The 57,671-nt window shown below is 61.1% G+C and carries 51 protein-coding genes (2 of these 51 running past the window's edge); 34 read left to right on the top strand and 17 right to left on the bottom strand.

Annotated features, from left to right (window positions below; all coding sequences use genetic code 11):
* The 3 genes in view from J2T60_RS09320 to J2T60_RS09310 are tightly spaced (at most 40 nt apart) and all read left to right on the top strand, a layout consistent with a single transcriptional unit that may run on beyond the window.
* On the top strand, positions 1-82 hold the 3' portion of the coding sequence (locus J2T60_RS09320; protein ID WP_253448874.1) for a glycosyltransferase. The gene continues 2,207 nt to the left of window position 1, outside the view; the window shows 82 of its 2,289 coding nt (coding positions 2,208-2,289); its start codon lies beyond the left edge, outside the window; its stop codon occupies positions 80-82.
* Positions 76-780 (top strand): hypothetical protein, encoded by a 705-nt coding sequence (locus tag J2T60_RS09315; protein ID WP_253448871.1) that lies wholly within the window; start codon positions 76-78, stop codon positions 778-780. Before J2T60_RS09320 ends, J2T60_RS09315 begins: the two co-directional genes overlap by 7 nt.
* Before the next feature lie 40 nt (positions 781-820).
* On the top strand, positions 821-2,590 hold the full coding sequence (locus J2T60_RS09310; protein WP_253448869.1) for a heparinase II/III family protein: 1,770 nt from the start codon (positions 821-823) through the stop codon (positions 2,588-2,590).
* Positions 2,591-2,623: 33 nt separating this feature from the next.
* Here the strand turns inward: J2T60_RS09310 and J2T60_RS09305 are convergent, their stop codons facing one another.
* Both J2T60_RS09305 and J2T60_RS09300 read right to left on the bottom strand, forming a co-directional pair.
* Positions 2,624-4,099 carry a hypothetical protein gene (locus tag J2T60_RS09305; RefSeq protein ID WP_253448866.1) on the bottom strand — a complete coding sequence of 492 codons (1,476 nt, stop codon included), beginning with the start codon at positions 4,097-4,099 and terminating at the stop codon, positions 2,624-2,626.
* Entirely contained in the window at positions 4,092-4,445 is a 354-nt protein-coding gene (locus J2T60_RS09300; protein ID WP_253448863.1) for a hypothetical protein, read from the bottom strand. The genes J2T60_RS09305 and J2T60_RS09300 overlap by 8 nt, the downstream gene beginning before the upstream one ends.
* A 201-nt stretch (positions 4,446-4,646) precedes the next feature.
* Here J2T60_RS09300 and J2T60_RS09295 point away from each other — a divergent pair, with 201 nt between their 5' ends.
* From J2T60_RS09295 to J2T60_RS09235, 13 genes are all read left to right on the top strand, one after another.
* Positions 4,647-5,093, top strand: coding sequence for an FAD synthase family protein (locus tag J2T60_RS09295; RefSeq protein WP_253448860.1), 447 nt, complete (start codon positions 4,647-4,649; stop codon positions 5,091-5,093).
* A complete protein-coding gene (locus tag J2T60_RS09290; RefSeq protein ID WP_253448857.1) occupies positions 5,090-5,542 on the top strand; it encodes an HIT family protein in 453 nt (150 codons plus the stop codon). Before J2T60_RS09295 ends, J2T60_RS09290 begins: the two co-directional genes overlap by 4 nt.
* Positions 5,539-6,975, top strand: coding sequence for a LicD family protein (locus J2T60_RS09285; protein WP_253448854.1), 1,437 nt, complete (start codon positions 5,539-5,541; stop codon positions 6,973-6,975). The genes J2T60_RS09290 and J2T60_RS09285 overlap by 4 nt, the downstream gene beginning before the upstream one ends.
* Positions 6,976-7,012: 37 nt before the next feature.
* A complete protein-coding gene (locus J2T60_RS09280; RefSeq protein WP_253448836.1) occupies positions 7,013-7,681 on the top strand; it encodes a glycerophosphodiester phosphodiesterase in 669 nt (222 codons plus the stop codon).
* A complete protein-coding gene (locus tag J2T60_RS09275) occupies positions 7,675-9,006 on the top strand; it encodes a sugar-transfer associated ATP-grasp domain-containing protein (RefSeq protein WP_253448833.1) in 1,332 nt (443 codons plus the stop codon). The genes J2T60_RS09280 and J2T60_RS09275 overlap by 7 nt, the downstream gene beginning before the upstream one ends.
* Before the next feature lie 9 nt (positions 9,007-9,015).
* Positions 9,016-10,842, top strand: a complete 1,827-nt coding sequence (locus J2T60_RS09270; RefSeq protein WP_253448830.1) for a hypothetical protein — start codon at positions 9,016-9,018, stop codon at positions 10,840-10,842.
* Positions 10,843-10,923: 81 nt separating this feature from the next.
* Positions 10,924-11,973 carry a glycosyltransferase gene (locus J2T60_RS09265; protein ID WP_253448827.1) on the top strand — a complete coding sequence of 350 codons (1,050 nt, stop codon included), beginning with the start codon at positions 10,924-10,926 and terminating at the stop codon, positions 11,971-11,973.
* Positions 11,966-12,613, top strand: coding sequence for a hypothetical protein (locus tag J2T60_RS09260; RefSeq protein WP_253448825.1), 648 nt, complete (start codon positions 11,966-11,968; stop codon positions 12,611-12,613). Before J2T60_RS09265 ends, J2T60_RS09260 begins: the two co-directional genes overlap by 8 nt.
* Positions 12,614-12,671: 58 nt before the next feature.
* On the top strand, positions 12,672-13,958 hold the full coding sequence (locus J2T60_RS09255) for a glycosyltransferase family 4 protein (RefSeq protein WP_253448822.1): 1,287 nt from the start codon (positions 12,672-12,674) through the stop codon (positions 13,956-13,958).
* The gene (locus J2T60_RS09250; RefSeq protein ID WP_253448819.1) at positions 13,948-15,138 is read left to right on the top strand and encodes a glycosyltransferase family 4 protein; all 1,191 of its coding nucleotides are present in this window, start codon (positions 13,948-13,950) and stop codon (positions 15,136-15,138) included. The genes J2T60_RS09255 and J2T60_RS09250 overlap by 11 nt, the downstream gene beginning before the upstream one ends.
* Positions 15,139-15,376: 238 nt before the next feature.
* Positions 15,377-16,711: a Fic family protein gene (locus J2T60_RS09245; RefSeq protein ID WP_253448816.1), complete on the top strand. Its 1,335-nt coding sequence runs from the start codon at positions 15,377-15,379 to the stop codon at positions 16,709-16,711.
* Positions 16,712-16,847: 136 nt separating this feature from the next.
* Positions 16,848-17,867: an NAD-dependent epimerase gene (locus tag J2T60_RS09240; protein ID WP_366518303.1), complete on the top strand. Its 1,020-nt coding sequence runs from the start codon at positions 16,848-16,850 to the stop codon at positions 17,865-17,867.
* Positions 17,868-17,870: 3 nt separating this feature from the next.
* The gene (locus J2T60_RS09235) at positions 17,871-18,215 is read left to right on the top strand and encodes a Rieske (2Fe-2S) protein (protein WP_253448811.1); all 345 of its coding nucleotides are present in this window, start codon (positions 17,871-17,873) and stop codon (positions 18,213-18,215) included.
* Positions 18,216-18,242: 27 nt separating this feature from the next.
* Here J2T60_RS09235 and J2T60_RS09230 read toward each other — a convergent pair whose 3' ends face one another.
* Positions 18,243-18,557 carry a DUF6763 family protein gene (locus J2T60_RS09230; RefSeq protein ID WP_253448808.1) on the bottom strand — a complete coding sequence of 105 codons (315 nt, stop codon included), beginning with the start codon at positions 18,555-18,557 and terminating at the stop codon, positions 18,243-18,245.
* Positions 18,558-18,807: 250 nt separating this feature from the next.
* Between J2T60_RS09230 and J2T60_RS09225 the strand changes: the two genes are divergently transcribed.
* Both J2T60_RS09225 and J2T60_RS09220 read left to right on the top strand, forming a co-directional pair.
* Entirely contained in the window at positions 18,808-19,224 is a 417-nt protein-coding gene (locus J2T60_RS09225; RefSeq protein ID WP_253448805.1) for a YybH family protein, read from the top strand.
* A 131-nt stretch (positions 19,225-19,355) separates the two neighbouring features.
* On the top strand, positions 19,356-19,937 hold the full coding sequence (locus tag J2T60_RS09220; protein ID WP_253448802.1) for a carboxymuconolactone decarboxylase family protein: 582 nt from the start codon (positions 19,356-19,358) through the stop codon (positions 19,935-19,937).
* 210 nt (positions 19,938-20,147) lie between these two features.
* Here J2T60_RS09220 and J2T60_RS09215 read toward each other — a convergent pair whose 3' ends face one another.
* The gene (locus J2T60_RS09215; RefSeq protein WP_253448798.1) at positions 20,148-21,527 is read right to left on the bottom strand and encodes an AmpG family muropeptide MFS transporter; all 1,380 of its coding nucleotides are present in this window, start codon (positions 21,525-21,527) and stop codon (positions 20,148-20,150) included.
* Positions 21,528-21,537: 10 nt separating this feature from the next.
* Positions 21,538-22,326, bottom strand: coding sequence for an exodeoxyribonuclease III (locus J2T60_RS09210; protein ID WP_253448795.1), 789 nt, complete (start codon positions 22,324-22,326; stop codon positions 21,538-21,540).
* 259 nt (positions 22,327-22,585) lie between these two features.
* On the opposite strand from J2T60_RS09210, the gene pyrE reads away from it, so the two are divergent.
* Both pyrE and J2T60_RS09200 read left to right on the top strand, forming a co-directional pair.
* Positions 22,586-23,230 carry an orotate phosphoribosyltransferase gene (gene pyrE / locus J2T60_RS09205; protein WP_253448793.1) on the top strand — a complete coding sequence of 215 codons (645 nt, stop codon included), beginning with the start codon at positions 22,586-22,588 and terminating at the stop codon, positions 23,228-23,230.
* Positions 23,231-23,317: 87 nt separating this feature from the next.
* Positions 23,318-23,935 carry a DUF4124 domain-containing protein gene (locus J2T60_RS09200; protein WP_253448790.1) on the top strand — a complete coding sequence of 206 codons (618 nt, stop codon included), beginning with the start codon at positions 23,318-23,320 and terminating at the stop codon, positions 23,933-23,935.
* A 297-nt stretch (positions 23,936-24,232) separates the two neighbouring features.
* Here the strand turns inward: J2T60_RS09200 and dut are convergent, their stop codons facing one another.
* The 7 genes from dut to J2T60_RS09165 form a co-directional block, all read right to left on the bottom strand.
* Positions 24,233-24,688, bottom strand: a complete 456-nt coding sequence (dut, locus tag J2T60_RS09195; protein ID WP_253448787.1) for a dUTP diphosphatase — start codon at positions 24,686-24,688, stop codon at positions 24,233-24,235.
* A 282-nt stretch (positions 24,689-24,970) separates the two neighbouring features.
* Complete coding sequence (gene coaBC, locus J2T60_RS09190; protein WP_253448784.1) at positions 24,971-26,182, bottom strand: bifunctional phosphopantothenoylcysteine decarboxylase/phosphopantothenate--cysteine ligase CoaBC; 1,212 nt, start codon at positions 26,180-26,182, stop codon at positions 24,971-24,973.
* A 161-nt stretch (positions 26,183-26,343) separates the two neighbouring features.
* Positions 26,344-28,290 (bottom strand): M48 family metallopeptidase, encoded by a 1,947-nt coding sequence (locus J2T60_RS09185; RefSeq protein WP_253448781.1) that lies wholly within the window; start codon positions 28,288-28,290, stop codon positions 26,344-26,346.
* 174 nt (positions 28,291-28,464) lie between these two features.
* Positions 28,465-29,049: a LemA family protein gene (locus J2T60_RS09180; protein WP_253448778.1), complete on the bottom strand. Its 585-nt coding sequence runs from the start codon at positions 29,047-29,049 to the stop codon at positions 28,465-28,467.
* 232 nt (positions 29,050-29,281) lie between these two features.
* Entirely contained in the window at positions 29,282-30,475 is a 1,194-nt protein-coding gene (locus tag J2T60_RS09175) for an efflux RND transporter periplasmic adaptor subunit (protein ID WP_253448775.1), read from the bottom strand.
* 5 nt (positions 30,476-30,480) lie between these two features.
* Positions 30,481-32,844: an ABC transporter permease gene (locus tag J2T60_RS09170; RefSeq protein WP_253448772.1), complete on the bottom strand. Its 2,364-nt coding sequence runs from the start codon at positions 32,842-32,844 to the stop codon at positions 30,481-30,483.
* Positions 32,841-33,569 carry an ABC transporter ATP-binding protein gene (locus tag J2T60_RS09165; protein WP_253448769.1) on the bottom strand — a complete coding sequence of 243 codons (729 nt, stop codon included), beginning with the start codon at positions 33,567-33,569 and terminating at the stop codon, positions 32,841-32,843. The genes J2T60_RS09170 and J2T60_RS09165 overlap by 4 nt, the downstream gene beginning before the upstream one ends.
* A 315-nt stretch (positions 33,570-33,884) precedes the next feature.
* Between J2T60_RS09165 and radC the strand changes: the two genes are divergently transcribed.
* The 3 genes from radC to J2T60_RS09150 all read left to right on the top strand — a co-directional run bounded on the left by radC (position 33,885) and on the right by J2T60_RS09150 (position 36,725).
* On the top strand, positions 33,885-34,559 hold the full coding sequence (gene radC, locus J2T60_RS09160) for a RadC family protein (RefSeq protein WP_253448766.1): 675 nt from the start codon (positions 33,885-33,887) through the stop codon (positions 34,557-34,559).
* Positions 34,560-34,726: 167 nt separating this feature from the next.
* Complete coding sequence (locus J2T60_RS09155) at positions 34,727-35,224, top strand: REP-associated tyrosine transposase (protein WP_253448763.1); 498 nt, start codon at positions 34,727-34,729, stop codon at positions 35,222-35,224.
* A 94-nt stretch (positions 35,225-35,318) separates the two neighbouring features.
* Positions 35,319-36,725 (top strand): YfcC family protein, encoded by a 1,407-nt coding sequence (locus tag J2T60_RS09150; protein ID WP_253448760.1) that lies wholly within the window; start codon positions 35,319-35,321, stop codon positions 36,723-36,725.
* A 138-nt stretch (positions 36,726-36,863) separates the two neighbouring features.
* On the opposite strand, the gene J2T60_RS09145 is transcribed toward J2T60_RS09150, so the two are convergent.
* Positions 36,864-38,183, bottom strand: coding sequence for an MFS transporter (locus J2T60_RS09145; protein ID WP_253448757.1), 1,320 nt, complete (start codon positions 38,181-38,183; stop codon positions 36,864-36,866).
* A gap of 260 nt (positions 38,184-38,443) precedes the next feature.
* Between J2T60_RS09145 and J2T60_RS09140 the strand changes: the two genes are divergently transcribed.
* The 4 genes from J2T60_RS09140 to J2T60_RS09125 all read left to right on the top strand — a co-directional run bounded on the left by J2T60_RS09140 (position 38,444) and on the right by J2T60_RS09125 (position 44,392).
* The gene (locus tag J2T60_RS09140) at positions 38,444-38,659 is read left to right on the top strand and encodes a hypothetical protein (protein WP_253448740.1); all 216 of its coding nucleotides are present in this window, start codon (positions 38,444-38,446) and stop codon (positions 38,657-38,659) included.
* Positions 38,660-38,745: 86 nt separating this feature from the next.
* Positions 38,746-41,706 (top strand): ATP-binding protein, encoded by a 2,961-nt coding sequence (locus tag J2T60_RS09135; RefSeq protein ID WP_253448738.1) that lies wholly within the window; start codon positions 38,746-38,748, stop codon positions 41,704-41,706.
* Positions 41,693-42,511, top strand: a complete 819-nt coding sequence (locus tag J2T60_RS09130; RefSeq protein ID WP_253448736.1) for an SAM-dependent methyltransferase — start codon at positions 41,693-41,695, stop codon at positions 42,509-42,511. The genes J2T60_RS09135 and J2T60_RS09130 overlap by 14 nt, the downstream gene beginning before the upstream one ends.
* An 84-nt stretch (positions 42,512-42,595) precedes the next feature.
* A complete protein-coding gene (locus tag J2T60_RS09125; RefSeq protein WP_253448734.1) occupies positions 42,596-44,392 on the top strand; it encodes a GGDEF domain-containing protein in 1,797 nt (598 codons plus the stop codon).
* On the opposite strand, the gene J2T60_RS09120 is transcribed toward J2T60_RS09125, so the two are convergent.
* Positions 44,386-44,598, bottom strand: a complete 213-nt coding sequence (locus J2T60_RS09120) for a SlyX family protein (protein WP_253448733.1) — start codon at positions 44,596-44,598, stop codon at positions 44,386-44,388. The two genes, J2T60_RS09125 and J2T60_RS09120, sit on opposite strands and share 7 nt — an antisense overlap.
* Before the next feature lie 88 nt (positions 44,599-44,686).
* On the opposite strand from J2T60_RS09120, the gene murB reads away from it, so the two are divergent.
* Both murB and J2T60_RS09110 read left to right on the top strand, forming a co-directional pair.
* Positions 44,687-45,745: a UDP-N-acetylmuramate dehydrogenase gene (murB, locus tag J2T60_RS09115; protein WP_253448731.1), complete on the top strand. Its 1,059-nt coding sequence runs from the start codon at positions 44,687-44,689 to the stop codon at positions 45,743-45,745.
* A gap of 88 nt (positions 45,746-45,833) precedes the next feature.
* On the top strand, positions 45,834-46,283 hold the full coding sequence (locus tag J2T60_RS09110; RefSeq protein ID WP_253448728.1) for a DUF3617 domain-containing protein: 450 nt from the start codon (positions 45,834-45,836) through the stop codon (positions 46,281-46,283).
* Between the two features lie 698 nt (positions 46,284-46,981).
* On the opposite strand, the gene J2T60_RS09105 is transcribed toward J2T60_RS09110, so the two are convergent.
* Complete coding sequence (locus J2T60_RS09105; protein WP_253448726.1) at positions 46,982-48,544, bottom strand: protein adenylyltransferase SelO; 1,563 nt, start codon at positions 48,542-48,544, stop codon at positions 46,982-46,984.
* A gap of 109 nt (positions 48,545-48,653) precedes the next feature.
* Here J2T60_RS09105 and J2T60_RS09100 point away from each other — a divergent pair, with 109 nt between their 5' ends.
* On the top strand, positions 48,654-50,684 hold the full coding sequence (locus tag J2T60_RS09100) for an alpha/beta fold hydrolase (RefSeq protein WP_253448724.1): 2,031 nt from the start codon (positions 48,654-48,656) through the stop codon (positions 50,682-50,684).
* Positions 50,685-50,846: 162 nt separating this feature from the next.
* Here J2T60_RS09100 and J2T60_RS09095 read toward each other — a convergent pair whose 3' ends face one another.
* On the bottom strand, positions 50,847-52,064 hold the full coding sequence (locus tag J2T60_RS09095) for a lytic murein transglycosylase (protein WP_253448722.1): 1,218 nt from the start codon (positions 52,062-52,064) through the stop codon (positions 50,847-50,849).
* A gap of 76 nt (positions 52,065-52,140) precedes the next feature.
* Between J2T60_RS09095 and J2T60_RS09090 the strand changes: the two genes are divergently transcribed.
* From J2T60_RS09090 to J2T60_RS09075, 4 genes are all read left to right on the top strand, one after another.
* Positions 52,141-52,284: a hypothetical protein gene (locus J2T60_RS09090; RefSeq protein ID WP_253448720.1), complete on the top strand. Its 144-nt coding sequence runs from the start codon at positions 52,141-52,143 to the stop codon at positions 52,282-52,284.
* A gap of 7 nt (positions 52,285-52,291) precedes the next feature.
* On the top strand, positions 52,292-52,603 hold the full coding sequence (locus J2T60_RS09085) for an ABM domain-containing protein (protein ID WP_253448718.1): 312 nt from the start codon (positions 52,292-52,294) through the stop codon (positions 52,601-52,603).
* Positions 52,604-52,718: 115 nt separating this feature from the next.
* Positions 52,719-55,547 (top strand): S9 family peptidase, encoded by a 2,829-nt coding sequence (locus J2T60_RS09080; protein ID WP_253448716.1) that lies wholly within the window; start codon positions 52,719-52,721, stop codon positions 55,545-55,547.
* Positions 55,548-55,577: 30 nt separating this feature from the next.
* The gene (locus tag J2T60_RS09075; protein WP_253448714.1) at positions 55,578-56,120 is read left to right on the top strand and encodes a superoxide dismutase family protein; all 543 of its coding nucleotides are present in this window, start codon (positions 55,578-55,580) and stop codon (positions 56,118-56,120) included.
* Between the two features lie 257 nt (positions 56,121-56,377).
* Here the strand turns inward: J2T60_RS09075 and J2T60_RS09070 are convergent, their stop codons facing one another.
* On the bottom strand, positions 56,378-57,671 hold the 3' portion of the coding sequence (locus J2T60_RS09070) for a GGDEF domain-containing protein (RefSeq protein ID WP_253448711.1). It continues 599 nt past the right edge of the window; 1,294 of the gene's 1,893 nt are visible here — the last part of the coding sequence; its start codon lies beyond the right edge, outside the window; it ends in the stop codon at positions 56,378-56,380.

Raw genomic sequence — 57,671 nt, 5'->3', positions numbered from 1 at the left:
TGTGTCGCGGGTATTGTTGTCATTCATGCTGGGTGAAACCCGGGATGAACTGGATTGGGATGTTTTTTTTCAGGGATGTTGATGGTGGATAGTCAGTCAAAATGGAAAGCGGTCTGTGAGGCGAATCTGGCAAAAGCCAGACAGGACTATGCCGCCCTGGCCGATCCGGAGAAGTATATTCAGGTGGACCCGAAAGCCATTAGCCACCATTGCCCCTTCCACATGCGGACCAAGCGGGCCGGTGGGGCGAAGCTGGATGACTGGGGCCGGGTGGAGGATGGCCGCTGGGATCTACAGCGGCGCAAGGTGCTGCATACCGGGATTCTGGCGGATCAGCTGGCCGAGCATTTTATCCAGGGCAAGCCCTGGGCGGCCTGTGCCATCTGGGCGCACAAGCGTGCCCGGCTTGAGGAAAAGGGGCGCATTGATGGCTGCCGGAGCGAGAAGCAATTACTGGCCCGCTACCATCGCCTGGACGCCCTTTATGAGCAGATACGCCAGGAAGGGCGATTGCAGTCGGCCGAGGAACGGGGGGCGCCGGTGACGGATGATCTGTTTGTCTCCATTGATCGTGAGGGAGGGTTTCTGTTCGGGCATGGTGGCAGTCATCGTCTGGCTATGGCCCAGCTGCTGGATTTGTCCACCATTCCGGTTCGGGTGCTGATGCGCCATGCCCATTGGCAGCAAGTGCGGGAAGCTCTGGCTACGGGTACGGGGGGTGCCGTCCGTAGGGTGAAAGATCCGAAGCATCCGGATCTGCTTGATCTCAAAACCGCGTGATAAGCTTGCCGCCCATTTTTTCAGATAACGGACGTGATCAATGGATGTGATGCAGCCGGACACCTTGCCGCCGCTCAGGCATTTTGAAATTGCCAAGATCAAAGATGCGGCCAAGGAGTTGGCACAGCAGGACAGCGAGGGTTTTGTGGCCAAGGGCCGCAAGGATCTGGAACCGGTGCCGCTGGATTCCCCCGCCGATTGGTCCATCAAGCCCTACAAGGACCGGAACTGGATGTTCCAGTTCCATGCCTGGCGCAGCCTGGATTCCATGCTGCATATTCTGGTGAATGAGCCGGGCCGGGCCCGTGAAATGGCCGAGCGCATTGTGGCGGAAGTGGCCGCCTGGCATGACCATGCCCGTTCCTTCATGCGCTCTCGCTGGGTCTGGTATGACATGTCCACCGGGATTCGGGCCCAGAAGATTGCCTTTCTCCTGTGGGCCTTTCGTTATTACGGTTACCGCGATTTGCTGGAGCAGGATTTCTGGCCGGCGCTGATTGAATCCCATCTCGCGAAGCTGACCGACCCAAAGGAATTGAACCCGGGTAATCATGGCCTGTTTCAGCTCAATGGCCTGATGGCCCTGCTGTGGATTTACCCGGATGCCGGGGAACGGGACAAGCGCATCGATTACACGGCCCATCAGTTGGAGGCCTTGCTGCATGATCAGTTGGGTGATCTGGGGGTGCATCGTGAGCACTCACCTCATTATCACTTTTTCGTGATCAAGGTCATCGAGCAGGTGCTGGATGCCCCCTGGTGGGAAAGTGCCGATATGTCGGCCATCTTTGACTTGGTGCAACGGGCCCATGTGGCCAAGTACTGGATGCTGGATCCCAATGGCTATTGTGTTCCCATGGGGGATTCCGGGAATCCGCGTATCAAGTTGAAATCCCCTGAGACTCTGTTGGATTGGCCGCACCGGGAAAACGGGAAAACCGTCGGCGCCCTGGTGGATGCCTATGGCGTGGTGCGCAGCCGGCCCAATGCCAAGCGGGGTGATCGTTCCCTGCTGTTCATGCAGGGCGGTTTTTTTGCCAAGACCCACAAGCATGCGGATTGCCTGTCCTTTGTCTGGCAGGAGCGGGGCGAGGATATCCTGGTGGACCCCGGCAAGTATGGCTACAACGCCGGCAAGGCCCGCAATTACTTCAAGAGCACCCGTGCCCACAATACCGTGGAAGTGGATGGCAAGACCTTTTCCATCGAGTCGAGATATGCCCATGGCAATGCCATGGAGACGGTGGAGCCCTATGGCCAGGGCTGGCTGATACGGGCGGACCAGCATCGGCCGGAACGCAAGATTCGTCATCGTCGAACGGTGCTTTATCTCCCCAAGCGTTTGCTGGTGGTGCTTGACCAGCTCCGGAGCGAGGGTTCGGCGGGTCGCAAGTACAGCAGCTGGTGGCATCTCAACCCGGATCACGAACTGACCATGTTGAATGATGATCAACGCCTGATTACGGGACTGCGGGGTGAGCGGGTTTGCACCGTGAGTTTTCATGCCGAAGGGGTTGAGGGAGAACCCACCTTTACCCAGGCCCGTGGTCAGGAATCCCCCATGCTGGGCTGGGTCTCCCCCGCCTATCTGCAAACCATTCCCACCACTACCTTCGGTTATTCGGTGAAGGGCCAGGAGCATGATGTACTGCTGGCAACAGTGTTCGAGCTTCGTCCCAAGGTACCCGCCAAGGCCTCACGCGTGGAGAACCGTAAGGGAAAGACACGCCTGGTTTCCGGCAACGCCAAGCGCTTTAGCGGCGACGACAGCAAGGTGCTGGATCTCAGCAGTATTCTGGAAGGATTTTGAGATTCGGGAGGTTGGTGAGAAGGAGCGGCACTGTTACAGCTTGAAAGCTGCATCAGCGTCCGGAGTTTCAATGGCCACGGTTTTCGGTGCAATGGCTGCATCATAATCAATATGGCTGCGGTGGCTGCCCCAGGGGAGTTGAATTTGCCGGGCGGTTTCCCGGGGCAGGTGCTGGTCGAGAATGGCGGCCAGTTGCCGGGTCCGGGGCGGGGCCAGCTTGTCCAGGGCGGCCTGCATCCAGGCCTGGGTGGCCGGATGGGGCTCTCGGGGGAAGGGCCGGGTCAGGGCCAGGAAATGTGCTTTCGCCTGGCCGCTGAGTTGTTTCGCCAGGGTGTCCGGCGGGTGCTGATGAAAGAGGTGGCTGAAGGCCGGAAAGCTGGCCCGGCTGCTGAGCTCCGGCAGCCACTGGCCGACTTTGGCCTGGCTGGCCCGGGCCAGGTGGTCCTGGACCCACTCGCTCTCGGCAAAGAAGGTCTGGGGGTCGAGCCCGGCGTCGGGCAGGTTCAGCGCCAGCCGGTAAATCGCGTACTGAAAGCATTTATAGCAGTTGCCGCACCATCGCTGATTGGGGTCGGTGACCGATTCACACATCATCAGTGAGGTCAGCAGGCCGGGATAGCGTTCCTTCAGCAGGCGGATGGCTCCGTCCTTGCCGATACAGAAATTGGGGTTCTTGATACTCAGGGGTTGCTGCAGGAGTCGCGAGAGGGCGTCGGCCAGGAAGTCGTCGGCTTCCGGGCGGGAACGGGCGAAGCCGGCCCGGGGGCGATTCGGTTGAGTCGAGGTCCAGTAGTGGTTGAACTCATTGCTGTGGGTGACCAGTTCCAGGCCCAGTTGCCGGGTCATGGGCAGGGCCAGGGCATGGTAGAGGCCGGTGTGCAGGGCGCGACTGCTGGCGTCTTCCCCGATCTGGCAGCGCAAGTTGCTGATGATCTTCTGGACCCGAACGCCGGTTCGGCCCCGGATGGGCCCCAGGGCGTGGCGGTCCCGCCGCTGTTCGACGGTGCGCAGGTAGCGGCTTCTTTCGGGGAAGACACAGGAAAGCAGGGTCAGGCGCTGGTAGCCAAAAAGCTCCCCCATCAAGCCCAGCGTGGCCAGGGAATCCTTGCCGCCGCCGAACAGGATACCGATGTGTTCCGGCTCGGATGTCGATGGCGCGCCAGGCGCTTCGGACTCTTTCAGCGGGCCTGCGACGACATTGTCACAGCGGTGTAGGTCCAGCCAGGGTGCCAGGGCCATCCGCGGGATGGGCTCGGGGAAGTGCAAGGTCAATTCCTGGTGGTGGCGGGCGTAGAGGCTGGCGATCAGGCCAGAAAAGACGCTCCAGGCGATTGCCGGTGGCAGATTTTCCAGTGACTGGCGCGGGTAGCGGATAAAGCAATGGCAGTGCCTGAACAGGGGGCCGCCGCCGGACTGTGTCCAGCTCAGGTGCAAGGTGCTGCCTTCCACCCGGGGGCGATCCGGTCTTACCGTCACTGCCGGCCAGGGGGGCGGCCCGAACTCAGTCATTGTTTTGCCGGTCATGGCCGTTGGACCCGGGCCGGGGCGGTCCGGCATGGGTGCCGGGCAGGCCATCGGGATGGGTTTCCCGGAGGACGCCTTCCAGGTAATGGATGAAGCCGTGGATCTCGGACAGCTCAGTGGTCAAAGCCTCGTGCCGACCCAGTTGTTCATGGGCATCTTCGGCCGTGCTCCTGTAGAGGCTGTCCATGCGTTTGCCCAGGTGCTGGGTAAGTTCCCTCAAAGCGTGATTGGCGCGCCGCTGTCGTCGCAGGATCCAGGCCAGCAAGCCGGTATTCAGCAACAGGAACAGCAGAACCAGGCCGGCTATCCAGGCAGATATGGTCATCGTCATGGTGTTGCCCCCCGTGAGAATACAGGGGGAGATTCTGGGTCACAGCGCGATGTCTGTCCAATGGGGCCTGAGAGAATGGTGGGTTGATAAACCCAAAGCATGTAAAATCAGTGGCTTGGCCTGCCGGGACTGCCTGTGTGGTAAATGGGCCGGCGCGATTTCGATTGGATGTGACTATTTGGTATGGGGAGCAAGCGGGCAATGAAAATGATTGGCTACACCACGGGGGTCTATGACCTCTTTCATGTGGGGCATCTGAATTTGCTCAAGCGGGCCAAGCTTGAGTGTGATCATCTGATTGTGGGCGTGACCACGGATGAACTCTGTGAGCAGCGCAAGGGCACACGCCCCGTGATCCCCTTCACCGAGCGGATGGAGATTGTGGAGCATATCCGTTTCGTGGATGAGGTGGTGCCCCAGACCAATATGGACAAGATCGAGGCCTGGAACAATCTGCGTTTTGATCGCATGTTCGTGGGGGACGACTGGAAAGGCTCCGAAAAATGGAATGCCCTGGAACGGGATTTCGCCGAACGAGGTGTGGAGATTGTTTACTTCCCCTATACCCGTCACACCTCCAGCAGCAAGCTGCGTGAAGTGTTGGAGAAGATCCAGAATGGTGACTCCATCAAGGAGGGCGAACGATGAATGCCGACAATCCGCTGACAGCGTTTCGTGAAAACTTCCAGTTGGATCAGTTGACCGTGCATGAAAGCGAACACTGGATTCTTTCGGTGCGGCCCGAGCAGATGACCCTGGGGTCCATGGTGTTGAGTTCCCGCTCGGGGCGTCTGCATTTTTCCGAGTTGAGTGCTGAAGAATCCGCCGACATGGGGCGTGAATTGGCTGTGGCCGAGCGCCTTGCCAAGGAAGCGCTGGGTGCGGTTCGCATCAATGCCGTGTGTCTGATGATGAAAGACCCCATTGTGCATTTCCATGTGTTGCCCCGCTTTGACCGTTCGGTCTCCCGTTATGGCGTGGAATGGGAGGATGCCTTCTGGCCCGGCCCGCCCACTTTCGGCCCGGCCCCGACCGAGGAACAGACCCTGCTTTCCCTGCAACAGGATCTTTCTTCGGCGGCGGAGCGTCTTAAATGAGCCAGTTGTTGTATGGAATGTATCGGCGGCTGGTCCCGGCTTCCCTCAAGGCCCGACTGTCAGGCCGTATCAAGCAACAGACACTGGCTGCCATGTTCCGTTTGACGGGGAATGCGGCCTGGGCTGAACGGCTTGCCGCCTATTGTCTTCGGGCCGGTGATTTTGATGGGGCCCGAGCGGCCCATGCGATGACCTTCGATGCCGCTGACCGTAAGGGTCAGACGGCCATCTCCCGCCGGAGGCAACCCAGTCAGTTCAATTTCGAGCGCGCCCTGTTCCAGGAGAGTGGTGAAAGCGTCTATGACCCACTCTTTCATTGTTCCGTGCTGGAAGGACCGCTTGAAGTGGCCGGGCAATTCAAGGTCAGCTTTGTCTTTCTCGGGCTCAAGGTCAGTGGCCAGGTAAAGATGCCGGTTGATCTGGGGGAGGCGGATCGACCTGAGCAAGTCCGTATTCTGCTGGACGGACAACTGATTCGTACCATCAAGCTGGACTATCAAGAGAACAAGGCGCGTTTCTCCCTGACCATCAAGCGCCCTGCGCTGGAAATGTTTCCGCCCCATGCGGATATTGCGGTGGAAAGCGATAACGGTATGCCACTGCTGTTCAGGGGGCAGGCAAGGGTTGCGCGTGTCCAGATTCCCCATGCCCGGGGTGGTCTGAGTGAGTTGCTGTCGGACGGGAAAATGCTGGACAAGAAAGGCTATCTGCCAGCGGACCCGGGAACCGTTAGTGCTCGCCAGGATGCCTATCTGGATTTGTATGCCCGGGCCCGGGATGCTTTCGATGAGGAAGTGGGCCGCCCGCTGTTCCTGTTGTACGGCACCCTGCTGGGGCGCTACCGGGACGGTGATTTCATTCCCGGCGATGATGATTTCGATGTGGGCTTTGTATCCGACAAGCAGAATCCGGATTCGGTGCGGGAAGAGACCAAGGCAATCATGATGAAACTGGTGCGTGCCGGTTTCGTGATCAGCCTGAATCGTCGTGGCAAGCCATTCCGCATCATGCATCCGGAGGTGGGCGAGGATATCCACCTGGATGCCCGCCCGGTCTGGTATCAGGACGGCAAGGTCTGGGCGCAACGCCAGGCGGCCCTTGAGCTGGATTTTCAGGGTTTCAAGAAAGTAAAGACCGTGGATTTCCGTCACGTGCAGGCCTATATCCCCAAAAAGACCAAGTCCTTCCTCAAGGCTTATTACGGCCCTGGCTGGAAGTATCCGGACCCTGCCTACTCCAATGCCAGTCAGGTGATTCCTGAGTGGGTGTTCGAGAATCTGGATCGAACCTGCCTGGGTTCCGGTGAAATTGTTCGGATGCAGGACCGTATCGAGGATGAGCGCGACAAGCAGCCCGAGATGGGCACCTTGATTGCCATTGCCATGGAAGACCTCTATCCGTTGGAAGAATTTGAACGGCGGGTGGGTTGGTAGCGCCATGCTGCTGATCGCTCATCGGGGAACCACGAGTTTGCACAGGCCCAACCTGATCGAGGGTCTGTGGCAGTTGCCCGGGGGCATTGATGGGGTGGAAGTGGATGTGCGTCTGAGCCGGGATGGTGTTCCGGTTCTCCATCATGATCGATGTCTGCCTGCGGATGGCCCGGCGATTGAACAATTGGATTATTCAGCGCTGCGGGGGCAGGTGTTGGACAACGGCTGCCGGATTCCGCGTCTGGTGGACTACCTGGCGGCCTGTCGGGCACATGGCGTCAAGCGGCTGTTTCTGGATATCAAGGTTAAGGATCCCGAGGTGCTTCCTATCATTCATGATGTGGTTCAGGCCAGTGCCCTTCGCCGGGAACAGGCCCAAGGGCAGGTCTTCTGGATGGTGCGTTTCCCTGAGCAAGTCGAGCGAGTGAGATCCCTTATGCCGGACGCACCCGTGGTCCTGCTGAGAACAAACTGGGATAACCTGGATGAACGGTTGACCCTGGTGAAAGAGGGTCTTGTGGATTATCTGGTACCCATGCCCCGGGATCGTTTTCTGGTGGAGAATCAGGCTTTGCTCCGGGAAATCAGGGAGGCAGATGCTGCCATGGGGGTTTCGATTATCAATCAACAGGAAAACCTCTTGATGGCGGAAGAGGTGGGATGTTCTTTCGCCATCACGGACGAAGCCAAAGGTGCACGATGCTGAAACTCTTGTATAAATGGGCTCGACGCCATAAACGCCGGGCCCGTGTCATGCCCGTCTTGATGCGGCGCCTGCACCCCGAGCAATCGGATGCGGATTACATCCATGCCTGCTACTTCCGTGAGCGAGAACGCTTTCTTTCACCATTCATGGTGGACCATCCCAAGGATGCAACTCAGCGACAGTACTCACGTTATAAGGGACGTCGCCACTGGCGTGCGTGGTTCCTGGAAGATGTGCTGGCGCAATCGGTCAATCTGGTGGTGGAGAATGGCCCATCCATTAAGGCCATTACCGGGAAAGGGCGTTGGCGGCAACTGCTTGAAATGCTCTGGCTGGCTGTTCGGGTGCCTTCCATGCCGGAGAACTACTATAAGTTCGAGTGGTACAAGCGGGAGGCAAGGAAGCTGGCGAGCGAGTACCTGCACCGCTATGAAATGAAGAACGTGGTCTACAGTTACCTGAATGCACAGGGTGGGTCGGCTTCTGTCTCCCTGTCCAATAAGAGAAAGTTCTTTGAGCATGCCCACGCCAACGATGTTGCCGTGGTTCCGATCATCGGTGTCGTTACGGAATCGGGCATCCAGTTCTATGAAGACTACGATGATACGGTCGATTTCGATGTATTTGTAAAGCCGGTGTCAGGAAAGGGTGGGCGAGGTGCCGAGCGTTTTCGCTTTCAGGGTGACGGCAAAGGTTTTCTGTCATCAAAAGGGAAGGCATTCGAGGATTTCGCTGCCATCGTCAAAAAGTACCGGAAGAAGGCCAAGCGCTCGGGTGACAAGTTTCTCGTGCAGCCTCGCATCGTGAATCATGATGCTTTGAAGCCGCTGACCGGTGAAGTGGCTTCCACTTGCCGTGTAGTGACCATCCTGGATGAGTCTGGCACACCAGAGCCGGTCTTTGCCTCATTTCGCATGCCGGGGTCATTGACTGGGGTGGTGGACAATGCCCATGCGGGCGGGATCTCGGCAGCAGTGAACCTGCAAGACGGTACCTTGAGTAAAGGGGCTTATCTGGGTTTGAGTGGTGACATGGAAAGGCATGACAAGCGCAAGGATAACGGCGCCCAGATTGAGGGGGTGCAGATACCGGCCTGGTCCGAAGTGCTTGATCTCTGTCGTCAGGCCCATGAAGCCTTCAAGCCCCGTGTTGTGGTGGGCTGGGATGTCTGCATGACGGACGCCGGGCCCCTGGTGGTGGAGGGCAATGGTCAGCCCTGTACCGATGTGGTTCAACGCCGGATAGGTGGCCCCCTGAGCCATGACCGCTTTGGCAAATTGATTGCGTTTCACTTGAAAGAAAGAGATTCGCATCGTCCACACTGATGGCAGACCATGAAAGGCCTACTGCTCCATTTTTTGAATGTACCCCCCATTGCCAGTCTTATAGGGCATGTGAGTGCTGTGGCCTTGTCACTGGGATTGATTGGGGAAGGCCGGGTGGCTGGTTTGCTGCGTCGCCTGGACGGTCGGGCCAGTGATCGGGCCATGGTGGCCTTGCTGGCAGTGGCGGTGGATCGTCAGCCGCAGCGTCAGGATTGGCTGGATGGCCTGGTAGCGCACGGGCTGCGGGCAGGGCATCCGCAAAGGGTCTGGAAGGCCTTCCAGGCCAATGAATCGAGAATGGGTTTTTCCCCCGCTTCACGCCTTCGACTTTTGCTTCGCCTGCAATGGCATGAGGAAACCGCCTGCCTGCTTGAGGCCCTGGCTGAGTTTCGTGATCGCCTGGCAGCGAAGTTCTGGCGCTTCATGCCGTCCATCCTTGAAGCGGATATGCCGGAGCCGGATGATCTGATTGAACTGGCCCGTCAGGGTGAGCAACGCCGACTGGATATTGCCCTGGGACGGGTGGCCTTCGATTTCCGTGAGTTTTCACTGAGTGGTGCGCTGCTTGAGCGTGGCCTTGGGGCCGGTCAGGGGAACGCGGTGGATCGCCTGGCCATGCACTATGCCCAGTCTCGGGCAGGTGTGGCCCCGGAGACGGGGCCCGCCCTTGAAAGCGACTTGGCTTCTGCCCGTGGATACCGGGCGGACCCCCAGTACGCTTTGCTGGCATGTGAGCTTGCCATTCACCAGGGAGATGCCGAGGGGGCTGCTGCCCGCCTGGATGAATGGTTGCGGTCGGCGGATCTGCCCGTGGATGATTCAGACACCGTGCAGACACTGAGTCATGGGATGCTGAAACAGATCCTGGCGTGTCGAATGGGGGATGGGCCATCGGTATCGCTTGAGGCAAGCCGGCCGGTTTGTGTGCACAAGGTGTTTGTCTGTGGCAATGGTTGGTCCGGCTCGGGGGCCATGCATAATGCCTTGCAGGAATATGACACCGTGGTGGAGTTTCCCCAGGCCGCCCCCGAGGCATTGGCCAACAAGGGATCCTTTTCGGAGGTATCACTGTTCCAGGGTGCGGCCGGTCTAGGCGGGCTTTGGCGCAAGCTGGACAAGGGGACCTTGCCCCATTGGCGGGATCTCTGGGATCTCTTTCGTTGCCATGTGCTGGGCGGGGCCTGGGTGGGATACCCGGAGTACAAATGCGCGGTGATGGCCCGGGCCATGCAATCCGCCTTTGGGCTGGCCCATTGGTATATGTTCAGCGAAACCCTGCCGGCTCTGTGCTCGGCCGTGGCCAGCGAGGATGTGGAAGGAGCCCGGTATGCCCTGACTTGCCTGGCCGAGCGGGCATGCCTGGAGGCGGTTCGGCATGCCGGGGGCGAGCCGGATCAGTCCGTGCTGGTGCTGAACAACGCGGTCTTCGCCCGCAATGTGGATATCCTTCCCCTGTTCCACCAGGCCAGGGCCGTGTGTGTTCACCGGGACCCGCGGGACGTCTGGGCGGACCGCATGCTTGACGATGATCGCCATTGGCGTACTGTGCAGGAATTTGCCGACTTTTATGCGGGCAATGAACGGCGAACCCGCCAGCGGATTGCCGGACTGGCCGATCAGGGGCGAGTGCCCGTGCGCCAGGTGGCCTTTGAGGGCCTGGTCAGGGATGGAAGGCTTCGCGAGGAACTGTGTCAGTGGGCGCTGACGCCGGTGGGCGGGCAGCGGGTTCGCGAGATTCTGGACCCGGCTCGCTCACAGCAGAATATCGGGATTCATGAAGCTCGTCTGGACGAGCAGGCTTTGCAGCGTCTGGCACCATTGGTAGCCGGGAAGTAGGTGTATCGACTGCCATGATAAAGGGGACACGGGGTGACGGAAGGCCAGCACTCAGCACAGCCAGCGCCATCAAGGCCGCGAGTGTTGTTCGTCAACACCAATGGGGCAGGGCTTGGCCATCTGAACCGTTGCCTGGCTTATGCCAGGACGCTGTCGTCGGAGGTGACGCCGGTTTTCTTCACCCTCAGTTCGGCGGTGGATGTGATCCATGATTTTGGTTTTGATGCGGATTACTTCGTTTCCCACTTCTGGTCCGCCTCCGGTTCCGAGGCCTGGAATCGGGAGCTTGCCTATCGCATGACGCTGATGCTGCGGGCCGTGCGACCCGTGGCCGTGGTGTTTGATGGCACGATACCCTTCAGGGGCCTGGTGGAGGCGTGCCGGCAATTCGATGATATCCCCTTCATTTGGTCTCGCCGTGGTTCCAATCGGCCCGATGCCCGTCCCGTCCCGGTGGATGAGGATTTCTGTGATTTGCTCCTGGAGCCGGGGGAGATTGGGGATGAATATCGGGTGATTAGCGAGCGGGAAGATTACCGCCGGGTTGCACTGGAACCGGTGACCCTGCTGGCGGCGGATGAATTGCTGAGTCGGGAGGCGGCCCGGACGGAACTGGGACTGGCCCCGGATGAGCAGTATGCCCTTTTCTCCCTGGGCTCCGGCAATCAAAAGGATACCCGCGAGATAGCCTCCGGCCTGGCGGCGGGTCTGATCGAGCGTGATGTAAAGGCGGTCTGGGCGCAGCCACCCATTGCCATCCGGGAACCGCTGTTGCCACCGCAGGTGGAGCGTATCCGGTGCTATCCTCTGGCCCGTTATCTGCGGGCTTTTGATCTTTTTGTCGGGGCTGCGGGGTATAACAGTTGCTGTGAGTTATTGCTGGCCGGGATTCCAGCCTTGCTGGTGCCCAACCGTCAGCTGACCACCGATGACCAGTTGCGCCGGGCCCGGCACCTGGCGACAACCTTGCCGGTGGTTGTTTCTGATTGTGAGGGCCCGGAAACGCGGGTCCGGGCCATTCAGGATGTATTGGCCTTGTCTTGTGCTGATGCAGGCCAGTATCCCAGCCTGGACGGGGCCCGGCAGGCTGCCCGGGAAATCATGCAGTGTGTGGAGAAACGTGATGGATGAGCCATCCCGGACCGACGAGACCGCCGAGGAAACCATTGCCGCCCTGCGTTCCGAGCTGCGATTCCGTGAAGCGGAGCAGTCGGTGGTGGCGGAGCATTTTGATGCCCTGCGGCAGAGCCGGGTATTCCGGGTGTCGCATTTTCTGGGCAATCTCTATCGAGTGCTGACCTTTCAACGACCGGTGCCGCTACCCCAGTCACTGCTTGCGCCCATGAACGGTCGTGGCGGTGTGGATATGCATCATCCGGCGCCCTGGCGTTCGGACCTGTCCCATGCGGAAGGGGAAGATGGCCGGATGCCATTGATCATCTGGGCCATGGATACCGACCCCGAGCTGATTCGGGCCAGTTGCGAACAGGTGGCTGAACTGTTGAGCCCCGCCAGCCGCCTTTCACCGGTACTGATTACCAATGTCAGTGACTTCAGCTACTACTCCAGTCGCGGTTGGCTGGTGGAGTATGTGCCGGACCTGTCGGTGGGAGAGAGCGGGCAGGCCTCGGATATCCGCGAGGCACGCACTGCCAAGCTCCTGCACCTGGCGCGCATGTACCGGGCGGCACCGGTGCTTCCCGTTCACCACCAGGTTCCAGACCGGGAATACCTGCAAGGATTGATCCATTGGTTGGAAGCCGGGATCTGATCGCCCCGTGTAGAATAGGCCGTTGTTGTGAGCGCTCGGTAGCAAGGGGAGGCCCGGTTTGAAACAGGTCAGCATGGTGGTCTGGAATACCTTCGAGACCGATGCAAGGGTGCTCAAGGAGGCCCAGACCCTGGTGGAGGCTGGTTATCGGGTCACCGTCTGTGCCTTGCATACCCCCGGGGTAACCGAACAGCGGGAAACGCTGGCCGAAGGGATTGAGGTTCGGCGGGTACTGCGTTCCCCCGTGATGCTGATTCCGTCCCGCCGTCGTCGTGTGGCCCGCTGGAATGCCCAGCAGCGAGCCGCCGCCGAGGAAAAAACCGAAGCGGCATCATCCAGGCAATCGGTATCACCGCCTGCGCCACCCAATCCGGGCCGTGTACGTCGCTTCCTTTCCCAGTGTTTTCGCCTGAATACCCAGTTGCTGCTGTTGCTGGCCTTGCTCAGGACCCGTCCTGACGTGGTCCATGCCCATGATGCCAATACCCTGGTGATAGGCTGGCTGGCGGCGCGTTTGTCCCGGGCCCGGCTGGTGTATGACGCCCATGAGATCAGTACGGATCGGGAAGGCTATGCCGGTGTTCGTCGCTGTATTGGTACGATTGAGAAGCGGCTCATGCCCCGGGCGGATGCCACGATTACCACCACCGACATGCGGGCGCGTTTCTTTGCCCGGGCCTATGGGGTGGCGCGTCCGGCGATCCTGCAGAATCGGCCCCGTTATCAGGTGATTGAGGCGAGCAAGCGTTTGAGAGAGCGTCTTTCGTTGAAAGAAGACTGGCCCATCATCGTGTACCAGGGAGGCTTGCAGGCAGGACGCGGACTGGAAGATCTGGTTCATGCGGCCGCCGAGGTGCCGGAGGCCTATTTCGTGCTGATTGGTGGCGGGCAGTTGACGGCGCGTCTTTCCGGGATTGCCGAGTCGCTGGATTTGCAGGCACGGGTGTTTTTCATACCCACGGTTCCCCTGTCCGAGTTGCTGACTTACACGGCATCGGCGGATATCGGCGTTCAGCCTATCCGCAATACCTGTCTGAACCACTTGAGTACCGACTCCAATAAGTTGTTTGAATATGCCATGGCGGGCTTGCCCGTGGTGGCCAGTGCCTTCCCCGAAATACGGCGAATCGTTCAGGGCCACGAGATTGGCCGGGTCTACGACCCCGAGCAGCCGGGGGAGCTGGCCAGGGCCCTGAATGCCATGGTGGGATCTGCCGAGTTGCGGGCGCGCTATGGCGCTAATGCCCTTGCCCATCGCAAGGCATTGAGCTGGGAAGCACAGGAGGCTGTGCTTGTGGATCTGTATGCCGGCCTTCCCAACCTTGGGGGGCGTGATGACGGCTGAATCCCCTGAGTTGCAGGATCGCCGGGTTGTCATGGCCGTCTGGGGCAGTCTGAAACACGATGCCCGCGTGGTGCGTTCGGCGGCGGAACTGGCCCGTCACGGGGCCCGGGTTACGGTGGTCGCGGCCAGTTGGGATGAAGATGAGATCGGCCGTTATCACCACCCTGAAGGGTTTGATGTGCTGACCATTCGGCGCCCTGTGCCCTGGGCCCTGCATAAGAACCGGCCGGGGCTGTTGGCGGTTTTTTCCCGCGCGTTGCGGGTGCTGCCGGGTTTTTTGCGTTTTACCCGTGCCATCCGCTCTTTGAAGGGGGATGTTTATCACGCCCATGATATCCAGGCCCTGCCCTGGGTTTATTATGCTGCCCGCGGCTGCCCCGTCATCTACGATGCCCACGAGATCACCACCGACCGCACCGGCTTTGGCCGGGTCGGGCCGCTGGTGGGCCGCTTCGAGCGCTATTTTGCCCGCCGGGTGGCTGCCATGCTCACCACCACCGGCATGCGGGCCGATCACTTCGCCCGGGTGCACGATATTCCCCGGCCGGTGGTGATTCAGAACCGGCCCCTGTACCGGGCGGCCAAACCCGGCCGGCGTCTGCGCGAGGCCACCGGGGTGCCCGAGGACCGGGTGCTGTTTCTTTACCAAGGGGGGCTCCAACCCCGGCGCGGCCTGGAAATGATCATTGATCGGGTGCCGGAAGTGGCCGATGCGCATTTTGTTTTCCTGGGCCCGGGCGTTCTACGCGAGAGCCTGCGGGCGCGGGCCGAGGAACTGGGGGTCAGCGAGCGGGTGCATCTGCTGGATGCGGTACCCTGGCAGGAGTTGGCCGAGTGGACGGCTTCGGCGGATGTGGGCCTGCAGTTGCTGGAAAACGTGGGCCTGAATCATTACACCACCGACTCCAACAAGATCTTTGAATACGGATTGGCCGGTGTGCCGGTAATCGCCAGTGATTTTCCCGAGATTCGCAAGATTGTCACCGAGGCGGATTTCGGTCTCCTGGTGGATCCGGCGGATTCGGCGGCCGTGCGTGAGGCCATGATCCGCCTGCGTGATGATGCTGAGCTGCGCGCCCATTTCCGCCATCAGGCCCAATCCAATGCCCGCGCCCTGTCCTGGGAGACCCAGGCCCCGGCCTTGCTGGGGGTCTACGAGCGGTTGCTTGATCGCGGATGAATCCGCTCCTACGGGCTATTGCCTCCCCGCCGTAGGAGCGAATTCATTCGCGATTGAGGTGGGTGCTGCAGCCTTGTGGGAGCGGCGTCCGCCGCGATTTCCAGGTGGCCTGCTATTGATCGCGGCGGATGCCGCTTCCACGGGGAGGGGTGTTTGAATTATCAATTTTCTGGAAATTGATAATATTTGATAGTTTGGCTATTATAACTATCAATTCCCCCAAAATTGATCATTTGTCATGATCCAGCCCTCCCCCAATTGGCAGGCCACGCTGGGCCGCTTCAAGCCGCAGCAGATGCGGAAGCTGCTGGGGCGGGATATGGGGCCCTGTCCCAGGGGCCGTTACCGGCACTGGGACAATCTCCGCCATCTCAAGGCCCCCGAAGGCTTTAGCTCGGAGCAGTGGTGGGCGGCGGTCAAATACGCCCGGCACATGCTGCGGCGCGATCTCCCCTTTTTGGATACGGTTGGGCGCCCGTTTGGGTATGTGCCGGTGGCCCAGCTGGAAGACCGCCTGCATCATCTGGACAGCCAGGCCACGGGGCGTTTGGCCATGCCGGAGGCGGTGGCCCGGCCGGCTCATCGGGATCGCTATCTGATTTCGTCGCTGATCGAGGAGGCGGTGACTTCCAGTCAGCTGGAAGGGGCTGCGACCACCCGCCGGGTGGCGGTGGACATGCTTCGCAGCGGCCGCTCGCCTCGGGACAAAGACGAGCAGATGATCTTTAACAACTATGCGGCCATGAGCCAGATCCGGGCGTGGCGGGATGAGCCCATGACCCCGGAGCGGGTGTGCGAGCTCCATCGCATGGTGACCGAGGATACGCTCGACGACCCGGCCGATGCGGGTCGGCCCCAGGCCCCCGGGGAAACCCGTATTGCCGTGTATGACAACACCCGAAACCGGGTGCTCCACGATCCGCCGGCGGCCAAGCATCTGGAGGTGCGGATGCAGGCCATGTGCGAATTTGCCAACCGGCGTTTCGAGGGAGGCGCGTTCCTGCATCCGGTGCTGCATGCCATCTGCCTGCATTTCTGGCTGGCCTGGGATCATCCCTTTGTGGATGGCAATGGGCGCACGGCCCGGGCGCTGTTCTACTGGAAAATGCTGCAGGCCGATTATTGGCTGTTCGAGTTTATTTCCATTTCCACCGTGCTCCGGAAAAGCCAGGGCCAGTACAAGCGGGCCTTTCTGGAAACGGAGACCGATGAGCAGGATTTGACTTACTTCTTCCTGCACCAGCTGGATGTGATCGAGCAGGCCGTGGGAGAGCTGGAGTCCTATCTGGCTCGCAAGCAAGAACAGTTGGCCGAGGCGGAACGGTTGCTGCGGGTGCACGGTGACCTTAACCATCGCCAGCTTTCCATGCTGTCCCATGCATTGCGCAACCCTGATGCCAGCTATACGGTGCAGTCTCACCAGCGCAGCCACGGGATCGTCTACGCCACCGCCCGTGCCGATGTGCTTGATCTGGTGGATAAGGGGCTGTTGATCAAGACCCGGCATGCGCGTAAGCCGCAGCGGTTTACGGTGCCGGTGGATTTGCCGGACCGGGTCAAGGCGGTTACATGAGGAGATGGCGCCATTGTGGGAGCGGCGTCCGCCGCGATTTCCAGGTGGCTTGCGATTGATCGCGGCGGACGCCGCTCCCACAGGGGTGGTGGTGGGGCTGGTAGAATCTGGCTAGGCTGATTTGAGGTTATTGATTGTGAAACGGGTTTTGGTGACCGGTGCGGCCGGCTTTATTGGTTTTCATTTTGTTCGTGGTCTGGCCGGGCAGGATTGTGAGGTCGTGGGCGTGGATAACGTCAACGACTACTACGACGTGTCGCTCAAGCGGGGGCGTCTGTCCGAGCTTTCCGGGCAGGCCAATTTCGAATTCCGGGAACTGGATGTGGCCGACCGGGAGGCCATGGCCGATTTGTTTGCCGAGTCACCGGGCTTTGACGTGGTGGTGCATCTGGCGGCCCAGGCGGGGGTGCGTTTTTCCCTGGCACATCCGGAACGCTATATCGACAGCAACCTGGTGGGCTTCGGTAACATTCTGGATGGTTGTCGCCGGGGTGGGGTGGGAAATTTGATCTTTGCCTCCAGCAGCTCGGTGTACGGGGCCAATACCCGCATGCCCTTCTCCGAGAACGATACCGTGGATCATGCCATCAGCCTCTATGCGGCCACCAAGAAGGCCAATGAAGCCATGGCCCATAGTTATGCCTCCCTGTACGGTCTGCCCTGTACGGGGCTGCGCTTTTTTACCGTTTACGGTCCCTGGGGCCGGCCGGACATGGCCTATTTCAAGTTCACCCGGGCCATTGATAACGGGGAGCCCATCTCCCTTTACAACCATGGCGACATGTACCGGGATTTCACTTATGTGGATGATGTGGTCACGGCCATGATCCGTTTGATGGATATTCCCGCGACGCCGGATCCGGACTGGTCCGGTGCCCATCCCAGTCCGGCCACCAGCTATGCACCTTATCGCCTGTTCAATATCGGCAATCACAAGCCCGAGCCGCTGGGCCATCTGATCGAGCTGATTGAGCAGCATCTGGGTAAAGAGGCCGAGAAGCACTATCTGCCCATGCAGGCGGGGGATGTGCCGGCCACCTATGCCGATGTGGAACCGTTGCAGCGCCTGGTGGGCTTTACACCCAAGACCAGTCTGGCGGAGGGTATGGAGCGGTTTTTGTCATGGTATTGTGACTATTATTCGAGCGGGAGGTAAGGAATGGCCGAGCAGGAAATCACCGTTTGCCGTTTGGACGAGCTGGATGATCCAGGCGCCCGGGAGTTTGAATTTGATACCGGGGATGGCCGGGATTACGGTTTCGTGGTGCGCCGGGATGGTGAGGTTCATGCTTATGTAAACAGTTGTCCGCATACCGGTTCGGCCCTGAACTGGGCGCCGGATCGTTTTCTCACCAAGGCGGGGGACCAGATCATGTGCGGGGTGCATGGGGCCATTTTCCGGATTGAGGATGGTCATTGCCTGGCCGGCCCCTGCGAGGGACGGGATTTGAATGACCTGGATTGCCGGGTGGTTGAGGGGGAAGTGCGGGTTCGGGTGGCTTGATCGCGGATAAATCCGCTCCTACGGGCACTAGAAACGGTAATCGGAATCCAGCTGGTCCAGGGGGTTGAGGTATTCCTCCCGGCCGGCGTCATCCAGGTCCACGCCGTAATCTTCCCGCTCCAGGTCCATGGAACCGGACCAGTCTTCAGGGGGCTCCACCTGGGCCATGGCCACCTCGTCCCAGACATCGATATCCACTTCCTCAATGGTGCCGTCAAAGTGCTGGATCTCGATGGTGCCGTCCTGCTCGTCAATGGCCACCACCTCGAAGAGTCCGCCGCTGAAATCCTTGTACCATTCGCCGATCACGGCGGGTATATCGGACTGTTCCCGTGCAAACATGCTCATCACTCCCCGGGACCCTGGGCCCCTGATCAGACAGGCGCTGTTCATCAAGGTATAGGTTCCAGCCCCGCCCTCTGCAAGGCCGTTTTGGCTGCCGTTCGTCTGATGGCCTTTGGATTGTTTTCAGTTCCCCTTGCAAGCCCCTGAATGTGGAAGCATTCAGCATTCCCAATGCAAGATAAGCCTTGTTGTTTGCAGTTATGGCGCCTAGGCTTAGTTTATAACGATTGATTTGGAAAAGACGATTATGTCCACTGTTTTTGATTCGCCGGAATCCGCCGAGCTGGCTTTTTACGAGGCTGTGGAGCGGGCGGATCTGACGGCCATGAAATCGGTTTGGGCGGGTACCCGCAATGCGGTCTGCATTCATCCCGGCTCCCAGCCCATCAAGGGGGAAAAATCGATTCTGCAAAGCTGGGAGTCGATCTTTGCGGGCGGGCCGGAAATGCATTTTCGGGTGCAGATTCTGGAGAAGACCCTGACAGAGGATCTGGCTATTCATCTGGTGGCTGAATACATCCGACTCAGTGGCGAGGCCGAGGAGCGGGCGCCGGTGTACGCCACCAATATCTATCGTCGTTGCCAGGGAGGCTGGCGCATGGTGCTGCACCATGCTTCTCCTACCCCGGAACGGCGCCAGCATACCCGCCAGCCCATCCACTGAGTTAACCCCCCATACGGGGGATGGTCCTTTTTGCCTGACCGCCCGATGATGAATTGGGAATATTCGGGGACGACCGTGGTCAGAAAGGGGAACAATGTTTGGCCTTTTCCATCGATAAACGAGATCGACCCGTGAGCGACGGTCTGGAAATGTGGATTGAATCGCCGTCACCCCATGAACTGGATCTCCGAACTCAGCGTATCTACGCTGAGTTGGCGGATGCCCAGGGAAGGGTGGATGGTGTGATGCGGGTTCATGCCCTGCGTCCGCATACGCTGGACGCCCATCTCAAGCTGTATCGCAGTGTGTTGCATCACCCGGCCAATGAGGTGCCCCGCTGGCTGCTGGAGGCCATCGGCGTGTTGGTCAGTCGCCTGAATGGCTGTGAATACTGCGCCATCCACCACGGCCAGTCCCTGGCGGCCGTGCTTGGGGATGAGGAACGGGCCCGGTATCTTTTGCGCTGGGTGGAGCTGCCGGAAGACATGCCGGAAGATGTATTCACCGACAAGGAATGCCTGGCCCTGGCCTATGCCGGGCATTTGACCGTGGCCCCCACCCAGATCCACGAAGATCAAATCGCCGAGTTGCGCGGTGCCGGTTGGACCGATGGCGAGATTCTCGAGATCAACCAGGCAGCGGCTTACTTCAGTTATGTAAACCGCTCGGTGATGGGCCTGGGCGTGAAGCTGGAGCCCTGGCGCCAGGAGTAAGGCGCCGATTCATCCGCCCCCCATCGCGAATAAATTCGCTCCTACGGGGTGGTGGGTTGCCGTAGGAGCGGATTCATCCGCGATCACCCCGGCATAATTACCCCACTAAATCCCTTCGTGCCCTTCGTGTTCGATTTTGAATGTCGCGGCCCACCATAGCGAGCTACGATGGGCTCGGAGATCAATCGCGGATGAATCCGCTCCTACGGATTACCCTTCCATCCCCGGCCGGTTAATGCGATCCGGGTTGGCGTACCAGGCCAGCACCAGGGCCAGCGCAATGGCGGGAATCCCCGTGCCGGCGGTGATGATGAAAAACCATACCCAGTCCACCGCATCGGCCAGCATGCCGGTAAAGCCGGCGGCGAACTGGCCCGGCAGGGTCATGATGGAAGAGAACAGAGCATATTGGGTGGCGGTATAGGCGCTGTTGGTGAGACTGGATAGATAGGCGATGAAGACCCCAACGGCCAGGCCGCCGGTAATATTGTCGCCGATGATGGCCAGGATCAGGCCATAGGTCTCCGGGCCGATGATGGCCACCCAGGCAAAGATCAGATTGGTTGCCGGAGCCATCAGGGCCCCGAAGATCAGCATGCGGGTGACCCCGAAGCGGGCCACCAGAATCCCCGCCATGAAGGCGCCGGCCAGGGTCATGGCCAGGCCGAAGGCGCCTGTGATATTGCCGATCTGGGTCTGGGTGAAGCCCACGTCCAGATAAAAGGGCTGGGCCATGACCCCCATGAAGATATCGCTCACCCGGAAGGTGGCGATGAACAGCAGGATCAGAATCGCCAGGCCGCCGAAGCGCTTCATGAAATCGGCAAAGGGGCAGATCACCGCGCCGATGAACCAGGCGGTGAGATCCCGGCGGATGCCGTTGTGGTCGGTGCGGTCCAGATAATCGATCACCCGCTGCTCCAGGGCAGCGGTCATGCGGTCCATGCGGGCTTCGGGCTCGCGGATTATCAGGGTGGTGATCATGCCGACGGTCATGAGCAGGGCCATGGCGCCATAGGCCAGGGTCCAGTTGGCGAAGGCCACGATATTCAGCGCCCCGGTCAGTGCGGTGACCATGGCCACCCGGTAACCGGCCACATAGGTGGCGGCCATGGCGCTTTGCCGTTCCCGGCCCACCGCCTCTACCCGGTAGGCATCGATGGCGATGTCCTGGGTGGCCGAGCCGAAGGCGGTGATCACCGCCAGTCCGGCCACGATCATCAGGTTATCCGCCGGGTTGATCAGGGCCATGCCCAACAGCCCCAGGGCAATCAGCACCTGGGCGGATAGCATCCAGGATCGCCGCCGTCCCAGCAGCCGGCCCAGGATGGGCAGTTCCAGGCGATCCACCACCGGGGCCCAGAGGAACTTGATGGAATAGGCCATGGACGCCCAGCTGAGAAAGCCGATGGCCGCCCGTTCCACGCCCAGATCCGCCAGCCAGTTGGTGAAGGTGGCCCCCACCAGCATGAAGGGCAGGCCGGCGGCGAAGCCCAGAAAGGCCATGCCCACCACCCGGGCGTGCAGATAGACCTTCAGCGCCTGGAAGAGATTGGGGGCGGGGCGGGCCCCGGTATCGGCATCGCTCATGGATCGGGCCTTAGAGGTGGCGAATGGCTGGATCGTACGCCAGAATCAGCGGTGCGTGGTCGGAGAAGTTCTCGTCAGTGTAGATCTCGGCCCCCTGGATTCGTTCGGCGATGGGGGGCGTGACCACATGGTAGTCGATCCGCCAGCCCACGTTCTTCTCCCGGGCCCGGCCGCGTTGGGACCACCAGGTGTATTGCTCGTCTTCCTGGTTTACTTGCCGGAAGCCGTCCATCCAGCCGGCGGGGCCGAACAGCTCATCCAGCCAGGCCCGTTCCTCGGGCAAAAAGCCGGAGTTCTTGAGGTTGCCCTTCCAGTTCTTGATGTCTTTTTTGGTGTGGGCGATGTTCCAGTCACCGCAGATAATGTATTCCCGCTTGCGCTTGCGGAATTTCTTGAGCAGCGGCATGAAGCGGTCCATGAAATCGAACTTGATCTGCTGGCGTTCCTCCTTGGCCGAGCCCGACTGCATGTAGAGCGAGATCACCGAGAGCTTGCCGAAGCGGGCTTCGATATAGCGGCCTTCCGCATCGATGTCTTCAAAGCCATCGCCCAGGCCGATATAGACCTTGTCGGGTTTTTCCTTGCTGTAGATGGCCACGCCCGAGTAGCCCTTTTTCTCGGCCTCATGGAAATGGACGTGGTAGCCCGGCGGGTGGAAGGGTTCGCCGTCCAGCTGCCAGGCCTGGGCCTTGAGTTCCTGCACGCAGACGATGTCCGGCTGGGTCTTGTTCATCCAGTCAAAAAAGCCCTTGCGGGCGGCGGCGCGGATGCCGTTGGCGTTGAAGCTGACGATTTTCATGGGGGTTTGATTAGCCGGTTCAGTTGCCAAATGCAGGCATGATACCAGCCCCACCCCGCCCGCCGTAGGAGCGAATTCATTCGCGATGGGTTTGCGGTGGGTGTAGCGGGCTCTGGTTTGAATCGCGGATAAATCCGCTCCTACGGGAGGGGGTGTAGGAGCGGATTTATCCGCGATCAGGTCGTTGCGCCGAAATTCCCGGGGCCTGATAAAATGCCCGAAAACTAAATCCACCCGACAACCCAGAACAGACTTCTCCATGTCCAACTACAAATCCGATTTCCTGCAATTTGCCCATGACCGGGATGTGCTGCGCTTTGGCGAGTTCACCCTGAAATCCGGGCGGGTGAGCCCCTATTTCTTCAATGCCGGCCTGTTCAACACGGGCTCGGCCCTGCACCAGCTGGGCCGTTTCTACGCCCGCGCAGTGGTGGAAGCCGGTATCGACTTCGACATGATCTTCGGCCCGGCTTACAAGGGTATCCCCCTGGCCACGGTCACCGCCGCCGCCCTGGCCGCCGAGCACGACCGGGATGTGCCCTATTGCTTTAACCGCAAGGAAGCCAAGGACCACGGCGAAGGCGGCAATCTGGTGGGTGCACCACTGCAAGGCCGGGTCCTGATCGTGGATGACGTGATCACCGCCGGCACCGCCATTCGCGAATCGGTGGATATCATCCGCGAGGCGGGGGCCGCGCCGGTGGGGGTGGTGATCGCCCTGGACCGGCAGGAGACCGGCCCGGACGGCAGCTCCGCCATCCAGCAGGCCGAGCAGGCCTATGGCTTGAAGGTGGCCTCCATTGTGACCCTTCAGGACCTGCTGGACTGGCTGCCGGAGACCGGCGAGTGGGCCGTTCATCGTGAATCGATTCGTGCCTATCGGGAACAGTACGGTGTCCGCTGAGTTCTGGTCCCACAGAGTGCTAGAATTCGGGGTATATGGCTTCTTTTGAGCTTCCCATAAGCTCGCGTCCATGGAGGTGAATCAACCATGAGACAGTTTTCGGTGATTATCGCGGTGGCCGCCCTGGTGGCTGCCCTGCCGTTGTCGGCATCCGGTCAGGCCTACAGCTGGACGGATGAAGACGGCAATGTGCATTACGGGGATTCCATTCCCCCCGAATACCGGGACCAGGAGCAGCGCACCTTGCGGGACGGGCTTGAGATTGAACGCACCGACCGGGCCTTGACCGAGGAAGAGCGCGAAGAGCTTCGTCATCAGGAAGAACTGGCAGCCGAAGCCGATCGGGTCGCCCAGCTCCAGGCTGAACGGGATCGCCGTCTGCTGAGCCTGTATGCCTCGGTGGGTGAGATTGAGCGGGTGCGGGATGACCGGGTGGACGGCCTGCGCTCACAGGTCCGTCTGACGGCCTCCAATCTGGAGAGCCTGGAGGATGATCTGGAATCGGTGGAAAGTCGCCTGGACAACTACGAAGGCCGCGATGAGGACCCGCCGGAATATCTGGAAGAGCGTTACGAGAACCTGGCCAACCAGATTGTTGATCGCCAGCAGCAGCTGATGGATCTGGAAGAGCAGCTGCAGCAGGTTCGTGATCGTTTCGAAAATGACATTGAGCGGTTTACCGAGCTGCAGGCGGAAGGGCGCTAGGGCCTCGCGTTAGGGCCTTGCTTATGGGCTGTGGGAGGCCCTTTCCAGGGTCGACGGTTAAGAATGTCTCTCCCACAGAAGGGTGGGGTGTAGGAGCGGATTCCTCCGCGATTGGTCCGCGACAAAACCCAACCCCACCCCTTCTGCCTTTCTTCGTGTCCTTCGTGTTCGATTTTGAATGCTGCGGTCAGCCCTAGCGAGCTGCTGCGGCCCCCGGAGATCAATCGCGGATGAATCCGCTCCTACGGCGATGGAGGTCTTACCGTAGGAGCGGATTCATCCGCGATTCGGGGGTGATTACCGCCGCCCGGAATGCCCGAAACCACCGCCGCCCCGCCGGCTTTTCTGGAAATCCTCCACCACATCGAACTCGGCCTGCACCACCGGCACGAAGACCAGCTGGGCCATGCGATCCCCCGGCTCGATGGTGAATTCGGCCTGCCCCCGGTTCCAGACCGAGACGAAGACCTGGCCCTGGTAATCGGAATCGATCAGGCCGGTGAGATTGCCCAGCACGATGCCGTGCTTGTGACCCAGACCCGAGCGGGGCAGCAGCACCGCCGCCAGGCTGGGGTCGCCGATATGGATGGCGAAGCCGCTGGGGATCAGTTCGGTCTGGCCGGGTTTCAGCGTCAGGGCCTGGTCCAGGCAGGCCCGAACATCCATCCCCGCCGAGCCGTCGGTGGCGTAGTGAGGCAGTTCGAATTCCTGGCCCAGGCGCTCGTCGAGGATCTTGAGCTGAATCTTTTGCATGGAATCTCCAATTTGGTTTTGTTGATCGCGGATAAATCCGCTCCTACGGATGAGAGGGCCGTAGGAGCGGATTTATCCGCGATTGGCTCTCGGTGTGTATAGAGGGTTTGTTTGTTGGAACACGGAGATCACGGAGAACCACGGAGGACACGGAGCTGATAGGGGGGGAACCCATCGCGAATAAATTCGCTCCTACGGGGATGGCTGGGTGCGACGGCCTCACCTAACTCCCTTCGTGCCCTTCTGCCTTTCTTCGTGTCCTTCGTGTTCTGCTTTTCAAACCTAGGAAGATGCCTCGCCGTCTAATCGCGCCGCGATCTCCGCAATCAGCTTGCCCGCCAGCGCCCGCTTGCTGCCGGCGCCCAGGGCCTGGCTGCCCTGTTGATCCAGTAGCAGCAGTTCATTTTCTTCCCGGTCAAAGCCCCGATCCCGGCCCACCAGGTTGGCGGCGATCAGATCCAGCTTCTTGCGCTCGAGTTTCTTGCGGGCGTGTTTTTCCAGGTCCCGGGTTTCGGCGGCAAAGCCCACGCTGAAGGGGCGCTTGTCGGTCATGGCCGCCACTTCAGCGAGGATGTCGGGATTACGCTCCAGGGGGATTTCATGCAGCTCGCCGTCGGTGTCTTTTTTGAGCTTGTGCTCGGCGATGCGCGGTACTCGATAATCGGCGACGGCCGCAGCGGCGATGAAGACATCGGCGGAGGCGGCCCGGTCGGTCACCGCCTGGCGCATTTCTTCGGCGGTTTCCACATCCACCCGTTCCACCCCGGCCGGGGTGGGCAGATGCACCGGCCCGGTGACCAACTTCACTTGGGCCCCGGCGCGGGCGGCGGCTTCAGCCACGGCAAAACCCATGCGCCCGGAGCTGCGGTTGCTGAGATAACGCACCGGGTCCACTGCTTCCCGGGTGGGCCCGGCGGTGATCAGCACGGTCTTGCCGGACAGGGGGCCTTCACCGGATCCGTCCAATTGCCTAGCAATCTCCTCCGGTTCCACCAGACGCCCGGGCCCGGACTCGTTCTCGGCCATGGGCCCGTCCGCCGGGCCGATGAAGGCCGCGCCCCGGGATTCCAGGGTGGCGAGATTGGTGCGGGTGGCTGGATGGGCCCACATCACCGGGTTCATGGCCGGGCAGAAGGTGATGGGTGCTTCCGAGGCCAGACACAGCGTGCTCAGAAGATCATCGGCCAGGCCATGGGCCAAGCGGGCCATGAAATCGGCCGTGGCCGGCGCAATGACGATGCGGTCCGCCCAGCGAGCCAGTTCGATATGGCCCATGGCCATCTCGGCTTCCCGGTCCCAGAGATGGGTCCGCACCGGGCGGTGGCTGACCGCCTGGAAGGTCATGGGGGTGACAAAGGCCTCCGCGCCGGCGGTCATGACCACTTGCACGGTGGCGCCGCGTTCCCGTAGCCGCCGCACCAGGTCCGGCGCCTTGTAGGCGGCAATGCCACCGGTGACGCCCAGGAGGATGTTTTTGCCGTTTAAATCGCCCATTGCGTTCTCGGTTTGGCGTTTGGAGGGTGAATTGTAGCGGTGAGGTCAGGGAATTGCGATTGCACAAGGGCCGATGACCCACCCCGTAGGAGCGAATTCATTCGCGATGGGGCTGCGGCGGAGGTAGAGGGCTCTGGTTTGGATCGCGGATTGATTCGCGATCAGCTCCCCGAATCCTGCTCCATCAGCGGCAGGGGCACGTGCAGGCAGGCGCAGATGGCGCGCATCAGCTCGGCCTCGGCGGCCACGGTTTCGCCGGCATGCTGGATTACGGTCACCATGGCGCGGACCAGGCGGCCCTTGTCCTTCATGCGCAGTCGGTCCAGGGTCATGAGTGCCTGATCCATCCGTTCATGCCAGTTGTCCCGCAGGCTGTGAGTTTCGCTCACCGTCAGACCCAGTTCCTTCATGCCCGCTTCCAGGGCCGCCACGGCGGCCTCATCGTCCTCATGACCGTGGTGGGCCAGAATGCGTAACAGGTCATTGACCGGGCCGGCATGGTTTTTCAGTTGCTTGTTGCCGCCCGGGCGGGAGCGGTCCGGGCGCTGGGCATCCTTGAGCTGTACCCGCAGCAGACGGGCCAGGGCATATTCAAAGGCACTGACCTCACCGTCGGCCGCCACCAGTTTGTCCACCAGCGTCAGCAGGGCATCCAGCTCGGCCGGCGGGCGATGGCGGATCTGGGGATAGGCCATCTCCATCAGCGGCAGGCGCTGCTCGGCCTGCAGATTCTGGCCGGCTTCCAATAGGGTGCGGACCTGGCGTTCGCTGTCGGCGCCGAGATGTTCAGCGATACTGTCCAGCTGCCGGTTGCGAACGTCGGCATCCGAGGAAATCAGCAGGGCACAAATGATCTCCCGGGCCCAGTCCCGGGAGTGGGCCGCCTGTTCCAGGGGCCGGGGAATGGCCTCGGCCAGCAGGGCCGCGGCCAGGATCTGGCCCAGGCCGGGCTGGCCGATCTGTTCGATGAGGTTATCCGGCTCCATCATGCGGTTGATCTTGCCGGGCGGACGGCGTCCTTCCTGTTTTTCCTTGGCCTTGGTGGCTTCTTCTTCCTTCGCCGCCTGCTCGGCCTGTTTCTGGGACTGGATCTCGGCATGGACCTTTTTCAGATCCTCGGCCTTGAAGCTGGGGTCCACCGCTTTGATGCGATCCATGAGGGGCGGATGGGTGGCCATCATGCGGCTGGCAAAACCGCTGGCGAAGAGCATATGGCCCACTTCCTCGGTGTCGGCGTCCAGCTTGGCACCGGCCTGGGAAGCGGCAATCTTTTTCAGCGCCCCGCCGATGCCCTCGGGTTGGCGGGTGAACTGCACGGCGGAGGCATCGGCCAGGTATTCCCGTTGCCGGGAGACCGCCGACTTGATCCAGCGCCCGAAGAACACGCCGATGTAGCCGATCAGCATGATGGCCAGGCCCGCAAAGACAATCCCGCCCGCGTTGCGGTTGCCGCCACCGCGGCTGGAATACATCAGGATGCGGCCCACGATGGTGAGTGCCAGGATGCCAAAGAGAATGCCCATCAGACGGATGTTGAGGCGCATATCCCCATTGAGGATGTGGGCGAATTCATGGGCCACCACACCTTGGAGCTCCTCCCGGTTGAGCGTCTCCAGGGTGCCCCGGGTCACGGCAATGGCCGCATCTGAGGTGGAGTAGCCGGCGGCAAAGGCATTGATGCCCCTTTCCTCTTCCAGAATGAAGATGTCCGGCACCGGTACCCCGGAGGCAATGGCCACTTCTTCCACCACATTGCGCAGGCGGCGTTTCAGGGGGTCATTGGTGTCCGGGTCCACCGGCGTGCCGCCGAGCTGGCGGGCCACCACACTGCCGCCGGAACGCAGTTTCACCGTTCGGAACAGACTGGCCAGGCCAATCAGGCCGCCGGTGAGGAAGGAAATCAGCAGAATCACATCCAGGTGGGCCAGCAAGAATTCCTGGGACAGGATATTGGGCTGTTCCACCATGGTCTCGGTATCGGAATAGGTAAACAGCCCCAGCACCAGCAGATTGATGGCTACGATGATGGCCAGTACTGCCAGGGTAAACAGCACCACCAGCTTGCGGGTCTGGTTGCGGGCCTTGTCCTGGTGTTCGAAAAAATTCATGGTTGCGCCTTTGTCGAGCTGCAAGCTACAAGCTTCAAGCCGGTTTAAGGCAGCCTTAACTGCCTTGGGCCTTCGGATGATTCACGGGCTGCTATGGCCAACGCGCTACCAGCTTGCCATTGCTTTTGGCTTGTAGCTTGGAGCTTGTGGCTTGAAGCTGGCAGCGCCAGCTGCCTAAAAATTGACTTTCACCGCTTCCCGCTTGGCCGGGTCTTCGATGTCCAGCATCTCGGCGTATTTGAAGTTGAACATGCCGGCGACCATGTTGTTGGGGAAGGCCTCGCGCTTGTTGTTGTACTGCATGACCGCGTCATTGAAGTGCTGACGGGCATAGGCCACTCGGTTTTCGGTGCTCACCAGCTCTTCGGAGAGCTGCTTCATGTTCTCGTTGGCCTTGAGATCGGGATAGTTCTCGGACACGGCAAACAAGCGGCCCAGGGCACCGGACAGTCCCTGCTCGGCCTGGCCCAGGCCCTTCATGGCGCTGGGGTCGCTGGGGTCGGCCTTGGCCTTTTGCAGCATGTCGGAAGCCTGGTTACGGGCCTTGGTGACCCCTTCCAGGGTTTCCTGTTCATGCTTCATGTAACGCTTGGCGGTATCCACCAGGTTGGGGATCAGATCGTAACGACGGGTGAGCTGCACGTCGATCTGGGCAAAGGCGTTCTTGTAGCGGTTACGGGCAACGATGAGCGCGTTGTAGGTGATGATGGTGAACAACACCACCAGCACGATGATGCCGATTATGATCCAGGTTTCCACGTTTTTCCCCCTTGGGTGCCGTGATGAGATAACGGCGATAGTTTAGAAGGGGAAGGATACCTTAACAAGCGGGAATGACATCCCTTTCGGCTGCCATGCCGTAGGAGCGGATTCATCCGCGATTTCCCCCAGGGCAGCCATCGTGTCCGCCGCGGTCCAATCGCGAATAAATTCGCTCCTACGGTGCCTGGTCGCAACGCCGTAGGAGCGGATTCATCCGCGATCCCCAAGCTCAGTTCACCTGAACCCTTGAACCATCCTCAATCCGATCACTGGGATGGGTAATCAGAGTCTCCCCGGCTGACAGACCCTCGGTGACCTGAGTGCGCAGGCCGGAGCGCCGGCCGGTTTCCACCGCCCGCAGGCGGGCCCGGCCTTCTTCCACCACAAAGACATGCCATTGGTCCTGATGGCGGAACAGGGCACTGGTGGGGATGTGGGTGACATCATCGCCTTCCCAGAGAATGAAGCGGGCCTCGATGCGATAACCATCCCCCAGCTCGGCCCAGTCCTCCCGGGGGCTGTCGATGGTGACCATCACCGGCACCCGCTGCTCATCCACCCCCAGGGCGGAGACCCGCTTGAACCCGCCGGGTTCCACCCGCCGAACCGTCCCCTTCAGCGCATCGTCGCCCCCCCAGCGATCGATCTCCACCCGCATGCCGGCGCGAACTCGCACCGCATCCATGGACAGAAGATCCACCTGCACTTCCAGGGTATCCAGATCACCAATTTCCATGATGGTCTCACCGGCCTGGGTAGGGCCCTCACAGCAACGATGGCGGCGGGTAATGGTGCCGCTGATGGGAGATCGTACGGCCAGGGTGGGCTGGTCGGTGCGGGCCCGTTCGCCGTCGGCGATCTCCAGATTGGCGCGGGCCGCTTCTAGTTCGAAACGGGCCACTTCCACCGCATGGCGGGCGCTGCGCTCGGTGGAACGGGCCGCGTCTCTCTCGCTTTGGGCCTGCTCGGCCCGCTCGGCGGCGACCATATCCCGCTCATGCAGCTGGCGCAGGCGCTGGTATTCGGATTCGGCCTGGCGGTGGCGGGTTTGGCGGGATTCCAGCTCGGCCTCGGCCGATTCCAGTCGGGCCCGGGCGGCGGACACCGCTTCCCGGGCCTGTTCCCGGGCGCGGGGGTCCAGGGCCGGGGCCGGCAGGGCCTCCAGTTCAAACAGGGGGTCGCCTGCTTCCACCGTGTCGCCCGGTTCCAGCTCCACCCGTCTCAAATAGGCATTGATGGGGGAGGAAACATTGTAGGGGTCCCGCAGGCGGGTCTGGCCTTCGTCTTCCACCCAGGCCTGGAAATGGCCTTCTTCCACGCTGCTGGTGGAGACCGGCACGGGGCTCGGCATCAGGGCCAGGATCAGCAGGGCCAGCAAGGCAAGGCCCGTCAGTGCAAGAATGATTTTCTTCTGAGTACTCATGTCGTTCACTCAACGGTTTTCAGGGCAGAGACCATGTCCAGACGATACAGCCGCCGGGTGATCAACAGCAGCGACAGGATGGTCGCCACGATCACACCCAATGCGGAAAAGGCATAGGTCTGGACGGAAATAACAAAGGGAACGCGGAACATGTCCATGGCAAGGGCCTCGCTTAACGCAAAGGCGAAGCCGGTCCCCAACAGCCAGCCAATGGGGATGGCGATCAGGGTAATCAGGGCAATCTCGCCGATCAGAATCCAGGCGACCTCGGCACGGGTGAAACCCAGCACTCTAAGGGTGGCCAGTTCTCGTTCCCGTTCGGCGAAGGCAATGCGGGCATTGTTGTAGACCACGGCAAAGGCGATGGAGCCGGCCAGCAGCAGCAGAAAGGCCATGGTGACCAGCACCGTGTCGGCGATGTATTCACGGATGCGGGATTCGGCATCCCGGATCAGGCCGATGCCGGCGATTCGGGGTACATCCCAGAGGGCGTCGAACAGGGCATCGTTTTGCCCCTCATCGGTCATCAACCAGGCCCCGGAAATGGCCGGGCCTTCCCGCATCAGGCGGTTTAGCGCCCGGCGTTCCATATAGGCGCTCACCCCCAGGGGTTCGGAGACCACCCCGGCCAGTTCCACTTCCAGGGTTCGGCGATGGCCCTCCATGATTTCCACCGTGAGGCTATCGCCGGGTTGGACATGCAGATGATCGGCCAGGAAATCGGTAAGCAGCAGGCCCTCGGGGGGCAGGGTGATGGGGCGGTGCTGCTTGTCGATCAGGCCCAGCAGACGGGGTTCGGCATCCATGCCCTGAATACTGGTGCGGTAATCATGGCGGCCATTGACCAGGCGCACGGGGACATTGCGAAAGCCTTCGGCGAACTGTACGCCGGGGATGTGTCGTAGCTCTGCCAGTGAACGTTCCGGGGTGGGGTCGGTGAAATGCAGGATGACATCGGATTTCTGCACCAGGCGGTATTGGGTATCAAAGAGCTTGTCCACGGCGCCGAACTGGAAGCTGCCCACCAACATCAGGGAGGCCGACAGGCCAATGCCCAAAGCGGAGAGACTGGCCTTGAAGCGATAGCGGGCCAGATTACGCAGGATGATGCGGCTGCTTTGATCCAGCAGCTGGCCCAGGCGTGAGCGTTCAATCCAGCCCTGCTTGAAGGTCTCCGGGGCGGGGGGACGCATGGCCTCGGCCGGGGCGAGGGACACGGCCCGGTTCACCGCCCGCCACGTACCGACGGCCGCTGACCCCCCGGCCACGGCCACCGCCAGGACGATATAACGGGGATGCAGGCGGACTTCCAGTTCCGGGAAACGGAAGTATTCCAGATACACCTGGATCAGGTGGTCTGCCGCCCAGCCACCCAGCAGCACACCGGCCAGGGCCCCCACGGTCACCACGATGCCGGTTAACAGGCCATAGTGGATGGCCATGTCTTGATTGGAATAGCCAAAGGCCTTGAGTACCGCCACCGCCTGGCGCTGGGTACGGATGATACGGCCCATGAGCACACTCAGGAGAAAGGCCGAGACCCCCAGAAAGATGGTGGGCAGCATCACCGCCATGACCCGCAGCTGGTCGATCTCTTCTTCCAGGAAGCGATGGGACATTTGATCGTCCCGGTCATGGGCGCCGATACCCCCGTAAGGCGCCAGTATCTGATCCACCGCGTCGATCACGGGGGCGGCATCGGCCCCGGCCTGCAGGGTCAGGACCACGCTATTGAAGGCACCATCCAGATCAAAGGCATTGGCCACCGCCCGGCGGTTCATCCACAGCACGGCGAAGCGTTCATAGTCCGGCAGGATGTCAGCCGGGCCGATCTGGTAAACCCATTCCGGGGACAGGGCAATGCCGCTGACGGTGAGCTGTTCCAGTCGGCCATTGATGATGGCGTTGAGATGATCCCCGGCGCGCAGACCATGGGCTTCGGCAAAGGGTTCGCTGATGGCCACCTGATCAGAGCGGCCGAATTCGGGTAGATTGCCTTCACGCAGATATAAGGCATTGATGTCCGGCTGGCGGCCATCAGGGATGGAATGCAGCTGGCCACGGACCGGTTCCGCATAGCCCGGGACTTCCAGGCGAATACCGGCCCGAATGCGGGTCTCCACCCGATTGACCCCGGGAATATCCCGCAGCCGTTCACTGGTCCCTTCCGGGGCCCGGGTCAGCTCGGCGAAGACATCGGCGAAACGCTGTTCCTCATAGAAGCGTTCCTGGCTCAGCAGGATGGATTCCAGATTGCTCACCGCCAGGATCAGAGTCATCACCCCGGCGGCGATGACCACGGCAATGGCGGCTACCTGGCCCTTGAGCTGGCCCAGGTCCCGTAGCAGTTTGCGGTGAAGGGTTTTCACCAGTGCAGCTCCCGGGGTGCCTTGCGGTGTTCATTGATGTGCACATCAGAGACCCGACCATCACTGAGCTGAATCACCCGGTCGGCCATCTCGCCAATCACCTGGTTATGGGTGATCACTGCGGTGGTGGTGTTGAGTTCCCGATTGATGTGCTCGATGGCTTCCAGTACCCGGATGCCGGTCTTGGAATCCAGGGCGCCGGTGGGTTCGTCGCAGAGCAGGACGGCGGGGCGCTTGGCAATGGCGCGGGCGATGGCCACCCGCTGTTGTTCGCCGCCGGAGAGTTGGGAGGGGAAGTGATCCATCCGTCCTTCCAGGCCCACCAGTGCCAGGGCGTCCTCGGGGGCCATGGGGTTTTTGCTGATCTCGGTGACAATGGCCACATTCTCGCGGGCGGTGAGGCTGGAGATCAGGTTGTAGAACTGGAAGACGAAGCCCACATGGTCCCGGCGAAAACGGGTCAGGATCTTTTCCCCGGCCCGGACCAGGTTCTGTTCGCCGTAACGCACCTCGCCATCGGTGGCGCTGTCCAGGCCACCCAGGATATTGAGCAGGGTGGATTTGCCCGAGCCCGAGGCGCCCAGCATGACGGTGAGTTCTCCGGCATAAAGCTCCATGTCCACGCCTCGCAGGGCATGAATCTCCACCTCACCCATGCGATAGACCTTGGTCAGGCCCTTGGTGGCGAACACCACCTCCGCCTGTGGTTTTTCCACCGCGCTCATTTCCCCATCCCCCAGTTTTTTCCGGATAAAACCAATGTAGCACCTGCCGGAGGGAAGGTATTGATCTGCATCAAACCATTAGGGGTATTGGGCCGTAGGAGCGGATTTATCCGCGATTCCTATCCGCCGCGAATGAACCCGCTACCACCCAATCGCGAATTCATTCGCGATCAAAACCAAACAATGACGCAGAGCATGCCCCCTTCCCCGGCATTCCCTGTCGGAATATTTTGACAATCACTGTCCTGCCATTGCCTTGATGTTCTCCCCCGGATAAAACACCCAAAAAACACCATAAGAGAGGGGGGAAACACCATGGCCATCACCGCCTGGCCCGTGGCAGAACGACCCAGGGAGAAACTACTGGCCCGCGGCCCCGAGGCCCTGTCCGATGCCGAACTGCTGGCCATCTTTCTGCGAACGGGCGTGCCGGGCATGACCGCCGTGGACCTGGCCCGGGATCTGCTGGCCCAGTTCGGCAGCCTGCGGGCCCTGCTCAATGCCTCAAAGCAGGATTTTTGCCGGGGCCGGGGCATGGGCGAGGCCAAGTATGCGCAGCTGCAGGCCGTGGTGGAAATGGCCCGGCGGCATCTCAATGAAGAATTGGAACGCGGCGAGGTACTGTCCGACCCGGGCCGGGTGCGACGTTTTCTCACCGCCCGCCTGCGGGATTTGCCCCATGAGGTCTTTGCCTGCATCTTCCTGGATAACCGCCACCGGGTGATTCGTTTTGAAGAACTGTTTCGCGGCACCATCGACGGCGCCGCTGTCCCGCCCCGGGAAGTGGTCAAGGCCGCACTCGCCCATAATGCCGCCGCCGTGATCCTCGCCCACAATCACCCCTCCGGCGTAGCCGAGCCTTCCCGTTCCGACCGCCATATCACCGATCGCCTGAAGGAGGCCCTGGGCCTGGTGGATATCCGGGTGCTCGACCATTTCGTTGTCGGCGATGGGGCGGTGGTGTCCTTTGCCGAGCGGGGGTGGGTGTAGTGGGCCAGTCGCGGATAAATCCGCTCCTACGGGCTGGGGGTATCGCGCATAACCGTAGGAGCGGATTCATCCGCGACCCCAGGCCCGCACCAACACCGTAGGAGCGAATTCATTCGCGATCCGATCCACAGGAAAGACTTCAAGGACGAAAAAACCAGGAGGGAACCATGCAAAGGGCATTCGGAGGCGCCCGACTCCTGCGCAAGGGCCGCTGCTCCTTGGCGGGACAGGTCTATATGATCACCGCCTGCATCTGGCAGCGGGCCCCGATACTCGACACCCTCGCTACCGCCCGCCTGATCGTGAATGAATTCCGGCTTGTCCAGGAGGAACGCAAGGCCCGCACCATCACCTACGTCATCATGCCGGATCATTTTCATTGGCTGATTCGCCTGGGTCAGGTTGACGACCTGTCCGGTGTGGTCAAGCAGGTCAAGGCTCGTTCCGGCTACCGTATCAACAAGCACCTCGGTCGCCGGGGGCGCTTATGGCAGCCCGGCTTCCATGACTGGGCCATTCGTGAAGAACCGGACCTTCGGGCGGTGGCCCGTTACATCGTCGCTAATCCTTTGCGGGCTGGCTTGGTGGAGGATATTGGGCAATGGCCATATTGGGATGCGGTATGGGTGGAAGGCGGGGACGAGGATAGACCTTTGGAGCCATGATAGAAGTCTCGTTGATCGCGAATGAATTCGCTCCTACGGCGTTCTTTTGAATCTTCCGCTACAATGCCCCGCATTCGAATCTCGGGAGTGTGTCATGGGTTTTCGTCTGCGAGTGCCGCATACATTGACGCTGTTGTCGGTGATGATCTTCATTGCGCTGGTGCTGACCTGGGTGGTGCCCCAGGGGAATTTCGAGCGCGAGACGCGGGTCACCGAGGAAGGCCAGGAGCTGGAGGTGGTGGTGCCCGGCACCTTCGAGCTGGCCGCCGAACGGGAGGTGCTCACTCCCTGGGATATGTTCGTGGCCGTTCCCCGGGCCATGGCCGCAGCCCAGGACATTATCTTCTTCGTGCTCATCATCGGCGGGGTACTGGCGGTGGTGCGGGCCACGGGCACGGTGGATGCTCTGATCGGACGAATGCTGGAGCGCTTCGGGGACAAGCCCGGCACGCTCATCTTCATGGTGATCTTCTGCTTTGCCCTGGCCTCGGGGAGTATCGGCACCGCCGGGGAGTACATACCCTTTGTCCTCATTCTGGTGGCCCTGTGCCGGGCCATGCGACTGGATGCCATGACCGCGGTGGCGGTGACCATCTGCGGTTACGGGATCGGCTACGGGGTGGCGGTGTTCAATCCCTTTACCGTGGTGATCGCCCAGAGCATTGCCGAGGTGCCCATCTATTCGGCGGCCTGGTTCCGGGCAGCGATATTGATTCCCTTTGTCTTGATCGGTGTGCATCACGTCTATCGCTATGCCATGCAGGTCCAGGCCGACCCCAATCGTTCCCTGGTCAAGGGCCTGGAAGTGCCGGAACAGGGTGAGCCTCCGGCCGAATACCCACAGCTGAATCTGCGCCATCGCCTGATCCTGCTGCTCTTCCTGGCCACCATCGGCCTGACCGTCTGGGGCATTGCCAGCCAGGGCTGGTGGTTGTCGGAGATGGGGGCAGCCTTCTTGGTCTTCGGCGTCGCTTCAGCCATTGTCGGCCGACTCGGCGCCGACGATGCCGCCGCCCGCTTCATTCAGGGGGCCATGGAGCTGGTGACCACCGCCCTGCTGGTGGGCTTTGCCCGCTGTATCGCCTTGATCATGGAGGATGGCCAGATCCTGGATTCCATCGTCCATGGTCTGTCCCAGCCGCTTAGCCATCTCTGGCCCCAGTTCTCGGCGGTGGGCATGCTCATCATCCAGAGTATTTTGAACCTCTTTATTCCCTCCGGCTCCGGCCAGGCCTTTGTGACCATGCCCTTGATGGCGCCGGTGGGGGATCTGGTGGGTGTGAGCCGACAGGTGGCGGTGCTGGCCTATCAGTTCGGTGATGGCTTCGCCAATATGATCGTGCCCACCAATGCGGTGCTGATGGGGATTCTGGGGATTGCCGGGGTGTCCTACGGGGCCTGGTTCAAGTTCGCCTTTTCCCTTTTCCTCAAGCTGCTGGCCGCCGCCGCCGTGGTCCTGATCCTGGCGGTCACCTTCGGCCCGGTCCTGCCGGGGTTCTGACGTGGATCGCGGATGAATCCGCTCCTACGGGTGAGGTATCTCCGTAGGAGCGAATTCATTCGCGATAGGGCGTGCGGCGGATTCTCTGGGTTCTCTGCGTTTAATAGTCCCAGCTCTAATCCAGCCACGGGTTTGCTATCAGGCCTGTCTGGCGGCCTCGCGGCGCATGCTGCGGGACATGTGGACGAAGCCCAGCGCCCCGAGGGTGACCAGGATGAGGGGTAGGATCAGGACCCAGCGGCTGTAGTCGGGGGCGAAGTGGACCGCCAGTTGATACAGGCCCACCCCCAGCAGCGGGGCGATCAGGCCCCGGATGCCGGTCAGGCTCACGTGCACCCCCATGTACTGGGAGGCCTTGGAGACCGGGGCGAAGTCGTGGTGGCCCACGTTCCAGCCCAGGATCCCGCCGGCCATGGCCGCGCCATACAGGGCCGAGCCGATCCACATCAGCGGCATCCAGGCGGTGATGGCGGCCAGGGCCAGTACGGTGAAGGCGATCACAAAGCCCCAGCTTTGCCGGGCCCGGTAATGGACCACATGCCGCGAATCCAGCATGCGGGCCCAGAGCGGGACGCAGAAGGGCATCACCAGCAGGGGGATGGAGCCGGTCACCATCATCTGCTGGAACTGGGAATACTGCAGCTGCTCGGCCAGGATCACGATCAGCGGGGCCTTGAGCATGAGGTTGCCGCTGCCGAAGACCATCATCAGCCCCATGTAATGCCGGAAGCGGCCGTCCTCCTTGAGAATTCCCAGGGAGGAGAAGGGATTCATCATCTTCTCCCGGGCGGCCAGTTCATCCCGCAGCAGCTTGCGATGGCGCCGTACCCGCAGCCGGCCGTAATTGAGTGCGCCCACCATGCCGATCAGGGCCAGGCCCGGCAGGATGTAGCGAAAGGCATTCTCGTTCTGGTCCATGGCCAGGCCCAGCACAATGCCCACGCTGCCCATGATCAGGGAGGCGAAGGTCACCAGCCGGCCGGTCATATAGGCCAGCAGTTCCCGGGGGTAGTTGGCCCGCCAGACCGTGGAGCGGATGGTGGTCACCCCGGACCAGCAGACCCGGGCGGCGATCACCCCCATGGTCATCATCACCAGCCCCATGGCATTAATGGGGGAGGCGGCGATGACCAGCAGGCAGAGCACACAGGCGGCCTGGACCAGCAGCAGGAAGCGGATCTTGTCCTTGCCCTGGCTGCCCCAGGCCCACAGGAAGCTGAAGATATTGGCCAGCTGGGGCGCGCCGGTCACCAGGGCCACCGCCACGCTCAGCCAGAAACCCGAGACCTCCCCGGCAAAGGCGTTCTGCACGATCACCCCGGCCACGCCCCCTTCCACCGCGCCCAGGGCAAAGGCCAGCAGTGCCCAGGAGCGGATTTCCCGGGGGTAGTGGGCGCGGGCGATGAAGGGCAGGCGACGGCGGCCGTAGATCTGCTTGAGCTGCTTGCTGGCGAACAAGGTCAAATCCTGATTAGCTTGGGCGACACGACGCGCGCACCCATCCTGTGACCGAGGCAGGTGGCGGTGTCCGGACGGGAGGATGACGGCCACATTTTACAGCAATCGGTGGCCGATTTCCTCGCCGCCAATCAAGAGAAAATTGCGGTGAGTTCTACCCTAAGCGACAGTGGGGCTGCTAAAACGCCGCATCTGGACTATGATGGCCGCTGATAGACTTTTACGTTATCGAGCAAGCAGTAATAAAAAGGAGAGATGGCATGTCAGGATTGAATGAATTGCTGCGGGATCTGGGCAGTGATGCGAAACTCGAGAAGGCTTACCAGGAAGACCCGGAATCGGTGATGGAGCGCTATCGTCTCACTGAAGAAGAACGTCAAGCCTTGCGGGACCAGGATATTGAAAAGATCAAGTCACTATCCGGTAGCACGACGGCCTCACTGAGCAATACTACCGTCAGTTCCTATGACGAATAGCTGATTCCTTCCCCATCCGCTGACTTGCGTTGTCGGACTCTGGCTGCTGTAGTGAGGGATCCTCGGATTATTGAGAGCGTGCATGGATGATACGCCTAATACTGGTGGCAGTACTGCTGCTTTTCTTGATGCCTTATTCTTCTCCGCTGAATGCGGAGGAGAATGAGACCTTGGATCAGGCTCTTGAGGAACTGGATGCCTTGACCCATGCGGTGCCCTGGCAGGAAGCCCAGGTGCTGATTGATGAGTTTCGTCATACCTACCCGTCATTATCTCCCCAGCAACAGTCCTATCTGGACGGCATGGAGGCCCGTGTTCGGGCCTTGGCCGGCCAGGTGGATGAAGGGTTGGTTCTGCTGAAGCGGGCTCTTGAACGGGAACTGGATCCAGCGACGACTGTGTTTCTTCATAGCCGGTCGGTGCAGCTGAATATTATGCGTGGCGATTATGTGAACGCCTTTCGCGAGCTGTTGGCCGGACAGGCCTTGTTGGCCGAGGTAGAGGATGCTTTTATCCGGTCCCATTTTATGGGCGGGGCCACCTTTCTATATCGAAACCTGGACCAGTATGGACGGGCGCTGGAATTTTCCGAGCAGGCGGTAGAGGCGGCTCGGCAAAGCGGCGATGGTCAGCGCATCTGTGATGCGCTGATGGAGCGAACGGGCGCTCGGGAGAGGTCTTATCCCCCTGCCATGTTGGAGGCCGATGCCCGAGAAGCCCTGTCGGTTTGCCAGCAGGCCGGCTCTCCGGTGTTCGCGGCGGTAGCGCGGCAGATGATTGGCAAATATCTCTTTCAGCAGGGGCGGCTGGATGAGGCCATTGGGACGCTTCGCCAGGCTCTGGCTGAGGTGGAAGCCACCGGTTTTGCCGACGGCATCCTGGAAACACGCTTGGTTTTGGCCCGCGTCTTGGTGGCAAGTGACATGGCCGATGAGGCGGAACTATTGCTGCTGGATATCTTGCCACGGCTGGCTGTCCAGCGCCGCTGGCATAATCAGCAAGAGGTCAGCGAATTGCTGTCCGGGCTGTCCGAGTCCCGGGGACGTTATCGCCAGGCTTTGGGCTGGCAGCAGGCCGCCGATGCCGCCCTGGACCGGCGCAAGGAACAGGAGCTCGCTATCCAGGCCGCCTACCACCAGGCCCAGTTTGAACGACTGAACCAGGAGCAGACCCTGGCCTTGTTGGAAGAAGAGGGGCGCCGGGATGCCCTGCTGCGTGATCGGGCCCTGGTGGGTAGCGGTTTCCTGTTGCTGGTAGCGGGGCTGATCTACAACCGTTACCGGCTCAAGCGCCGCACGCAGCGCGCGGTGGAGCGGCGTAACCGGGAGCTGGAAACCCTGGGGCAGTTGATTCGCCGGATTAACCAGCAACATTCCCTGCAGGAGGTCCTGTCGCCCTTGTTGCGCTGGTCCCTGGATACCATGGTAACGGTGGATTATGGCGAAATGCTGGTGCGGGATTGGCGGCACCGGCGTTTCCGAGTGTTGGTTAACGCCGGCAGCGTGGCCCGGCCCATCGTAGCGACCCCGGCGCCGGATCATGCCTTGCTGGAGCAGCTTGAGGCATCCGAATTCCTGGCCGAGGGCTTATATTACTGCGAGGGTTTCACCCAGGAAGGCTCCCCTTCCGGGTCGGACCCCTGGCCGTCGAGCCTGCCGCTGGTGGCTCTGACCATCCCGGGGGAGGATGAGATCGATGGGGTGATGCTGTTCGCCTGTGAAGGGGGGCGAGGTCCCCGACTGTCTCCGGCCGACGTGGAGCGATTGAGCCGGATACGTCGCCATGTGGCCTCGGCGCTCAGCCGCTCCCAGCAGGCCGAAGATCTGAACAGTGAACGACATCGAGCCGAGCAGGCCATGGGGCAGCTTCGGGCCACCGCCACGGCCTTGGAAAGGGGCGCGGAACAGGCCGAGCGGGCCAATCAGGAAAAAGCGGCGTTTCTTTCCCGCATCTCCCATGAATTGCGCACGCCGCTCCATGCCATCATCGGCTATAGCCAGAAACTGGGGCGGGGACTGGCCCGGGAACCGTCCCAGGATGGCCTTGCTGCCGTGGACCATATTCGATCCTCAGGGGAACACCTGCTCTCCTTGCTGGAGGGTTTGATGGAACTTTCCACGGTGGAGGGCGGGGGGCGCTCGGGAGAGACCGAATCCATCGTACTCAAGGAATTTATCGAGGACACCGCCGCCATTGTCCGGCCCCAGCTTGAGGACAATGGTAATCGCCTGCATGTGTCCTGTGATCCGCAGCTGGATGAAATGGAAAGTGATCCGGTCAAGTTGCGCCAGATCCTGTTCAATCTCCTGTCCAATGCCGGCAAGTTCACCCGTGGCGGTCATGTGGAGTTGCTTGTTCAGCCGGGCAATCGGCGAGCAGATGCGGTGGAAACCATTCAGTTTCAGGTGCGGGATACCGGTATCGGCATTTCCGAATCCGAGCAGGAACGGATCTTTGATGCCTTTCACCGGGGGGATGATCAGCATCAGGGCCATTACGCCGGCACCGGTCTGGGTCTGTCGGTAACCCGGGGTCTCTGCCAGGCCTTGGGCGGGGAAATCTCGGTGAGCAGCCAGCCGGGGCAGGGCAGTCATTTTGTGGTGACCCTGCCCCGAAGCCCCGAGCTCGCGGCCGCCGAGTGTGATTCGAATCAGGGGCTGGCAGCATCGGCGGCGGGCCCCCGGTTGTTGGTGGTGGAGGATAATCGGATCAACCGGGAGCTCATGCTGGAATATTTGGGTATGGAGGGCTTTGATCTGTTGGCGGCGGAGGATGGCCAGGTGGGGTTGGACATGGCCCGGGCACATTGTCCGGATCTGATCCTCATGGACCTCAATCTGCCGCGGCTGTCGGGTATCGAGGCGGTTCGCATGATTCGGGCGGATCGCTCCATTCGGCATATCCCCATCATTGCCGTGTCGGCGGATGCCTCGCGGGCCACCCGGGAGGCGGCCATGAATGCCGGCTGCGATGCTTATGAAGTCAAGCCGGTGGACTTTCCGGCTCTGGTGTCACGAATCAGGAGTGCCCTTGATGAAAGCGGGTGAGCTGGTGGTGGTGGGCAGTGGTATACAGCTGGGCCGTGATCTCAGTGAGCGGACCCTCTCCGAGATCGAGGCCGCCGATGTGGTCTTTTGCCTCACTGATGCCTATATGCTGGACTGGCTCTGCCAGCATCGGCCCGACACGCGGCCTCTGAACGATTACTACGGCGAGAACAAGGATCGTCGTGACACCTATCGGGAGATGCAGGCCGCCATCATGGCCCCGGTGTATCAGGGGTATCGGGTCTGTGCCGTGTTTTATGGCCACCCGGGGGTGTTTGCCGATGCGCCCCACCGGGCTATCCGGGAGGCTCGGGCGGCGGGTCACCGGGCCCGCATGCTGCCGGGGATTTCCGCCGAGGCCTGCCTCTACGCCGATTTGGGCCTGGACCCGGGCAACCATGGGGTTCAGTCACTGGAAGCCACCCATTTTCTGGTCTATGAACATGTGATCAATCCTGCGGCATTGCTGATCCTCTGGCAGGTGGCCTTGGCCGGGGATCTGGACTGCCGACGTTTTCATGCCGATCCGCGCGGCTTGTCTTTGCTGATTGAAAAGCTTGAACGCTGGTATCCGCCGGACACCCCCGTGCTGCTCTATGAAGCCGCCCAGCTGCCGCTGGAGGCCTGCCGGGCGGAGCGTATGACGCTGGCGGCCTTGCCCCAGGCCCGCTACCAGGAATACACCACCCTGGTGATTCCGCCGATCCATGCCCCGGCAAAAGACCCGGCCGTTCGTCGGGCGCTGGCCGGTGAGGAGGATCGGCAAAGCCTCAAGTGTGAGGCCGGGACGGCCCGGGTCTCCTGATTGCCACCGGTGGTCGGGTGATCAATGGACAATAACTGCCCAGGCTGCTAAGCCTGAAAGACTCCATGGATCAGGAATCGGTTTATGCAGGCAGAAAGCAACGCACAGGGATGGCGGAAGATCGCCGTCCAGTCCTGGCAGGTAATGACTTTGGGCCTCTTGCTGTCCGTGGTCTCCTTTCCAAGCCTTGCCGCCGAATCGCTGGAGGCGGAACTGACATCCCTGGAAGCGCAAAGCGTGACCGGAGACTGGCAGGCCACCGAGGAACGCCTGGATGCCCTGGCCCCGCAATTGGCGGAGGCGGATCCGGCCTTGCAGGTTCGGGCGGGGCTGATTCGCGCTCGTAACGCCGCCATCGGCGGGAATGAAGACCGTGGTCTGGCAATGCTGGAAGAGCTGCTTGAGCAGGCTCCCACGGACGCCCTTCGTCTTGATGTGCATTCCCTGACGGCCAACCTGGCCATGAATATTGGCCGCTATGCCAAGGCATTTGAGCACCTCGGACATGGTCTGGACTTGCTGGATGTGGTGGATGACCCCGCCCCGCGCGCCCGAATCTATGGTCATGCGGCCATGATCTATACCCGCATGGGGGAATATGAGCAGGCCACCCGCTTTGGTGACCAGGCGGTGGCCATGGCCCGAGAGACCGGCAACCGGCGAGAACTCTGCGTGGAGCTGGAACGATTGAGCAATGCCGAGACCGAAACCCGAGGCTGGATCGCCCGTCATGCCACCATCAGTGATGCGGAACGGACCTGTGAAGCGGCCAATGACGAACTCTTCGGGGCCGCCATGATTCGCAAGCGGGGCCTGTTATACCGGGATCGCGGGGAGTGGGCCCAGGCATTGGTGGTGCTGGCCCAGGCTCGGGAGGCGATTGGAGAATTGGGATTCGCCCGCGGCATGATCGTTGTGGATCTGGACCGGGCTGAGATGCTGATTGAAATGGGCGAACTGGAGAAAGCCGAAGGATTGCTGGACGGCACCATCGAGACCCTGGAGGCCCGGGGGGATCTGATGGATTTGGAGCGGGCCCTGATTGCGGCGGCTGAGCTGGCCGAGGCCCGCCGGGATCATGAAAGCGCGGCCCAGTATTACCGCCGTGCCCGCGAGATCCGCATTGAATGGGAGGAGCGCGAGCGGGATCTACGTCGGACCTACCTGCGCACGGCCTTTGAAACCGAGATCCAGCGTCAGGAACTGGAATTGCTTCGGGAGCAGGCCCGGGTGGCCGACCTGGAAGCTACCACCCAGCGACAGCGTCGGTTGTTCATGGGCCTGGGGTATGCGGCCACGGCGGTGGTCAGTGTCATGCTCTTTGTCTTGTTGATGCGCTCCAGTCGCGAGCGCCGGCATTTTCGCCGCTTGTCCGAAAGAGACAGTCTCACCGGCCTGCTCAATCACAGTCATTTCTTTGCTTGTGCCCAGCAGGCGCTGGATGAAGCCCGGGCCGATGAGCAGGGATTTGTCCTGGTGCTGGCCGATATCGACCATTTCAAGCAGTTCAACGATACCCACGGCCATGCCGCCGGGGATGGCGCCCTGCGCAAAGTGGCGGCCCTGTTCCACCGGGTCTTCGGTGAAGATGCCGTGATTGGCCGGGTCGGCGGCGAGGAGTTTGCCCTGGCCCTGCCCGCTTGGAACCGGGAAGGGACGCTGGCCCGGATTCACCGTTTTCGTCGAAAACTGGAGCCGCTCAGCTATGACGGCCAACGATTGCAGATCACCCTTAGCTTCGGTCTGGTTGAGGCCGGTGAAGATCTGAGTGTGCGAGCCATGCACCGTCTGGCGGATGAGGCCCTCTATGAGGCCAAGGGGGCGGGTCGTGATCGGGTGGTGGAAGCCGATCACGAGCGACTCGACCCCGTGGATCAGTAGTGGGGCGGTGGCGGCTCGCCACCGGTTTCGCTGCCCGTGCCTGGATGGTTTCTGAGCTGTTCCACCTGCGCCAGCAGTTCCTCCTGTCGCCGACGCAGGGCCGCCAGCTCGGTCTGCTGCTGATAGAGCGTATCGTTCAATGAGAGGATATGGGCTTCCTGGTGTGCCAGCTTCTCTTCCAGTCGTGTCAATCGTTCCTCTTGCATATTGCCTCATCCCTAAACGTGTTTGAGTGGCAAAAAACGCCGCCTTGTAGCATCATCGGCCACCGAACCCCAGCAGCCAGTCACCATTATGCCGGATACCCCGGGCTTCGCCCCCGAATCGACACCACCGCCCGCACCCAGATTGATCCGGGCCGCTGATCTGGCGGCGCTGAATACCTTCGGGGTGTCGGCCCGGGCCCAGTATCTGGCGGTGGTGGATGCAGCCGGTCAGTTACCGGGCTTGTTGAACGACCCAGTCCTGGCGCGATTGCCCCGCCTGGTTCTGGGCGGAGGCAGTAATCTGCTGTTCACCGGCGATTTCCCCGGCCTGGTCGTCCGCATGGCCGAGCGCGGCATTCAACGTCGGCCACTGAATGACACCGGGGAACGACTGTGGGTGGGGGCCGGTGAGAACTGGGATGGGTTTGTGCGATGGAGCCTGGCCGAGGGTTTTGAGGGCCTGGAGAACCTGATCCTGATTCCGGGGTCGGTGGGCGCGGCCCCCATGCAGAACATCGGCGCCTACGGGGTGGAAGTGGCGGATTTCATCGACGCGGTTCGTGTCTGGGATTGCCAGCAGGCGGCCTTTCGGACACTGGCCCCGGCCGATTGTGACTTCGCCTATCGGGATTCGATCTTCAAGCGTCACCGGGACCGTTACCTGATTACCCATGTGGCCTTTCGTCTGCCTTATCAAAGGGAGCGGGTGCTGGATTATGCCGGGGTACGGGAAGCACTGGCCGACAAGGGAATTGAGCAGCCTAGCGCCAGCCAGGTGGCCGATGTCATCGAAGCCCTTCGGCGCAGCAAGTTGCCGGACCCGGCGGAGATTGGCAATGTCGGCAGTTTTTTCAAAAACCCCCAGGTCAGCCACGAGCAGGCGAACACACTCAAGGCGCGCCATCCCGAGCTGCCCGGTTTCGAGACCGGGCAGGGCGTCAAGCTGTCTGCTGCCTGGATGATCGAAGCCTGTGGTTTCAAGGGACACCAGCAGGGGAAGGCGGCCGTATCCGATCGCCATGCCCTGGTGCTGATCAACCGGGGGGGTGCCACTGGTGCCGAACTCTGGGCCCTGGCGCAGGCGATTCAGGCGGCCGTGGAGGCCCGGTTCGGCGTGATCCTGGAGCCGGAGCCCCTGGTGGTTTGAGCCCTCCCCCGTATGAGGGGGAGGCGATCTTTCCCGGAAAGCGATAGACTGCTTGTTACATTCAGTGAAAGAAGGGGAGTCGGAACCCATGTTGAAAGCCAATCAAAACGTCTGTCTGACCACACTGTTGGCCCTGGCTTTGTCGCTACCCATGGCAGCCCTGGCGGAGCAGCCCAATCTGGAGGCCGGTCTGTGGTCATTCACCAATACCACCACCATGGAAGGCGGCCCCATGGAGATCCCTGAGGAAGAGAACACTTATCAGGAGTGTGTGACCGAGGAGGATCTGGCCGATCCGGATTTTCTGCTGGAGGATATGGATAACTGTGAGGTTTCCAACCTGGATCTTTCCAGTGGTGGCATGAGTTATTCCATGGTCTGCGAAGAGCCGGAGGTGGGCATGACTGTCACCATGGATTCGGAAGCGTCCTTCATGGGCGAGACCATGAGCGGCACCATGGACGGCAAGATGGAAGGCCCCATGGGGGAAATGACCTTGCATGTGGTTACTGAAGGTGAGCGCATCGACGATTGCTGATTCTCGTTGATCACTCACTACAAAAAAGCCCGCCAAATGGCGGGCTTTTTTTATGTATTACCTTTCAGAAAACTCGCTTGAGCATGGCACTAGTGACTAGCTCCATCTTCTCTATTTCAGCACGCTGATCGAAGCCAAAGCCAGCTCACCCCTACCACTGCTTTAATTCGGGAGGCTGCGAGCGCGTCTGGACCTTGGCGAGTGGCCCTGACAGGGATGTCGCGCCCAGAGCCCCAGGGATGGGTCCATGCGTCCCTGGACAGTTCCACCCTGTACTCGAGCCGTGAAGTTTAAACAGAAATCAACACCCTCAGCTGGCTGTGGCCGGAAAAGCCCTTAGCCGCCTAATGGTACATTGCCTCAATTTGCCCAATGGAAACACTGAACAATCTTTACAGTTGCCGCGCGTTACTGCTTATTCAGGTCCGATCGTTTGAGGGCGAGTTAAGTTTAGCCAGCCGATGGGAATGGGTTTCTTTCAGGGCTTCACGGCTCGATCACATGGTGGGATGTTCCAGGGACGCTGTGAATCCATCCCTGAGACGCTCTGGGCGCGACATCCCTGTCGCGCACAGCCCTGGAACATCCCACCATGCGCTCGATCCTCCAGGCTGAAAGTCTGGACGGGGTGAGCTGGCTCTGGCTTCGTTTGGATTGCCTCGGTAGATAGTTCTGGATGCCTCGGCAGACGTGGGTGATCAGGAACTGCAGGAAAGCATGGAGCAGCCGGCCTTGTGGCGGGCCCATTCGGGGCGGCGTTGGGCATAGGCCTCCATGCCTGGCTGGGCCTCATAGGGCCGTCGCAGAACCTGCATCAACTCCTCCAGTGGGCCACTGTCGCCGTCTTCGGCCGCATCGATGGCCTGCTGGGCCAGATAGTTGCGAAAGACATAGCAGGGATTGACCGTGTTCATGCGCTGGATGCGCTTTTCAGACGGCTCCTCCTGGCTGCGAATCCGTTCCGCGTAACGGTCCAGCCAGGCGGTCAGTTCCCCCTGGTGGGCTTCCCAGAGATCTTGCCGGTAGGCGGCTTCGGCCACTACATCGTTCGTCGGCGATTGACTATCCAGCTCGGCCAGCTTGCGGAAGAACAGCGTCATATCCAGCTCCATCTTCTCCAGCAGGGTGAATAGATCCTGCAGCAGGGGGATGTCACTGTCTTCATCCAGTTGGGCCAGGCCCAGCTTTTGTGCGCTCATCTCGCGAAAGCGCCGGGCGTAATGGGATTCGTAGAGATCCAGCCCCGCCTGGATGGCGTCCTGGTCGTTGATCAGGGGTGACAGGGCCCGGGCCAGGCATTGCAGGTTCCAGCGACCGATATCCGGCTGCCGGCCGTAGCAGTAGCGCCGTCCCTGGGCATCGGTGGTGTTGGGGGTCCAGGCCGGGTCGAAATCCTCCAGCCAGCCATAGGGCCCGTAATCAATGGTCAGCCCGGTGATGGACATATTGTCCGAGTTCATCACCCCATGGACGAAACCCACCCGCATCCAGTGGGCGATCAGTTCCGCGGTGCGTTCGCAGACCGTGTGGAACAGCTGGATGTAGCGATCCTCGGCCTCGGGGTCCAACTCGGGGAAATCCCGCTGGATGGTGAAGTCGGTGAGCCGCTTGAGCAAGTCGATCTCGCCCCGGGCATAGAGCATTTCGAAGTGCCCGAAGCGGGTGAAGGTGGGGGCGACCCGGCAGACCACCGCACCGGGCTCGTCTTCCAGGTGACCGTCATAGAACATGTCCCGGACCACCGACTCCCCGGTCAGGCAAAGGGTGAGCGCCCGGGTGGTGGGAATCCCCAGATGATGCATGGCCTCGCTGCAGACATATTCCCGCAAGGAAGAGCGCAGCACCGCGCGGCCGTCGGCCATGCGGGAATAGGGGGTGGGCCCGGCGCCTTTCAGTTGCAGCTCCCAGCGCTGGCTGGCCTGGTTGACGGCTTCGCCCAGGCCGATGGCCCGGCCATCCCCCAGTTGCCCCGCCCAGTGACCGAACTGATGCCCACCATAGCAACTGGCATAGGCCTCCATGCCGGGCAACAGGCGGTTGCCTGCCATCGCCTCGACGAAGGCGGGGTCTTTGATGTCCTCAGCCGACAGGCCCAGTTCTTCGGCCATCTCCGGGGAATGGCTGAGTAGCTTGGGCGCGGCCACGGGGGTGGGATCGACCCGGGAGTAGAGCACGCCGTTGACGGTTCGGGGGTGGGAATGCTCGGGGGTTTCACCGGGCAGTTCGCGAAGGAATCGATTGTCGAAGTTCAGTGTATGCATGGGGCCAGTATGCCTGCTCCGTCAAACGGCTGCCCCGTATGCGGGCTTTGCCTCGCGCGGGGACTGCGCTATGGTCGATGCTTTCCGCTTATAAGAAAAGGGTGTCTTCATGGGGATTCGAGTCGGTGTCAGCCTGGCGGTTCCAGTGCTGCTGTTGTTCATGCTGGCCTTGCCGGGTCAGGTCCTGGCGCAGGCAGAGGGTGATTGGGAATGGCTGCGTAGTGAGCAGGTAGACGCGCTGGCCTGTCCCTTCAAGGGCGATATCGACTATGAGCATGGGGAGGTCGAATGCGGTCTGATCGAGGTGCCCGAGAACCGCACGGTGCCGGACAGCCGCAGTATTGAACTGCATTTCGTCCGGATCCGTTCCACGGCGGAGGACGAGGAGGAAATCCGTGATGATCCGGTGATTTATCTCACCGGTGGGCCCGGGGTGCAGGTACCGCTCTATGTCCGCAACCTCAAGGATCATTCCATTCTCGAGCGCCGCGATCTTTATATCCTTGAGCATCGCGGCATTGGTCAATCCGGTGATTTTTGTCCCTTCTTCAGCAGCCGCAATCCGGAGCTGTCAGCTCAGGACAATTTCCGGGATGCCTCCCGGGTGATGGCCGAGCGGGTTACCGCCTGCTTTGAGAAGGCCCGTGCCCGGGGGGTGGATCTGACTGCCTACAACACTATCGAAAATGCCCGGGATGTGCGGGCCTTGCGGATGGCGCTGGGCTACGAGGACTGGAATGTCTGGGGAATTTCCTACGGCTCCATCATGGGCCAGGCTCTGCTGGAACAGGACCCTGATGGCATCCGGGCCATGGTGCTGGATGCCATTGTGCCTTTGGATCTCACCGATCTGATGCGTATCGGCGGCTGGTATCAGCGTGATCTGGACAAGCTGTTCGAGGCCTGTGACGAGCAGGATGCCTGTGCCCGGGCCTATGACGGGCTGGCGTCCCGTTACATCGATGCCATCCAGGCCCTGGATGAGTCACCGGTTCAGGTGACCGTCCCGGAGAGTGATATCCATCCCGATGGCGAGGCCTGGCTGTTTCAGAACACCCTGGTGGGCATGCCCTTCAGCCTGCTTTATGAACAGTCCAACCATCCTATTCTGCCGGCATTGCTGGATCGCCTGAGCCGGGCGGCGGAGGATCGGGACAAGGACTTCTTCACCGCCCTGGCGGTGGCCGATACCAGTGGCGGCGTTCAATCCAGCATGGGGATGGGATCGGCGGTGCGCTGCCTGGATGGATTCATGGAAGAGCAGGCGCGATTGCTGCCCGAGGAACTGAGCCGCAATCCTGTGCTGACACCGGCCTTCGGTCATCCCGATGCCCAGCGGGAAATGGCCGAGCGCTGCGAGGAGCTGGGGCTGGGTCGACTGGACCCGAGTCTTTACCAGCAGCCCCAGAGTGACCTGCCCATTGTGGTGGCCAATGGGGCCTGGGATCCCATTACCCCGCCGCCCTTGGCACGTTACATCCTGGATGGCCTGAGCAATGCCCGTTATGTGGAGTTTCCCCATGCCGGACATGGACCCACCCGCTCGGTGGATTGCGCCGGGGATTTCATGAACGACTTTTTTGATGATCCCGATGCGCCGCTGGATGAGGACTGTGTGGAGTCGGGCGAATCGGAAGCCGAATACTTGGCCCGGGTCTATGAGACCGATGCGGTGATTCGCGGCCTATTGATGAGCGAGACCGAGCCCGAGGCTCTGCCCGGGCAGGCGGCCTGGGCAGGCAGTTCCCTGGTTCTGGCTGGCGGTGGTTTTCTGACCCTGGGCATCGGCTGGCTGGCCGGCCGGGTCAACCGGGCCCCCCGGCCCAAGGGCGGCGGCGGACGCATTCTGATCTTCGCTTCCACCGTGTTGATTCTGGGATGGTTACTGGGTATGGGCCTGGCGGCCTGGCGCAGCAGCGAGTTGAGCGAAGCGCTGTTGTTGTTGGGCTTTCTACCCTGGGCCGGCTGGTTCGCCTGGCTGGCGCCGCTGGCCCTGATCGTGGCCGTGGCGGGGCTGGTGCAAATGTTCCGCACCCGCCTGCGCTTCACCCTGGCCGGTATGATCGGCCTGTCCGCCGTGGCCCTGGGTGTGATCTCCCTGGCCCTGTTCGGCCTGGCCTGGGACCTGTGGCCTTTTTGATGCCGGTTTAGACATTGGTGTTTTAACACGGAGCACACGGAGGACCACGGAGACCACGGAGATCACGGAGGGTGTTAATACAATTCACCTTCTCCGTGTTTCTCCGTGGCCCTCCGTGATCTCCGTGTTCCAATACCCGTGAGAACGCTGAGCAATGCTTGCTCAGCTACTCTCCCCAACATCAAAAGCCTCAAGCACATCCGGATGGGGGAAGCCGTCGGGGACCTTGTCGGCATCGCGTTGGAAGTCGCGGATGGCCCGGCGGGTGGCCGGGCCCAGGATGCCGTCGACAGGGCCGGGATCGTGGCCGGCCGACTGGAGGCCTTCCTGCAGAGTCTTGACCTGCTCACGATCCAGACGCGGGGTATCGGTGGGGGGCGGGTTGTGCAGACCAGCACTGCCGGCGATACGGTTGGCCAGATGACCCACCGCCAGGGCGTAATACTCCGAACGGTTCCAGCGCATGATCACATCGAAATTGTCATAGACCAGAAAGGCCGGGCCCCGATGGCCGGCGGGCAGCAGCAGACGGGCTTCGATATCCACCGCGGGCAGGCGGTCGCCATTGGTCATGCGAACCCCCATGCGCCGCCATTCTTCCAGTGACAGGCGGTCATCGCCGCCGGCCAGGCTGAAATCGAAATCATCCGGCAGGACCACTTCCCGGCCCCAGCGATAGCCGTGTTCCCAGCCGATTCCATGCAGAAAATTGGCCGCCGAGGCCATGGCATCGGGTACGCTGCCCCACAGGTCCCGTTGGCCGCTGCCATCGTAATCCACGGCATACTGCAAAAAGATCGAGGGCATGAACTGGACATGGCCCATGGCGCCGGCCCAGGACCCTTCCATCTCTTCCGCTCCCATGGCTTCATTGTCCAGGATGCGCAGGGCCGCGATGAGTTCGGTGGTGAAATAGGCGCTGCGTCGCTGGTCGCAGGCCAGAGTGGCGAGGGAGTCAATCACCCGCATATTGCCGAAGAAGCTGCCGTAGTTGGTTTCCAGGCCCCAGAAGGCCACCAGGTACTGGGGCGGTACACCATATTGCTCGGCAATTTCCTCCAGCAGAGGTCGGTGTTCCGCCAGCAGGCGCCGGCCCTGCTCCACGCGGTCGTCCGTTACCCGCCGGTTCAGGTATTCGTGAAAGGGTGTGGTGAATTCCGGCTGGCGCCGGTCCAGTTCGATTACCCGCTCCTGCCAGCGTGCCGTGCGCAGATTCTCGCTGAGTATGTTCTGGGACACTCCCTCGCTCCGGGCCTGGCTTTCAATGCCCGCCAGGCAGGCCTGGAATTCCTCGGTCTCCATGGCATGCAGTGGGCCGCTCAGGGGAAGCAGTGTCAGTAGACCGGTGAGGGCCAATTGGGTCAGGGTGTTTCGGGGCACTTTGTTCGTCCTTGTTCAAGCAGGCAATCGGGGCTTGCATTAGGATAACGATTAATCCTCATACGGGGGAGACAATTTGCATGTCGAGGCGGTTCCGGTTGTGGGCCGTTTGCCGGAAACCCTGCTCCACCAGTCCAGACTCATGGATCAGTCACTGGCACTCAGGGACGACATGCTGGCTGAATGGCTGCCCCGTATGGTTTATTGTCCGGAGGTATGATCTCGGCATGAATGAAGCCAATTTCGTGATTCTCTATCGCTGGCGGATCAAGCCCGAGCAGGAGGAGCATTTCGCCCGTCACTGGTCGGCGCTGATGGCGCTGTATCAGCAATTGTTCGGTGCGGTGGGCGGACGCTTGCACCAGCGCGAGGACGGCCTGTGGATTGCCTATGCCGAATGGCCCAGCCGGGAACAGTATTTTCTGGCCATCGAGCGCGGCATCCCTGATGAATCCATCGCGGACGCCATGAACGAGGCGGTCCGGGAGCGTCTGGAGCCGGAGTTCATGGAAGTTCGCCGGGACGTGGCCCCGCAGTAGGCTTGTCCGACGAGGCATGCCTGATCATTGAACCCGGCGGCCGGATTACCGTCACAAAGCAGAGCTTTCTTATTCCGACAGTATCCATCTCAACCAAGAACCAATAAGGTTTCCGATGATTCAGAGAAAACCGTTGTTGCTTACCCGCTTGCCCCTGCTTCTTCTGACAATGGCCCTGCTGGCCTTGCCCTTGCAACTGCTTGCCAAGCAGGCGTTGGATCACAGCATCTACACCGAATGGCAGGAGATCAAGGAACAGAGCCTGAGCCCGGACGGCCAATGGCTGGCCTGGTCCATGGCCCCCGAGGAACGGGATGCCACGCTGGTTTATCGTGCCAGCGATGGTGGCGAGGCCACCGAGATCGAGCGCGGCGAAGACCCTCGTTTCAGCCATGACAGCCGTCATCTGGTCTTTCGCATTGCCCCTGAGCGGGAAGCGGTGCGTCAAGCCCGTCTGGATGAGAAACCGGAAGAGGAGCACCCCAAGCCCGACCTGGGGGTGGTGAGCCTAGACGATGGTCAGCTTCATACCTTTGACCGGGTGGAGGAATTTGCCCTGCCGGAAGAAGCGGGCGGTTGGTTGGCCTGGCGTCACGCTCCGCCGCTGCCGGAAGAGGATGAAGAGAACAATGACGAGAACGATGAAGACCAGCGGGCCGATGAAAAGGACCCGGGCACGGAGCTGGTCCTGCTGAATCTCGAATCCGGTGAAAAGCAGCGTTTCGACCATGTGGCCGACTTCGCGCTGTCTCCCAATGGAGATCGCCTTGCCTTGGCCATCCGCACCCCGGATGGGGAGGGCGATGGTGTCAAGATAGTGGACAGCCAGGGTGATTCCGCCTGGGCCTATCAGGGCGAAGGCCTTTACGAGGGGCTGGTTTTTGATCCGGCCGGTGAGCAGCTGGCTTTTCTGGCCCGGCTGCAAGATGAGAACGAAGATCGCAGTGAGCCCGCCCGCTCCCTGCATCTCTGGTCCGCGGACGCCAGTGACACTCGCCGTCTGGCCGACGAAGGGTCCGGTTTTCTCCGGGATGATTGGCATGTGAGTGAACATCGCCGGCCTGAGTTTTCCGACAGTGGTGAGCGCCTGTTCTTCGGCACCGCCCCGGATCCCATCGAGGAGATGGATCAGGAGGACAAGCTGGACGAGGAAAAGGTCGGGGTCCAGGTCTGGCACTGGCAGGATGACCGTCTCCAGCCCATGCAGGATCAGGAGCTGGAGCAGGATCAAAAGCGTAGCTACCTGGCCGTGGCCCATCTGGCGGATGACAATCGCCTGGTTCAGTTGGGCCGGACTGAAATCCCCGATGTGGAATTGGCCATGGACGGGGATGCCCCGGTCTTTATGGGCCTGTCCAATCTGCCCTATCAAAAGGAAATCTCCTGGGACTTCCCCCGCTATTACGATGCCTGGATTATTGACGTGGATTCCGGCGAAGCGGAGATGGTCCTCAAGGCGGTGCAGTGGCAGCCGACCCTGTCGCCGGCCACCGGTCATGTGAGCTGGTGGGACGGGGATCAGAAGACCTGGTTTGCTCTGGACCTGGACAGCCGCGAGGCCACGGACCTGGGTCAGGCCATTGATTACCGCCTGGATAGCCATCGCAACGATCGTCCCTTCCCCAACCCGCCCTATGACAACATTGCCTGGGTGAAAGACGATGCAGCGGTGCTGGTGCATGACCGCCATGATGTTTGGTGGGTGGACCCGGCTTCCGGCGAGGCCCGGAACCTGACCGCAGGCGAGGGTCGGGAAGCGGACTGGAATTTCCGTCTGCTGAGCTTCCCGGAGGATGAGGATTACATTGATCCGGAACAGCCCCTGCTGGCCACGGCCTTTGATGAACAGAGCCGAGACCATGGTCTCTTCCAGTTGGACCTGGATGGCGAATCCTCGCCCGTTGAGCAGGTGATGAGTGCCCATCGTTATGACTTTTTGGCGCGGGCGGAGGACGGTGATGCCATTCTGTTTACCCGTGAGAGCTTCCAGGAGTTCCCGGACCTGCAGGTAGCCGAGGATCATCGTCTGGAATCGCCCCGCAAGCTTAGCGAGGCCAACCCCCAGCAGTCGGATTACCGTTGGGGGCAGGTGGAACAGGTATCCTGGGAGAGCGAGACCGGCAAGCCCCACGAGGGCCTGCTGTTCAAGCCGGAGGATTTCGATCCCGAGCAGGAATACCCCATGATCGTGTATTTCTACGAGCGGGCCTCGGATACCCTGCATAGTCACCGGCCGCCCCAGGCCCATCGCTCGGTGATCATTCCCACGTTCTATAACAGTAACGATTACATCGTCTTCGTACCGGATATCTGGTATCGGGAAGGCTATCCGGGTGACAGCGCCCTGGAGGCCATCATGCCCAAGACCCGAGCCCTGGCCGAAGAGCCCTGGATTGATGCCGATCGCGTAGGCATTCAGGGCCATAGCTGGGCCGGTTACAAGATCGCCTACATGGTGGGCCATACGGACTTCTTCAAGGCCGCCGCTGGTGGTGCACCGGTCTCCAATATGACCAGTGCCTATGGCGGTATTCGCTGGCGCACCGGCATGAGCCGCATGTTCCAGTATGAGCGGACCCAAAGCCGGCTCGGCGTCACCCTGTGGGAGGACAAGGAGCTCTATCTGCACAACTCCCCCCTGTTCCGGGCGGATCAGATCAATACACCCCTGCTGATGATGCATAACGATGAGGATGGGGCGGTGCCGTGGGAGCAGGGCATTGAACTCTTTACCGCCCTGCGGCGGCTGGATCGTCCTGCTTGGCTGATCAACTACGAAGGCGAGCCTCACTGGCCCACGACCTTCGCCAATCGGGAGGACTGGCAGATTCGTCTGCAGCAGTTCTTTGATCACTATCTGAAGGACGAGCCGGCGCCCCGCTGGCTGGAGTCCGGTATTCCGACCCTGGAGAAAGACGCTACACTGGGTCTTGAGACTGAGTAATCGGACAGGAGTGATGGCATGAGATACGGCATGAGCTCGATCGCCCTTCTGGCTTCGGCCTTCCTGATGGGAGGCGTGGCCCTGGCGGATGATTATGATGACAAGGACAAGGCTTCCATGGCGACGGTCGCCTTCCAGGATGAGGATGAGAATGAATTGGGTGAGGCCCGTATCCAGGAAGGCCCCAAGGGTGTGGTGATTCGTCTGGAGCTGGATGGCTTACCCGCCGGCTGGAAGGCCATTCATGTGCACGAGAAGGGGACTTGTGACGATCACCATGAGGGCTTTACCGCCTCCGGGGGTCACATCGATCCCCATGGCCGTGAGCATGGCCTGCTCAATCCCGAGGGCCCGGAAATCGGGGATCTGCCCAATATCTGGGCCAGTGACCAGGGCCGTGTCAGGGCCGAGATTTATGGTCCGGGCTTGAGTCTGCATGGTGAAGGCAATGGCCTGCTCCACGGTGACGGCACGGCCATGGTCATCCACGAAAACCCGGATGATCACACCAGCCAGCCCATCGGTGGCGCCGGCAGTCGCATTGCCTGCGGCGTGGTTCGCCCCGCCGACTGAGCCTTCCATTCAAGTGCTTGATTGATGAAAAGCCCTTGCCGGTAACGGCAAGGGCTTTTTTGTGGTTTTTCGACGAGTTAACAGACGCATTGGATTAACTCATTACCCATGCACCAATAGCAGAAATTCAAGCCGTGAAGTTAAAACAAAAACCAACACCCTCAGCTGGCTTTGGCTTCGATTGGGGTGCCTTAGTAGAGGGTTGTGAAGTATAGGGATGTGAGTAGATGGTTGTGGATGATGTGAGCTTTGGGGCCTTACGCAGCATCCTCCATGGCGACGACTACGCGGTTCCTTCCCTGCTCCTTGGCATCCAAAACCGCCTGATCGGCGCGGCGGAAGACCTTCTCCGGGGGTTCCTGTTCGCCGAACTCGGCCACACCCACCGACAGGGTCAGGGGATAGCGCACCCCTTCATGTTCAAAGCCGGCGTCCTGAATCATTACGCGCAGCCGTTCTGCCACCTGCCGGGCCGCCTCCAGCTCGGTTTCGGGTAACAGGATAACGAACTCCTCGCCGCCGAAGCGGGCTGCGAAGTCGGTGGTGCGCAGGGTCTCGCGGATCAGATCTGCCACCTGTCCCAGAGCTTCATCACCCGCCAGATGCCCCAGCTGATCATTGACCAGTTTGAATTCATCCAGATCGCAGACCGCCAGACTGAGAGGCCGATCATGCCGACGTTGGCGTTCCACTTCATACGCTAGGCGCTTTTCATAGCCCCGGCGGTTGGGGAGATCGGTCAGGGGATCGATGGCGGATCGGTCTTGGGCCTTTTTCAGCCGCTGGCGCAGCTGGTTGGCTTCTGCCTCCATTTGCTCGAGCCGCTGCTCCATGGCGGCCATGCGTTCTTCGGCCTCGCTGTTCGCATCCGCCTCGATGCGCTGTCGTCGGTTGAGGTGTTTGTTGAGCCGGTTCAGGCGTTCATTGATGGCTTTACCCAGGCTGCCCATGTCCTGCTTTTGGTCCATGGCCGTACGGATATCGTGAAGGTCCCGTTCAAGGGCGGCATCCACCTTGCGTCCGGCTGCTGCCGTGCGAGCCCGGGAGGCACGCTCCGAACCCACGAACCCTTCCAGCTCCGAGAGCCGGCCCAGCACGGTTTCCAGGAACTTCTTCAAGGCCTGGCGTTCCCGGTCCACGGCCCCCTGAAAGCGCTGCAGCAAATCCGCGGTGGCTTCCAGCCAGTTTGCGATGCCGGCCGGATCCGCCAGGGCCTGACGGGCCTCCTTGGCCAGGGCATCCGCCTCTTCGCGCAGTTCTTCCGGGAAACGCAATTGCGCCAGAACGTGTTTGCCCGCCTTGATGGTCTTTCGGGGCTTGGCCGTGGGGCCTTGGGCCGGGCTTCCGGTCTGCTCGCCATCGTCGTTGGCGCTTTCGCCCGGGCGGGCAGGTGTCTGGGGGGTGTTGTCCCCCGGTACAGCGGCCGTATCCAATGCCCCTTCCACCAGACTGACCAAACGGCGACAGACTGGCAGCAGGGCCTGGCTGCCTTCCTGCTCCAGTTGCCGGGTTAGCGCCTGGGTTTCTTCCGGCGGCAGTCGCTGGGACAGG

The organism is Natronospira proteinivora, assembly GCF_024170465.1.
GTDB classification, from domain to species: Bacteria; Pseudomonadota; Gammaproteobacteria; order Natronospirales; family Natronospiraceae; genus Natronospira; species Natronospira proteinivora.
This window is presented reverse-complemented; position numbering and strand designations above follow the sequence as displayed.

Coding starts and splice junctions, on each gene's coding strand:
- J2T60_RS09290 (WP_253448857.1), top strand. CDS start 5,090: ATGAATGCCGACAATCCGCTGACAGCGTTTCGTGAAAACTTCCAGTTG.
- J2T60_RS09100 (WP_253448724.1), top strand. CDS start 48,654: ATGGGGATTCGAGTCGGTGTCAGCCTGGCGGTTCCAGTGCTGCTGTTG.
- dut (WP_253448787.1), bottom strand. CDS start 24,688: ATGCAAAAGATTCAGCTCAAGATCCTCGACGAGCGCCTGGGCCAGGAA.
- J2T60_RS09225 (WP_253448805.1), top strand. CDS start 18,808: ATGTCCACTGTTTTTGATTCGCCGGAATCCGCCGAGCTGGCTTTTTAC.
- J2T60_RS09295 (WP_253448860.1), top strand. CDS start 4,647: ATGAAAATGATTGGCTACACCACGGGGGTCTATGACCTCTTTCATGTG.
- coaBC (WP_253448784.1), bottom strand. CDS start 26,182: ATGGGCGATTTAAACGGCAAAAACATCCTCCTGGGCGTCACCGGTGGC.
- murB (WP_253448731.1), top strand. CDS start 44,687: ATGCCGGATACCCCGGGCTTCGCCCCCGAATCGACACCACCGCCCGCA.
- J2T60_RS09185 (WP_253448781.1), bottom strand. CDS start 28,290: ATGAATTTTTTCGAACACCAGGACAAGGCCCGCAACCAGACCCGCAAG.
- J2T60_RS09155 (WP_253448763.1), top strand. CDS start 34,727: ATGCAAAGGGCATTCGGAGGCGCCCGACTCCTGCGCAAGGGCCGCTGC.
- J2T60_RS09230 (WP_253448808.1), bottom strand. CDS start 18,557: ATGTTTGCACGGGAACAGTCCGATATACCCGCCGTGATCGGCGAATGG.
- J2T60_RS09260 (WP_253448825.1), top strand. CDS start 11,966: ATGGATGAGCCATCCCGGACCGACGAGACCGCCGAGGAAACCATTGCC.
- J2T60_RS09310 (WP_253448869.1), top strand. CDS start 821: ATGGATGTGATGCAGCCGGACACCTTGCCGCCGCTCAGGCATTTTGAA.
- J2T60_RS09305 (WP_253448866.1), bottom strand. CDS start 4,099: ATGACTGAGTTCGGGCCGCCCCCCTGGCCGGCAGTGACGGTAAGACCG.
- J2T60_RS09085 (WP_253448718.1), top strand. CDS start 52,292: ATGAATGAAGCCAATTTCGTGATTCTCTATCGCTGGCGGATCAAGCCC.
- J2T60_RS09300 (WP_253448863.1), bottom strand. CDS start 4,445: ATGACGATGACCATATCTGCCTGGATAGCCGGCCTGGTTCTGCTGTTC.
- J2T60_RS09110 (WP_253448728.1), top strand. CDS start 45,834: ATGTTGAAAGCCAATCAAAACGTCTGTCTGACCACACTGTTGGCCCTG.
- J2T60_RS09235 (WP_253448811.1), top strand. CDS start 17,871: ATGGCCGAGCAGGAAATCACCGTTTGCCGTTTGGACGAGCTGGATGAT.
- J2T60_RS09165 (WP_253448769.1), bottom strand. CDS start 33,569: ATGAGCGCGGTGGAAAAACCACAGGCGGAGGTGGTGTTCGCCACCAAG.
- J2T60_RS09135 (WP_253448738.1), top strand. CDS start 38,746: ATGATACGCCTAATACTGGTGGCAGTACTGCTGCTTTTCTTGATGCCT.
- J2T60_RS09245 (WP_253448816.1), top strand. CDS start 15,377: ATGATCCAGCCCTCCCCCAATTGGCAGGCCACGCTGGGCCGCTTCAAG.
- J2T60_RS09130 (WP_253448736.1), top strand. CDS start 41,693: ATGAAAGCGGGTGAGCTGGTGGTGGTGGGCAGTGGTATACAGCTGGGC.
- J2T60_RS09150 (WP_253448760.1), top strand. CDS start 35,319: ATGGGTTTTCGTCTGCGAGTGCCGCATACATTGACGCTGTTGTCGGTG.
- pyrE (WP_253448793.1), top strand. CDS start 22,586: ATGTCCAACTACAAATCCGATTTCCTGCAATTTGCCCATGACCGGGAT.
- J2T60_RS09215 (WP_253448798.1), bottom strand. CDS start 21,527: ATGAGCGATGCCGATACCGGGGCCCGCCCCGCCCCCAATCTCTTCCAG.
- J2T60_RS09275 (WP_253448833.1), top strand. CDS start 7,675: ATGCTGAAACTCTTGTATAAATGGGCTCGACGCCATAAACGCCGGGCC.
- J2T60_RS09120 (WP_253448733.1), bottom strand. CDS start 44,598: ATGCAAGAGGAACGATTGACACGACTGGAAGAGAAGCTGGCACACCAG.
- radC (WP_253448766.1), top strand. CDS start 33,885: ATGGCCATCACCGCCTGGCCCGTGGCAGAACGACCCAGGGAGAAACTA.
- J2T60_RS09075 (WP_253448714.1), top strand. CDS start 55,578: ATGAGCTCGATCGCCCTTCTGGCTTCGGCCTTCCTGATGGGAGGCGTG.
- J2T60_RS09210 (WP_253448795.1), bottom strand. CDS start 22,326: ATGAAAATCGTCAGCTTCAACGCCAACGGCATCCGCGCCGCCGCCCGC.
- J2T60_RS09175 (WP_253448775.1), bottom strand. CDS start 30,475: ATGAGTACTCAGAAGAAAATCATTCTTGCACTGACGGGCCTTGCCTTG.
- J2T60_RS09125 (WP_253448734.1), top strand. CDS start 42,596: ATGCAGGCAGAAAGCAACGCACAGGGATGGCGGAAGATCGCCGTCCAG.
- J2T60_RS09315 (WP_253448871.1), top strand. CDS start 76: ATGTTGATGGTGGATAGTCAGTCAAAATGGAAAGCGGTCTGTGAGGCG.
- J2T60_RS09105 (WP_253448726.1), bottom strand. CDS start 48,544: ATGCATACACTGAACTTCGACAATCGATTCCTTCGCGAACTGCCCGGT.
- J2T60_RS09140 (WP_253448740.1), top strand. CDS start 38,444: ATGTCAGGATTGAATGAATTGCTGCGGGATCTGGGCAGTGATGCGAAA.
- J2T60_RS09270 (WP_253448830.1), top strand. CDS start 9,016: ATGAAAGGCCTACTGCTCCATTTTTTGAATGTACCCCCCATTGCCAGT.
- J2T60_RS09250 (WP_253448819.1), top strand. CDS start 13,948: ATGACGGCTGAATCCCCTGAGTTGCAGGATCGCCGGGTTGTCATGGCC.
- J2T60_RS09285 (WP_253448854.1), top strand. CDS start 5,539: ATGAGCCAGTTGTTGTATGGAATGTATCGGCGGCTGGTCCCGGCTTCC.
- J2T60_RS09200 (WP_253448790.1), top strand. CDS start 23,318: ATGAGACAGTTTTCGGTGATTATCGCGGTGGCCGCCCTGGTGGCTGCC.
- J2T60_RS09080 (WP_253448716.1), top strand. CDS start 52,719: ATGATTCAGAGAAAACCGTTGTTGCTTACCCGCTTGCCCCTGCTTCTT.